Genomic DNA, 57,273 nt, shown 5'->3' on the forward strand with positions numbered 1-57,273 from the left:
CCCCGCCCCTTCCCGAAACTGGGGCTCCGCCCCAGGCCCCGGACGGGCTGGATGTTGACCGTCCGGCGCGGAGCCCCCGCAGGGCCACCCACCCGTGCCCCACCCCCCTCCCCCCCCAGAGTCTCAACCCGCTCTGCGCGACCTCGCCTTGAACGCCGCCTTCCGCGCTTCCTTCGCCGCCTTCTTGTCCGGGTGCAGCCGCCCCATCGCCTCCAGGACGTCCGCCGTGGCCGGGTGGTCCACCCGCCACGCCGCGTCGAAGAAACCGCTGTGACGGCCGGTCAGTCCCGCCACCAGCCCCTGGAGCTCGTCCGGTTCGCCGTCCGCGTCCAGTTGGGCGGCGATGGTGTCGATCGCCAGCCAGAAGATCATCGACTCGGGCGGCGGCGGCACGTCCGACGCCCCGTGCTCGGCGAGCCAGACCCGCGCCAGGCCGCCCAGTTCCGCGTCGTCGAGCACCTCGCGCACCGCTTCCTCCGCCCCCGGTCCGACCAGCGACAGCGCCTGCTGGCTGCGCAGCCTGCGCAGCGGCGCGCCGCTGTCCCTGCCCCGCGCCGCGGCAAGCAACTCACGCGCCGCGGCGGCCGGTTCGCGCCGGGCGAGCCACAGCTGCGTCTCGGCCCCGGCGGACGCCTCGGGGAAGTACGCGATGCCGTCGAGGAGCGCCTCGGCTCCCTTGTCCGCGAGGTCGCCGACCGCCGGCGCGTCCACGCCCGCTTCGAGCATGCGGGCCCTGACTCCGTACAGACCGAGCGGGGTCAGCCCCACCATTCCGTACCGCGTCACGTCCTCGTCGTCGAGGGGCGGCTGGGGCTCCGCGCCCTCCTCCGCCATCAGCGCCTCGTCGACGGGCTGGTAGGTGACGAGCCCGATCGGCTCCAGCACCCGGAACTGGTCGTCGAGCCGCATCATCGCGTCCGACACCTGCTCCAGTACGTCGTCGGTGGGCTCGCCCATGTCGTCCGGCACGATCATCGAGGCGGCGAGCGCCGGCAGCGGCACCGGACCTTCCGCCGCGCCCCCGGAGACGGTCAGCAGGTACAGATTGCCGAGTACGCCCTCCAGGAAGTCGGCCTCCGCCTCCGGGTCCCACTCCAGCGCCTCGAAGTCGATCTGCCCGTCCTCGGCGATGGCGCCCGCGAGGTCGTCCAGGACGGGCGCGGTGGCGTCGGCGAAGACGGCGTCGAAGGCGTCGAGCCAGATGGCGAGTACGTCCTGGGGGCTTCCCGAGGTGAGCAGTGCCAGGTTCTCGCCGGCCGTGACGGTACCGGTGGCCTCGGCGTCGCCCTCCGCGCCGTCCGACCCCTCCTCGGGGTCTGTCACGTCGACAAGTCCCGCGTCGACGGCGAGCCGCCAGGCCTCGCTCGCCTCCGCCGCGCCGTCCTCGTCGGCGGACAGCCCGAGGTGCGCGGCGGCCTCCGGAAGCTGCTCGTCGACGAGTTCACCGCCCGCGCCGACCCGGGTCGCGGGCCCCGCCCACCGGGCGAGCCGCGCGGCGCGCGCGAGCAGCGGCGAGGTGAGCGCCTCCCGCGCCAGTTCGGCGTCGGAGTGGAGCCGCACCGGCGGCAGGGTCGGGCGGTCACCGGACATCTGGGGGTTCTCCTTGGCGCATTCGGGTCGGGCGGCCCCCAGCGTAGACGTATTTGCCCCCATCCCACCGGGTTCATGTACGCGTCAGAAGCCGTACACCCGGCGGCCCTTGACAACCTCCGGGCCCACACAAGAGATTGACGCGCGTAGAACCACGCTCTACCCCTCATCCCTCGCACTCGGAGCCACGTGATGACAGCCCGTTCCTCCTCCCTCCCGAGATCCGCCGCGGTCGCGGCCGTCGTAGCCACCGCACTGGCAGGCGGCCTGCTGGCCGGCTCGTCCGCCGCCTCCGCGACCGCCACCGCTTCCGCGACCGCTTCCGCGGAGACCCGGATCCACGACATCCAGGGCACCACCCGGATATCCCCGCTCGCCGGACAGCAGGTCACCGACGTGTCCGGCATCGTCACGGGTGTGCGGACGTACGGCTCGAAGGGCTTCTGGTTCCAGGACCCCGAGGCCGACAGCAACGCCGCCACCAGCGAGGGCGTCTTCGTCTTCACCAGCTCCGCGCCGACCGTCGCCGTCGGTGACGCCGTCAAGGTGTCGGGCACGGTCGGCGAGTACATCCCCGGCGGTACCCCGTCCGGCAACCAGTCGGTCACCCAGATCTCCAAGCCGGCGGTGACCGTGGTCTCCTCGGGCAACGCACTGCCCGAGCCGGTCACGATCTCGGCTAAGTCCGTTCCCTCCTCGTACGCCCCCGAAGGCGACCCGGCGGCGGGCGGCAGCATCAACGCACTGCCGCTGAAGCCGTCGGCGTACGCCCTGGACTACTACGAGTCGCTGGAGGGCAGCAACGTCCGCATCGGCTCGTCGCGCGTGGTCGGCGCGACCGACCCGTACGCGGAACTGTGGGTCACGGTGAAGCCCGGCGAGAACGACAACCGGCGCGGCGGCACGGTCTACGGCTCGTACACCTCGCAGAACACCGGCCGGCTCCAGATCCAGCAGCTCGCGCCGGTCTCCCAGCGGCCGTTCCCGAAGGCGAACGTCGGGGATGTGCTGTCGGGTACGACCGAAGGCCCCCTGGACTTCAACCGGTTCGGCGGCTACACCCTGACGGCCCGCACGCTCGGCACGGTCACCGACCGCGGCCTGGAGCGCGAGTCGACCCGGCCGCAGCGCCGCGGCGAGCTGGCGGTGGCGACGTACAACGTCGAGAACCTCGACCCGGGCGACCCGCAGACGAAGTTCGACGCGCTGGCGGCGGCGGTCGTGGACAACCTCGCCTCTCCCGACATCCTCACCCTGGAGGAGATCCAGGACAACAACGGCGCCAAGAACGACGGCACGGTCTCCGCCGAGGAGACGCTGAAGAAGTTCACGACCGCGATCGCCGCGGCCGGCGGCCCGTCGTACGCCTGGCGCACGGTCGACCCCGTCAACAACAAGGACGGCGGCCAGCCCGGCGGCAACATCCGTAACGTCTTCCTCTTCAACCCCGAGCGGGTCTCCTTCACCGACCGCGGCGCCGGCGACGCCACCACCGCGACCGGTGTCGTACGGGAGAAGGGCCGCGCGGCCCTGACCCTCTCCCCCGGCCGGATCGACCCGGCGAACGCGGCCTGGGAGAACAGCCGCAAGCCGCTGGCCGGCGAGTTCACCTTCCGTGGCCGTACGGTCTTCGTCATCGCCAACCACTTCGGCTCGAAGGGCGGCGACGAGGGCCTGGCGTCGCACCACCAGCCGCCGGTGCGCAAGTCGGAGGTCAAGCGTCTGGAGCAGGCCCAGTCGGTCAACGCGTTCGTGAAGGACATCCTCAAGGCCCAGCGCAACGCGGACGTACTGGTCCTCGGTGACATCAACGACTTCGAGTTCTCCGCGACGACGAAGGCCCTGACGGCGGACGGCGCGCTCTACCCGGCGGTCAAGTCCCTGCCGCGCTCCGAGCGTTACTCGTACGTCTTCCAGGGCAACAGCCAGGTCCTGGACCAGATCCTGACCAGCCCGTCGATCGGGAAGTTCAGCTACGACAGCGTGCACATCAACGCGGAGTTCGCCGAGCAGAACAGCGACCACGACCCCCAGGTCATCCGCTTCCGCCCGTAGTTCCCGGGCCCGTCACACGCCCGCGCTCAGGCTGAGCGCGGGCGTGTACCGCTTCACGCCGCCACCGGTCACGCCCGGATAGCCGTGGACCTTCTGCCACTGCGGCGTCGCCGCGCCCACGCCGCCGGTCCCGCCCAGCGCCTCGATGTGCGCCTCGGCGCTCTCCCACTCCGCGTAGTTCAGCACGCGCGTGCCGTCCGTACTGACGTGGAAGTGTCCGGCGATCCCGCCGGGGTGCAGGCCCGGGTCCGTCGCGAGCGCCTCGAACACGGTGTCCACCCAGTCCCGCTGCCGGTCCGCGTCGGGCCCGTCGAACTCGACGTCGACGATCACGACGCAGCCGGGGACACGGTCGGCGCCGCCGGGCGCGAGCGGCGTGCTCCGGTACACGTCGTAGGCGTGCAACCCGACCCGCTCGATCCCGGGCACGGCCGCGTCGATCTCGGCGTTGCGCTCGTCCCGGAAGGCCGCGACGAACGCGTGGTAGTCCTCCAGACCGCGCCACTGCGAGTAGTGCAGCAGGGTGTCGCCGTCCTCACCCACGTACACGCTGTACGACAGCAGCCCCACGTCCGGCCACGGGCGGCTCTGCCACACCTTCGAGATGGCCTCCACAGCGGCCCGCTGGCGCTCCGGCGTACCGACCCGCCAGGTACTGGCCAGCACGGCTCCGGCGTCCGAACGCCCCACCAGGGGACGGGTGTCGAGCTGCGCGCCTCGTACGGACATGGCTGACCCTCCTCACTCGACGCGCCGGTGCGGCGCGTTCTCGTGCTCACCATCCTCAAACCCGAAGCGCGGTTGAGGTCAAGCAAGCTCGCGCTCCGGCGGTCAGGAAGGGAGGCGGTCCCAGGGCGAGACCTCCAGCGTGGCGCCGTCGCCCAGTTCCGTCATCACCTCGAACGTCCGGGACTCCTGGCGCGGGGCGGGCGCGATCCTGAGGTACGCGCCGGAGCCCTCGGAGCCGGGAGCCACCGCGACCCGCCACGTCAGCGACGCCGTGGCCCTCTGGCCGGGTTCCAGGCGCGGGAAGTCGTGGGTGGCCGGCCGCAGTCGCACCGTGACGGCGCGCGGCTCGTGGTCCTTGTCCAGTACCTCGACCGCCGGGTGGTCGGTGATCTGGTACGGCTTCTTGCCGCAGTTGGTGAGCTGCACGCTGGTCGCGCGCAGGCCCATGGCGCCGTCCACGAAGGAGTCCATGTGCACCGTGACGCCCGACGCCGGACACGACGGCGTCGCCGCCTCGGTGATGGTCGGGGTGGGGACGGGAGCGGCCTCGGGAACGCCGGTGGCTGAGGCGCGGGGCGGCGCCGAGCGGGTCGCCGCGGGTGTCGGCGTCGGCCCCGGCTCGCCCTCCCCCTCCGGTACGAGGAACTCGCACCCCGACAGCGCCATCGCCCCCGCGACCGCCCAGGCCACTGCTCCACCGCTTCTGCGTATGCCCATATTCCCCATCCCCACCTCGGTTTCACAGCAAATGCCCGCCGCCACTGTTCAGCATCGCTTGCCATTCACACCAAGAAAATCTAAGTGGACCTTCACCATCCGGCGGCCGAGACTTCCCGTATGACCGCATCAGGCCCTTTCGGCCGCGCCCTGTGCGCAATGATCACACCGTTCACGCCTGCGGGGACACTGGACCTGGACGGCGCCCAGTCGCTCGCCGACCGCCTGGTGTCCGAAGGCGGCTGCGAAGGTCTCGTACTGAACGGCACCACTGGCGAGTCCCCGACCACCACCGACGCCGAGAAGAGCGCGCTCGTACGGGCCGTGTCCGACGCGGTCGGTGACCGGGCGTCGGTTCTGGCGGGCGTCGGGAGCGCCGACACGCGGCACACGGTCGAGCTGGCACGGGAGGCCGAACGGGCGGGCGCGGACGGGCTGCTGGTGGTCACGCCGTACTACAGCCGGCCGCCCCAGGACGCCGTCGAGGCGCACTTCCGGCGGGTCGCGGACGCGGTCGGCATTCCGCTGATGCTGTACGACATCCCCGGCCGCACCGGCACCCGCATCGAGGTCGGGACCATGCTGCGTCTCGCCGGCCATCCGCGTATCACCGCGGTCAAGGACTGCGCGTACGACCTGCTGGGCAGCGCCACCGTGATCTCGCAAACGGATCTCGCCTACTACTCGGGCTGCGAGGAGCTGAACCTGCCGCTCTACGCGGTGGGCGGGGCGGGCTATGTCAGTACGGTCGCCAATTGCGCGCCCCGCGCCATGCGGGCGGTCCTCGACGCGTACGACGCCGGGGACACGGCGGAGGCCGCCCGCGCCCACCGGCGCGCCCTGCCCCTCATCACTCTCACGATGGCGTCGGGCCTGCCCGGCACGGTCACCACGAAGGGGCTGCTCGATGCGCTGGGGCTGCCCGCGGGCCCGGTCAGGGAACCACTGCGGCCCGCCGACCGGGCAACGGTCAGCGGGCTGCTGGAGGCGTATGAACTCTTGATTCAGCCGGGTCAGTCCGACATGTAGGTCCGGCCGAGAATCGTGGCGTGCTCCAGGACGTCCTCCATTGGGTCGTCAATCTGACCGGTGCTGATCAGAGCCACGCGGGGCGCGTTGTGGGAATTGTTGTGCGTCTCGTCAGCGTGCGCCGCCCCCGCGGGCAGCCCCACCGCCAGGAGAACCGCGCCGCATCCACTGATCCACCGGGCCAGTGCCCGAGTCCGCTGTGCCGTCATACCGTTACCCCACCTGTTCTTCGTCCGATGTGCCGACCTGGTTATCCACCTGCCTATCCACCCGAACGGCCCAGAGGTCACGCGAGGTCATCCGTGTGAGTGTGGTTCGAAATACTTGCGAACGGCTGGGGACATCAGGAGGACCTCTTCACTCTGGACGCAGCCCTGGGATCACGCTGAGCGGCATCCTCTGAGGAGGACGCGACCTTCGTGGACGCCGACATCGCACTGCCCGCCGCAGCGGCGGCCGCAGCCCGCACCCCCGCGCTGACCGACCGGACGCGGCAGGAGACTCACTCTCGGCCGAACTGGAGGAAAACCCCAGCTCAAGCGGCCTCGCCAAAGCCGACCCCGAACCATAACAGAAAGCAACCGTCCGTAACCGAGAATATGCGCGCCATAGGCAGTCTGAATTAGCCGCCGCAGCTTATGGCGCAGAGGAGTCGAATGGGCAAATGATGGAACTACGACCGCGGCCTCACCGGCGGACGACGTTGGCGCCGAGTGTCGCCCCGGGGATCAGAGTCCAGGAGATTTCCATGCGCGACAAGAACCCCCCTCAATGGAGTGGCCCCCCGACAGGCGCATCGGAGGCCCCCCAGCGTCGCCACGGCTGGGTGAGGCGCCACAAAATATTCACAGCTCTAATCGCGCTCATCGCCCTCATCGTCGTGATCGTCATTGCGAGCGCTGGCGGGGGTGGGGGCGGGGATGACACAGCTCCCCAGCCTCCCACCACAACGGCTCCGCGGGAGGAAGAACGGCAGGACGAGCCCCAGGGGAGTCAGGGAGCTGGCATCGGCGACCCAGTCCGTGATGGAAAGTTCGAATTCACCGTGACCAAGGTCCAGCCAGGAGTCCAGCGAATCGGCGGCGAGTTCGGCAAGGAAGCGCAGGGACAGTTTATTCTCGTGCACATGACCGTCCAGAACATTGGCAACGAGTCGCAACTCTTCGATGGCGATGCGCAGAAGCTGTTCGACCCAAAGGATCGCGAGTTCAGCGCTGACGCCGGGGCGGCCATCTATCTGGAGGAGAGCAAGTCGTTCCTCAACGAGATCAACCCAGGCAACAAGGTAAACGGCATCGTTGTGTTCGACGTTCCCAAGGATGTCAAGCCGGTCAAAATCGAGCTGCATGACTCGGTATTCAGCGGTGGCGTAACCGTTAACCTCAATCGTTAGTAACGCACTCAGTCTGCGCCCCGTCAGCGGCCTGTCAGCCGCCGAGGAGGCGGCTGTCGAACCCGGCGGCGAGGAGGAGCGTCGCATGCGCCACGCACGCCCCGCGGCACATCCCCCGCGTCGGCCAGGAGCGGGCGGGAGAGGGCAATGTTCTGAACGGTGGTTCCCGTCTCCGGTACCAGCAGAATCACGGAGTCGGGGAACCCAAGTTGGAGGGCGTGCTCGCGGAAGTGCACGGCCCTCACCGCGCGGAATGCGCGCTGCGGTGGTGGGGCCGTTGCCACCGGTGAACACGAGCGTGGTCTCTGCACGCCGTAGCCGGGGCCGGCTGCCCCCACATCCGCCCGCGGGTCCCGGACGCCGGGCCCCATCTCAAGGCTTCCAAGCATCGTTGATCGAGAAGGAGACCCGCGTGCCGCCGAAGGGACTTGGGCCGGCGCACCACGAGTCAGCCAGCGCGTCGACCAGGCGCAGTCCTCGTCCGTGCTCGTCATTGGCTGTGGGCTTATGCATCCGCACCCTGGCCGGGAAGCCTGGGTTGTGCACGTCCACCCGCAGCGAGTGGCCAATGCGCCACCATTCCACCCGTACGCGCCAAGGATCCTCCGCTTCCCCGTAGAGAACTGCGTTCGTGACCAGTTCCGAGATCATCAGTACGCAGTCGTCCAGCGAGCACGCCAACTCTTCCCGATCAATGAACTTCCGGAACCAGCACCGCGCTCGGGCCACGGACTCAGGAGCCGGATACAGGGTCATTCGGCCGATGGACACCGGCACAGCCGGAGCACCAACAGGACTGTCCTGGGGATCGTTCATGCGCTTCCCACTCTCTACCGTTGCAGTCACAGTCCAGACAGCGGCGCTTGGGCGATACAGAGCGCGAATGTCTGACCGCGGACACGTCACTTACGATGAAGTGGCCTTAGCCACTTAGTGGATAGTGGCATTGGCCACTTTGGTCCCGCAAGCAGTTCGCCAAGAGAGGCCCGGCTTTCAACCGATCGGGTAGCCCTGCTCGAACGCCCAACGGTTCGGCGGGTAGGTCGCCTCAGCGAACTCCAACGGACGGTCTTGCAAGTCGAAGACGACATGATGAACGATCAGCACTGCCGAGCCTGGATCCAACTCCAGGTCGGACACCTCCTCTTGCGTGGCGAGCCGAGAGCACACCCGATCCTCGGCATAGCTGGCTTGACGCCCCGTCATGGTCTCGACGTACATCAAGGTGCCCTCCTGGATCCGGTCCGGATCGCAGAGCTTCGGCGCGCGTTCACCCACGTCTGGGCCGAACCACGAAGTCGACAACGTGATCGGACCCGACTGATCCTTGGTCACTCGGCGACGCTGAACTGCGCGGGCGCCCGTGGGCAGATTCAGCGCCTCGGCAACGTAGTCGGGCGCTTCCAGTCATCCAGCCGATGTGATGACGGCGTACTCGCCAGGGGCGTAGATCTTCCCGGCCTGTTTGGCCCGGCCGTACAGCTCACGAGCCCGGCGGTTCACCGCAAGAGCACGCACATACGTACCGGAACCCTGCCGCTTCTCGACCAAACCTTGATGACTCAGCGCCTCCAGGGAGCGCGCGGCCGTTGGCCGCGAAACGCCCCAATCCGCAGCGAGTTGCCGCTCGGAAGAAACCTCGTCGCCAGGCCGCAAGTCGCCCCGCAAGATTTGATCGCGGATGTGATACGCAATCTGGAGGTACTTGGGCTTGGCCTCTTCGATCTGCGGCATCCGAACCCCTCCCTAAGTGGCTATAACCAGTAGCCACTATAGGGAGAGTGGCCAGCACGGTAACCCGTACTCTGAGCGGCGTGACGCGCTTGATCGTGGCAGCAGGTGGAGGGGGCGACGCTGTCGCCGCCGCAATGCTCAGCGCCGCCGTGTACGGCGGACAGAGCCAAGCGATGATTTTCACTTACGCGTGGGACCGTCTCTTGATCGACCCTTTGCCCGGTCCACGGGGACCGGGCAACTTCACCAGGCTCCGCCCGATCACCAGAAGCGTCCAAGCCGTGCCGGCCGACGCGAAGCCTGTAGCCCCGGCAGGGTCCACCCTCCCCAGGCTGGCTGCTCAGCTGCCCCATACTTTTGCCCTCATTGACCCGCACCACGGCGCCGAGGGCATCACCCGCCAGCTCGAAGAACTCATCGAGCACCTCGCCCCTGATTCCATCGACCTCCTGGACGTCGGCGGCGACATCCTCGCCCGAGGCGACGAACCAACTCTCCGCAGCCCACTGGGAGACGCCCTCACACTCGCAGCCTGCTGCCGGCTCAACGCCCCCGTACGACTCCTGATCGCAGGCCCCGGTCTGGACGGCGAACTACCCGCCGAAGACCTACGCGACCGCATGGGCCCCGCCGTCCTCACCCTCACAGCGGAGCACGTCGAGCCGGTCAGCCAGGTCCTGGAATGGCACCCCTCCGAGGCAACAGCGATGCTCGCGGCCACAGCCAGAGGCGTCTGCGGCCTGTGCGAAATCAGGGACGCCGGCCTGCCGGTCCCACTCACCGACGAAGGCCCCACGATCCACGAAGCCGACCTGGACGAGGCGATCGACCGCAACCAACTCGCCCGAGCCGTCCTCGCCACCGAAAGCCTGACAGAGGCCGAGCAGCACAGCCGCGAGATCTGCGGATACTCAGAGATCGACTACGAGCGCAACAAGTCCACTCGGCTCGCATCCCAGCCCCAGCGTGATCTCTCCCCGGAGACCACACTCCGCCGACTCGACCGCTTCGAGGCCGAAGCCCGCGACCGAGGCGTCACGCACACGACGTTCCGCAGGATCACCGAAGCTCTGGGCCTCAACGGCACCCAACGCCAAGACCTCAGGGCCCTTCTGATCGCCAGCCGCCCGAAGCAATACCAAGCCCCGCTGTGGCACATCCCGAACAAACCTGAGTAACCACTTCCTCGAAGGAGCCCCTGCCCTCCGCCCAAGGGAAACAGAGAGGCTCTGTCTCCCCATGGCAGGCGTGGGCCCTCCCAGGCCGACTGGGGGCCGTGGGAGGGCGCACGGTGGGAGCTTGATCAGTTGTGGCTGTGGAGGATTTCGTTCAGGCCGCCCCAGACCGCGTTGTTCGGGCGGGCCTCGACGGTGCCCGTTACCGAGTTGCGGCGGAACAGGATGTTGCTGGCACCGGAGAGTTCGCGGGCCTTGACGATCTGGCCGTCGGGCATCGTGACGCGGGTGCCCGCCGTGACGTACAGGCCCGCCTCGACCACGCACTCGTCGCCGAGCGCGATGCCGACGCCCGCCTCGGCGCCGACCAGGCAGCGCTCGCCGATGGTGATGCGGACGTTGCCGCCGCCGGAGAGGGTGCCCATGGTGGACGCGCCGCCGCCGATGTCGGAGCCGTCGCCGATGACGACGCCCGCGGAGATGCGGCCCTCGACCATGGAGGTGCCGAGAGTGCCGGCGTTGAAGTTGACGAAGCCCTCGTGCATGACGGTGGTCCCCGAGGCGAGGTGCGCGCCGAGGCGGACGCGGTCCGCGTCGGCGATACGGACGCCTGCCGGAGCGACGTAGTCCGTCATGCGCGGGAACTTGTCGACCGACGTGACCTGGAGGTGCAGGCCCTCGGCGCGGGCGTTCAGCCGTGCCGTTTCGAGCTGGTCCACCGCGACCGGGCCCAGCGAGGTCCACGCGACGTTGGCGAGGAGGCCGAAGAGGCCGTCCAGGTTCTGGCCGTGCGGCTGGACCAGGCGGTGCGAGAGGAGGTGCAGGCGCAGGTACGCGTCGTGGGCGTCCAGCGGCTTGTCGTCCAGCGAGGCGATGACCGTACGGACGGCGACGACCTCGACGCCGCGGCGGGCGTCGGGGCCCAGGGCCTTCGGCGCGGAGGCGCCGAGCAGCTCGGCGGCGCGCTCGGCGGTGAGGCGCTCAGTGCCGGCGGGGCCCGGCTCGGCGACGAGCTCGGGGGCGGGGAACCAGGTGTCGAGGACGGTGCCGTCCGCGGCGAGGGTGGCGAGGCCGGCGGCGACAGCGCCGGTGGTGCGAGTAGCAGTCGTATCGGTCATGCCTGAACGCTAACCGGCACCGGCGTGTCGAGGCGAACCAGTCCCGGATGCCGGGCGCCGGTGCCCGGCGGAGACCCCCTTGGGGCCGCCCCGGCACCCGGCCGAACCCTGTCGCCGGACGGGCTCATTTTCCCCGCTCCGCCACGGGCGGCTCCGCCGTGTCCGCAAGCGCCGGACGGGCTTGATTCTGCCGCGCCACCTGGCCTTTCGTACTCGGGCGGACATTCCACTCACGGCGGGCTCGCAACCCGTCCGGCGCTTGAGGACCGGGGCGCGGGGCAGCGACCCGCACACGGCGGAGCCGCGGAAGAGACGGCCCTCCGGCCGCACGGCCGAGCCGTCCCGCCGCGATCACCGCCCCGCCCGCCGCCAGCGCCAGCGCCGCGCTCAGCGGCCAGAGCAGGCCCGGCGCCGTTTCGTACAGGGCGCCTCCCAGCGGTGGGGCGAGGATGACGCCGCTGACCGAGACACCGGCGTACAGGCTCTGGAAGCGGCCCTGCGCGTGGTCCGGCGCCTGATCGGCGACGTAGGCGGTGGCCGGGGTCTTGTAGAGGATCTCCCCCGCCGTCAGGAGCAGCATCATCACCACGGCCACCGGAAGGGAAGCGCCCAGCGTCAGGGCGCCGTAACCCAGGCCGACCAGGACCAGGCCCAGGCCGACGATCGTCAGGGGCGCGCGCCTGCGCAGGACGACGGCCGCCGGGAGTTCCAGGCAGAGGATGACCGCTCCGTTGATGGCGATCAGCCAGCCGTACGCGCGGGTGTCCATGCCGTGGTCGCCGAGGAAGACCGGGACGGTGGAGAACATCTGCCGGTAGACGATGTCGGCGAAGAAGATCGATACGAGGAGGACGAGGACCGTGGGGCGGGCCCGCAGTTCCCGCCACACCCCCGGCGCGGGGCGGCTCGGGGGGCGCCGGACGGGCGGGCGGGCCCCCGGAAGGACCAGCGCGGCGTACAGCGCGAAGAGAAGGGTGCCGATGCCGTCCGCGACGAAGATCAGCGTGTACGAGAACTCCGCCGAGACCAGCGCCCCGAGCGGCGCGCCCACGGTGAAGCCCGCGTTCCCGGCCACCCGCATCACGGCGAAGCCCTGGCGGCGCGATCCGTCGGGTACGGAGACCGCGATGAGCGCGGAGTTCGAGGCGCGCACGACGCCCTGCGCGTACTGGGCCAGCGGCAGTGCGGCGTACAGCAGTGTGTCCGGCAGGGCGGGCAGCGCGACCAGCCCGGCGCCCGCGAGCACGGAGGCGGCCAGCAGTGTGTGCCGGTGGCCGAAGCGGTCACCGAACCAGCCTCCGGTGAAGTTCCCGGCGACCAGGCCGACGCCTCCGATGCCGCTGATGACGCCTGCCTGGGCGACGGCCAGCCCTCGCTCGTCCGTCAGGTAGGCGAAGAGGTAGATGAAGGTGAAGGCGACGGCGCTGTTGAAGAAGATGCCGAACGCCAGTTGCCACACGGTCTTCGGTACGTCCCGAAGTGACCCCAAACTGCCCGCCCCCTGAGTAAGTTCCTAGTGATTCCGCGTGAGTTCCCTTTGGGAACGGACTGGACTATGCCAGCATGAGAGCCATGGCACAACGCACCCGCCTCGACGACGCCGACTGCGCCATCGCCCAGGCCCTCGACGTCGTCGGCGACTGGTGGACCCTGCTGATCGTGCGCGACGCGTCCCGTGGTGTGCACCGCTTCGACGCGCTCCAGGCCGAGACCGGCATGTCCCGCAAGGTGCTCGCCGAGCGGCTGCGCATGCTGGTCGACGCGGACGTACTGACGCGCGAGCCGTACCAGGACCGGCCCGTCCGGTACGAATACCGCCTCACCCGGCGGGGCCGCGCACTCCTGCCCGTACTGATCGCGCTTCAGGACTGGGGCGACACCTGGCTGCTCGGGGACGGGGAGACGATGGCGACGGCGGAGCAGGCGTCGCGGGAGGCCGAGCGCGTGCACCGGCTCGCCGGCACACGCCTGCCCGAGCTGCGACTCCTCGGCATGGACGGCGACTCGCGCGATCCGGTCGCGGACACGCCGTACACCGTCCTGTACTGCTTCCCGGGCGCGTACGCCCGCACCGAGGCCTATCCGCCCGGCTGGGCCGATATCCCGGGCGCGCCGGGCTGCACCCTCGAATCCTGCACGTACCGCGACCAGTTGGCCGAGTTCACCGCCGCGGGCGCGACCGTGCACGGGGTGTCCGTTCAGCGCCCGGACGAGCAGCGGGCGTTCGCAGACAAGGAGCGGCTGGGCTTCCCGCTCCTGTCGGACGCGGACCTCACGCTGGCGGCCGCGCTGCGCCTGCCGACGTTCCGCGCGGCGGGCATGAGCCGGCTGAAGCGGCTGACGCTGGTGGTGGATCGCGACCGTACGGTCCGCCAAGTCCTCTATCCGGTCACGGACATCGTGGCGAGCGTGGAGGCGGCACTGGCCACCGTCAGGTCCTGACTGGAGGGGTGACTGGAGGGTCTGCGCGAGCAGGCTCACCGGATACGGTGTAGCGCCCGGTCAGGGCCTGGAACGCAACGGAGTGAAAGTGGCGCACGATTCGGGCTGGAACGGCCCCCACGGCGACGGACCGTACGCGGGACCCCCACACGCAGGAGCCCCGCACGCAGGATCCCCTCAACCGCCGCCGCCCGGCTGGGGCGGCGGCGGTTGGATGCCGCCCCACCCCCCGCCGCCCAAACCGGGCGTGATCCCGCTGGCGCCGCTCTCGCTCGGGGACATCCTCGACGGCTCCATGTCCACGGTGGGCCGTTACTGGAAGCAGTTGTTCGGCATAGCCGTGCTGATGTACGGCGGCGCGCTACTGGTGACGCTGGCGGCCCTGGGCATCGCCTACTCCGCGACGAGCGACAGCCTGGACAAGGTGCTCGACGCCGCGCAGTACGACGACTCCCCGGACTCCGATGTCGTGGCGCCGCTGGTCATCGCGTTCGTCCTGGTCTTCGTCGTCGCCGTACTTGCCATGGTGATCGCCAACGCGGCCATCATGGCCGCCTGCCCGGCCGTCCTCCAGGAAGCGGTACTCGGCCGCCGTACGACCCTCGGCGCGGTGTGGCGCCGCGCCTGGGCGAGGGTGCCCGCCGTGATCGGCGCGATGCTGCTGCCCTGGCTCGTCGCGATGCTCATCATGGCCATCTTCATGGTCAGTTACGTCGTGATGATCGTGTCGTTGGTCTCGGACGACGCGTCCGGGGCATGGGCCGTGCTGGGCTTTCTCCTGCTGCTGGCGTGCATTCCCGTGGCGGTCTGGGTGTGGGTGCTGTTCAGCCTGGCACCGGCCGCCGTGGTCTTCGAGTCCCAGCGGCCCGTCGCCGCGCTGCGCCGCTCGGCCCGGCTGGTGAAGGGCTCCTGGTGGCGGATCTTCGGCATCAGCATGCTGGCGTGGGTCATCGCCATGATCGCGGGGTACATCGTGCAGCTGCCGCTCACGATCATCGGCATGATGTCGAGCATGCCCGGCATGGCCGACATGGGGCCCGAACCCGGCGTGGGCGAGGCCCTCACCGCGATGGCCGGCTACCTGGGCTTCATCATGCTGGGCAGCATGATCAGCCAGATCATCGCCGCCACCTTCCCCCCGCTGGTGACCAGCCTGCTGTACGTCGACCAGCGCATCCGCAGGGAGAACCTGGCCCCGGCCCTCGCCGAGGCGGCGGCGGCCCCGCACTGACGCGGCCATCGGCATGCGAGAGGCCCCCGGCGCATTGATCGCCAGGGGCCTCTCGCACGCCGTACGCGTATCAGCGGTACTCGTATCGGCCGTACTGCTCTCAGACGTTGAAGCCGAGCGCGCGAAGCTGCTCGCGGCCGTCGTCCGTGATCTTGTCCGGGCCCCACGGCGGCATCCAGACCCAGTTGATCTTGAGCTCGTTGACGATGCCCTCGGTCGCCGACTTCGCCTGGTCCTCGATGACGTCGGTCAGCGGGCAGGCCGCGGACGTCAGCGTCATGTCGAGCGTGGCGATGTTCGAGTCGTCGATGTGGATGCCGTAGATGAGGCCGAGGTTGACGACGTCGATGCCCAGCTCGGGGTCGACCACGTCGTACAGCGCCTCGCGGACCTCCTCCTCGGAGGCCGGCTTGGTGGTCACGGTCTCGGTCTCGGTGGGTGTCACAGCGTTCTCGCTCATGCGGTCTTCCTCTCGGCGCCGTCGCCCAGTGCCTGGGCCGTCGCGTCCTTCCATGCCATCCAGCTCAGCAGAGCACACTTCACCCGCGCCGGATACTTCGAGACACCGGCGAACGCGACCGCGTCCTCCAGCACCTCCTCCATCGCGTCGTCCGGCTCGATCTGACCCTTGGACTGCATCAGTTCCAGGAAGGTCGCCTGGATCTTCTGCGCCTCGGTCAGCTCCTTGCCGACCAGCAGATCGTTCAGCACCGAGGCGCTGGCCTGGCTGATGGAGCAGCCCTGGCCCTCGTACGAGACGTCGGCGATGGTCGCGCCGTCGTACTTCACGCGAAGCGTGATCTCGTCGCCGCACGTCGGGTTGACGTGGTGCACCTCGGCGTCGCCGTCCCGGAGCCCGCGCCCGTGGGGGTGCTTGTAGTGGTCCAGGATGACTTCCTGGTACATCGAATCCAGCTTCACGATCCCAGCCCTCAGCCGAAGAAGTTCCGGACGTGCTCCAGCCCCTCGACCAAGGCGTCGACCTCGGCCGGCGTGGAGTACAGATAGAACGACGCTCGCGTGGTCGCAGGAATTCCGTACCGCAGGCAGACAGGCCGCGCGCAGTGGTGTCCGACCCGGACCGCGATGCCCAGCTCGTCGAGAACCTGGCCCACGTCGTGCGGGTGGATGTCGCCGAGCACGAAGGAGATCGTCGCGCCGCGGTCCTCGGCCGTCGTCGGGCCGATGATCCGCAGGCCCTCGACCTCCGAGAGGCGCTTGACCGCGTACTCGGTGATCGCGTGCTCGTGAGCGGCGATCTTGTCCATGCCGATCGCGGTGAGGTAGTCCACGGCCGCGCCGAGGCCGACGGCCTGGGCGATCGGGGGCGTACCCGCCTCGAACTTGTGCGGAGCGGGAGCGTACGTCGACGAGCTCATCGACACGGTCTCGATCATTTCGCCGCCGCCGAGGAACGGCGGAAGGTCCTCCAGCAGCTCCTGGCGGCCCCAGAGCACCCCGATGCCGGTCGGTCCGGCCATCTTGTGGCCGGTGAAGGCCACGAAGTCGGCCTGGAGTGCCTGTACGTCGAGCGCCATGTGCGGCGCCGCCTGCGAGGCGTCGATGCACACCAGCGCGCCGACCTCCTGGGCGCGGCGGATGATCGTGTCGACCGGGTTGATCGTGCCCATGATGTTCGAGACCAGCGTGAAGGAGACGATCTTCGTCTTCTCGGTGATGATCTCGTCAATGTTGGACAGGTCGAGGCGGCCGTCGTCGGTGATGCCGAACCACTTCAGCTTCGCGCCCGTGCGCTGCGAGAGCAGTTGCCACGGGACGATGTTGGAGTGGTGCTCCATCTCCGTGATGACGATCTCGGTCTCGGCGTCCACGCGGTAGGGCTCGTCGGCCCAGCCCAGCATGTTCGCCACGAGGTTGAGCGACTCGGAGGCGTTCTTCGTGAAGATGACCTCGTCGCGGCTCGGCGCGTTGATGAAGGCGGCGACCTTGTCGCGGGCGCCCTCGTACAGCGCCGTGGCCTCCTCGGCGAGCACGTGAACGCCGCGGTGGACGTTGGCGTTGCTCTGCTCGTAGTACGCGTTCAGCGCGTCGAGGACCTGGCGCGGCTTTTGCGAAGTCGCCGCGTTGTCCAGGTAAACGATCTTCTTCCCGTCGTGGACCACACGATCCAGCAGGGGGAAGTCCTTGCGGATCGCCTCGGTGTCGAGAAGGCCCGGCAGCTGTGTCACGCGGTTACGCCACCCTTCGTGTACTTCTCGTAGCCCTCGGCCTCGAGCTCGTCGGCGAGCTCCGGGCCGCCGGACGCCACGATCTTGCCCTTGGCGAAGACGTGTACGAAGTCCGGCTTGATGTAGCGCAGGATGCGCGTGTAGTGGGTGATCAGCAGGGTGCCGACCTCGCCGCTCGCGTGGACGCGGTTGACGCCCTCGGAGACCTGGCGAAGCGCGTCGACGTCGAGGCCGGAGTCGGTCTCGTCGAGGATCGCGATCTTCGGCTTGAGGAGCTCCAGCTGGAGGATCTCGTGGCGCTTCTTCTCACCGCCGGAGAAGCCCTCGTTGACGTTGCGCTCGGCGAAGGCCGGGTCCATCTGGAGGGTCTCCATGGCCGTCTTGACCTCCTTCACCCACGTGCGCAGCTTGGGGGCCTCGCCGCGGATCGCCGTCGCCGACGTACGCAGGAAGTTGGAGACCGAGACGCCGGGGACCTCGACCGGGTACTGCATGGCGAGGAACATGCCGGCGCGGGCACGCTCGTCGACGGACATCTCCAGGACGTCCTCGCCGTCGAGGGTGACGGTGCCGCTGGTGATCGTGTACTTGGGGTGACCGGCGATCGAGTACGCGAGGGTGGACTTGCCGGAGCCGTTGGGGCCCATGATGGCGTGGGTCTCGCCCTGCTTCACGGTCAGGTCGACGCCCTTGAGGATCTCCTTGGTGGAGTTGTCGGCCTCGACGGAAACGTGCAGGTCGCGGATTTCAAGCGTTGCCATGGGTGTCTCAGGACTCCTGTGTGACGGAGACGAGCACATCGTCCCCTTCGATCTTGACGGGGTATACGGGGACGGGGCGCGTCGCGGGAAGGCCGGAGGGCTTGCCGGTGCGGAGGTCGAAGCTCGAGCCGTGCAGCCAGCACTCGATCATGCAGTCCTCCACCTCGCCCTCCGAGAGGGAGACGTTCGCGTGCGAGCAGATGTCGTTGATCGCGTACACCTCGCCCTCGGTGCGGACGACGGACACCGGTGTGCCGTCGAGTTCCACCCGTTTCGGGGTGTCGTCCTCCAGCTCACTCAGCGCACAGGCTTTGACGAAGGCCATCAGACGGACGCCTCCAGCTCCGCGTCGATCTTGGCGAGGAGGCGTTCCTCGACGTCGGGCAGACCGATCTGCTGGACGAGCTCCGCGAAGAAGCCGCGGACGACCAGACGGCGGGCCTCTTCGGCCCGGATGCCGCGCGACATGAGGTAGAAGAGCTGCTCGTCGTCGAAGCGGCCGGTCGCCGAGGCGTGGCCGGCGCCGACGATCTCGCCGGTCTCGATCTCCAGGTTGGGGACAGAGTCGACGCGCGCGCCGTCCGTGAGGACGAGGTTGCGGTTCAGCTCGTACGTGTCCGTACCCTCGGCGGCGGCCTGGATCAGCACGTCGCCGATCCACACGGCGTGCGCGCCGTCGCCCTGGAGCGCGCCCTTGTAGGCGACGTTCGACTTGCAGTGCGGGGTGTTGTGGTCGACCAGGAGGCGGTGCTCCTGGTGCTGGCCCGCGTCGGTGAAGTACAGGCCGAAGAGCTCGGCCTCGCCGCCGGTGCCGGCGTACTGGACCAGCGGGCTGAGGCGTACCAGGTCACCGCCGAAGGTCACCACGACCGACTTGAACGAGGCGTCACGGCCGACCAGCGCGTTGTGCTGCGAGACGTGCACGGCCGTGTCGTCCCAGTCCTGCACGGACACCACGGTCAGCTTCGCGCCGTCGCCGAGGACGAAGTCGACGTTGGCGGCGAGCACGGCGTCACCGGTGTGATCGATGACGACGACAGCCTCGGCGAAGGCGCCCAGCTCGACGACCTGGTGGCCGTAGGCGGTACCGCCCTCGCCGTGCACGGCGATCCGGATGGGCTCGGTCAGTACGGCTTCCTTGGGCACCGAGACGACCGAGGCTTTCTCGAAGGAGCTGTACGCCTGGGCGGCCACCCGGTCCACCGGGGTGCCGGCCCTGCCGATCCGCGCGTCGGAGCGGTCCACCGTCTCGACGGTGACGCCCTCGGGGGCGGTCACCTCGACGGTGAGTACGCCGCCGGCCTCGGCGGTGCCGTCGTGCAGCCCGCGCAGGCGCTCCAGCGGCGTGAACCGCCACTCCTCCTCGCGGCCGTGCGGCACGGGGAAGTCCGCCACGTCGAAGGACGGCGGGGCGCTCATGCGCGTGGCGACGGTGGACTCGGCGGCCACCGCGATCGTGCCGGCGGTGGTGGAGCCCACCGGGATGTTCTGAGCCTCAGCCATGGCTGTCGTAGTGCTCTCTCTCTGGGTCGAAAGTCAGTCGCTGCGGGGCACGGGGGCGTTAGCCGACCGAACCCTCCATCTGCAGCTCGATCAGCCGGTTGAGCTCCAGCGCGTACTCCATGGGCAGCTCCTTGGCGATCGGCTCGACGAAGCCGCGGACGATCATCGCCATGGCCTCGAACTCCGTCATGCCGCGGCTCATCAGGTAGAAGAGCTGGTCCTCGGAGACCTTGGAGACGGTCGCCTCGTGGCCCATGGACACGTCGTCCTCGCGCACGTCGACGTACGGGTACGTGTCCGAGCGGGAGATCGTGTCGACGAGCAGCGCGTCGCACAGCACGTTGGACTTCGAGCCCGGCGCGCCCTCGCCGATCTCGACGAGACCGCGGTAGGAGGTCCGGCCGCCGCCTCGCGCCACCGACTTGGAGACGATGTTGGAGGAGGTGTTCGGCGCCATGTGGACCATCTTGGAGCCGGCGTCCTGGTGCTGGCCCTCGCCCGCGAAGGCGATCGACAGGGTCTCGCCCTTGGCGTGCTCGCCCATCAGGTAGACGGCCGGGTACTTCATCGTCACCTTGGAGCCAATGTTGCCGTCGACCCACTCCATGGTCGCGCCCTCGTACGCCACGGCGCGCTTGGTGACCAGGTTGTAGACGTTGTTCGACCAGTTCTGGATGGTCGTGTAGCGGCAGCGGCCGCCCTTCTTGACGATGATCTCCACGACGGCGCTGTGCAGCGAGTCGGAGGAGTAGATCGGGGCGGTGCAGCCCTCGACGTAGTGGACGTAGGCGTCCTCGTCGACGATGATCAGCGTCCGCTCGAACTGGCCCATGTTCTCCGTGTTGATACGGAAGTAGGCCTGGAGCGGGATGTCGACGTGCACACCCTTGGGTACGTAGATGAACGAGCCGCCGGACCACACGGCCGAGTTCAGCGACGCGAACTTGTTGTCACCGACCGGGATGACCGTGCCGAAGTACTCCTGGAAGAGCTCCGGGTGCTCCTTCAGCGCGGTGTCCGTGTCGAGGAAGATGACGCCCTGCTCCTCCAGGTCCTCACGGATCTGGTGGTAGACGACCTCGGACTCGTACTGGGCCGCGACACCGGCGACGAGGCGCTGCTTCTCCGCCTCGGGGATGCCGAGCTTGTCGTACGTGTTCTTGATGTCCTCGGGCAGGTCCTCCCAGGACTCCGCCTGCTTCTCCGTGGAGCGCACGAAGTACTTGATGTTGTCGAAGTCGATGCCCGACAGGTCCGCGCCCCAGCTCGGCATGGGCTTCTTGCCGAACAGCTTGAGGCCCTTCAGCCGCAGCTTCAGCATCCACTCCGGCTCGTTCTTCTTCGCCGAGATGTCGCGAACGACCTCTTCGGACAGGCCGCGCCTGGCCGTGGCGCCTGCCGTGTCGGAGTCGGCCCAGCCGAATTCGTACGTACCCAGGCCCTCGAGTTCGGGGTGGGCAGTCTCCGTGGGGAGAGTCATGCGGGGTTCCTCCCGGCCGTACTTGCAGATGCTGAATTGGTGGTCTTGGGGATAAACGTGGTGCACACACCGTCGCCGTGGGCGATGGTCGCCAGACGCTGCACGTGCGTTCCGAGCAGCTCGGAGAAGAACTCGGTCTCCGCCTCACACAGCTGCGGATACTGCTCGGCCACGTGAGCTACCGGGCAGTGGTGCTGGCAGAGCTGCTCTCCGACCGGTGCGTTACGCGTCGTAGCAGCGTACCCGTCGGCCGACAAGGCCCTGGCGAGCGCCTCGGTCCGGTCCTCGGGGGCGGCGGACTCGACCGCCTCGCGGTACGCCCCGGCCTGGGCGGCGAACCGCGCGCGGGCGAACGCGGCCACTGCCGCCTCGCCCTTCTCGCCGCCGCCGGCCGCCTGCGCGATCCAGTGCAGGGCGTCGGCCGCGAGCTTGTCGTAGGACTGGTCGAAGGCGTCCCGGCCGCAGTCGGTGAGTGCGAAGACCTTCGCGGGCCTGCCCCGGCTCCTGGTCCCGTACACGCGCTGCTCGCGGGGCTCGACGACGTTCTCGGCGACGAGCGAATCGAGGTGACGGCGGACGGCGGCCTGGGTGAGACCGAGGCGTTTCGCGAGATCGGCGGCGGTGGACGGGCCGTGGTCCAGGACTGACCGCGCGATCCGGTTGCGCGTCGAGCGCTCACCGGTCGCGAGCTCCTCCTGGGGAGGCTCAGCCGAACTCACACCGTATTTCACAACGCCATTGTTGCGTAATTCCTCAGAGCGTGACAACCCGCGTCCCGATCAAGCCCCGGTGGGCTGCATCACTTAGGCATGCCTAATCTGACCTGCGGAAATGATCAAAGCCGCACACGGAGACACGGCCGGGCCGACTGCGGGCCGGGCGGGAACGGAACGGGCCTTCCGGACACTCCGACCGGCTTGACCAGGGTCTTTCCGCCGTTGACCGGAGCCCCCGGCCACGAGCACCGGCAGCTTCTCTAGACTTCCCGGCATGAGAAGCGAGACCGCCCAGGTCGCCGTCCAGGTCTGCGGACTGGTCAAGCGGTACGGCAGCAAGACCGCCGTCGACGGCCTCGACCTGGAGGTCCGCCCGGGCGCGGTCACCGCCGTCCTCGGTCCCAACGGGGCCGGCAAGACCACCACGATCGAAACCTGCGAGGGCTACCGCAGGCCGGACGCGGGGACGGTCCGCGTCCTCGGCCTCGACCCGGTCGCCGACGCGGCCGAGCTGCGCCCCCGGATCGGGGTGATGCTCCAGTCGGGTGGTGTGTACTCGGGCGCCAGGGCCGACGAGATGCTGCGCCACGTGGCGAAACTCCACGCCCACCCGCTGGACGTCGACGCGCTCATCGAGCGCCTCGGCCTCGGCGGCTGCGGCCGTACGACGTACCGGCGGCTCTCCGGCGGGCAGCAACAGCGGCTCGCACTGGCGATGGCCGTCGTCGGCCGCCCCGAGCTGGTCTTCCTGGACGAGCCGACCGCGGGCCTCGACCCGCAGGCCCGCCGGTCCACCTGGGACCTCGTGCGCGAGCTCCGTACCGACGGCGTCACCGTCGTCCTCACCACCCACTTCATGGACGAGGCCGAGCAGCTCGCCGACGATGTCGCGATCATCGACGGGGGCCGCGTGATCGCCCGGGGCAGCCCCGAGGAGCTGTGCCGCGGCGGCGCCGAGAACACCCTGCGCTTCACCGGACGCCCCGGCCTCGACATCGCGTCCCTGCTCAAGGCGCTGCCCGTGGACACGCTGGCGGCCGAGCTGACGCCGGGGACGTACCGGATCACCGGCAAGGTCGATCCTCAACTGCTGGCCACCGTCACCTCCTGGTGCGCGCAGCACGGCGTGATGCCGGACGGCATCTCTGTCGAGCGGCACTCCCTGGAGGACGTCTTTCTCGAGCTGACCGGTAAGGACCTTCGTTCATGAGCATCGGTACTTACACCCCCCGGCCAGGAGCGGCCCCGCTGCCCCGGATGATCGCGGCGCAGACCGCCTTCGAGACGAAGATGCTGCTGCGCAACGGCGAGCAGCTGCTCCTGACGGTGATCATCCCGGCGCTGCTGCTGGTGCTGTTCTCAGCGGTCGACATCGTGGATACGGGCGAGGGCAAGTCGGTGGACTTCCTGGCCCCCGGCATCCTCGCCCTCGCCGTCATGTCCACGGCGTTCACCGGGCAGGCCATCGCGACCGGCTTCGAGCGCCGCTACGGCGTGCTGAAGCTGCTCGGCACGTCTCCCCTCCCCCGCTGGGCCCTGATGACGGCGAAGACCCTCTCCGTGCTCGTCACCGAGGTGCTTCAGGTCGTCCTTCTCACGGTGATCGCCTTCGGCCTCGGCTGGTCCCCGCACGGCAACCCGTTCGCCGTGTTCCTTCTCCTGGTCCTCGGTACGGCGGCCTTCTCCGGCCTCGGCCTGCTGATGGCCGGCACGCTCAAGGCGGAGGCGACACTGGCCGCCGCCAACCTCGTCTTTCTGCTGCTCCTGGTGGGCGGCGGCGTGATCGTGCCGCTCGACAAGTTCCCGGACGCCGTCCAGTCTGTCCTCGGCCTGCTGCCGATCTCGGCCCTGTCGGACGGCCTGCGCGACGTACTCCAGCACGGCGCGGCGATCCCGTGGGGCAATCTCGGAATCCTGACCGCGTGGGCGGTGCTGGGTCTCGGCGCGGCTGCCCGTTTCTTCCGCTGGGAGTAAGGAACGCCCCGTTTCGGACCCCCCTCGTGAATTCCCGCACAAGCCCCGCCCTACGATGGTTCCCGTGTTGACCCCCCTCGCCCTCATCGCGCGGCGCTGGACGCCCACCCCCCGTACGCTCCGGCGCGCCGCGCTCTCCGCCGTCGTGATGACCGTCCTCATCATCGTCACCGGCGGCGCGGTACGGCTGACCGGCTCCGGCCTCGGCTGCGACACCTGGCCGAAGTGCACCGACGACAGCCTCTTCGCGACGCCCGAACAGGGCATCCACGGCGCGATCGAGTTCGGCAACCGCATGCTGACGTACGTCCTGTCGGCCGCGGTCGGCTGGGCGATCATCGCGGCCCGGTCCACGAAGCCGTGGCGGCGCGGTCTCACCCGCCTCGGCTGGGCCCAGTTCTGGATCGTGATGGGCAACGCCGTCATCGGCGGCATCACCGTCTGGGCGGGCCTCAACCCCTGGACCGTCGCCGGGCACTTCCTCCTCGCCAACGCCCTGCTCACCGTCGCCGTGATCACCTGGCAGCGCACCCGTGAGGGCGACACGGCTCCCCGGCCGCGCGTCCCGCGCCCCGTCCGGAACCTCTCCTGGGCGGTCGTCGTCACCTCGGGGCTTCTGATCGCCCTGGGCACGACCGTGACCGGCTCGGGCAAGCACGCCGGTGACAGCAGCGACGTACCGCGCATGCCGTGGGACTGGGCGGACGCCGCTCACCTGCACGCCGCTGCCGCCTGGGTCGTCTGTGCGCTGGCCATCGCCATGTGGCTGGTCCTGCGCGTGGTGGACGCCCCGGTCGACACCCGGGCGCGCGCCCGCGACCTGCTGATCGTCCTGCTCGCGCAGGGCGGCATCGGTTACGTCCAGTTCTTCACCGGGGTCCCCGAGATCCTCGTGAGCGCCCACATGCTCGGCTCCTCGCTGATGTGGATCGCGGTACTGCGCCTGGCGCTGAGCCTGCGCGAGCGCCCGCTCGAAACCTCGGCCCCGCTGCCCGCCCAGTCCGGCTCAGCGGTGTCCGCCACCGTCTGAGCAGCCCTCAGTCCGGCAGTCCGTAGACGCGGCGGGCATTGCCCGCCGCGATCATCCCGGCCACTCGTTCGGCGTCCACCCGAGACCACGCCCCGTCACCGACCCACCCCCCGAGCACCCTGCTCAGCGCCTCGCGGAACAGCCGTGCGCCCACGACGTGCAGCTCCGGCAGGCCGCGCGCGCCGCTGGAGAAGAGCAGCTTGCCGAAGGGCGCGAGCTCCAGGATCTCCGCGAGTACGGCCGCCGCCCGCGCCCCCGTGTGCGCGAGCGCCGGGCCCAGGTCGGCGTACACATGCGGGAAGACGCTCGCCAGATGCGCGGCGTGACGGTGGTACGGATAGCCGTGCAGCAGTACCAGGTCCGTGCCGAGGCCCGTGGTCGCCGCCGCGAAGTCGGTGAGCAGAATCGGGTCCGTACGGTCGATGCGCAGACCGGGGCCGGCCGTCCCCGCCTGGAGTTGCAGCGGCAGTCCGGAGGCGACGGCGATCCACAGCAGGTGGCGCAGTACCACCGGGTCGGTGAGCGTGCCGCCGGCCCGGCGCCCTCCCAGCCAGCGCCCCACCGCCCCGCGCACCTCGCCGGGGCCCGGCGGATGCGGCGCGAGGGCCAGGCCGTGCCGTACGCCTGCCACGGAGGTGAAGGCGACGGCGGATCCGGCCGCGCTGTGCACGGCCTCGGCGAGATTGGCGAGGAAGCCTTCGACGGTGCCAGAGGTGTCGGCGACCTGCTCGGCGAGGAGTTCCAGGCGCACGATCTCGCGGGCCTGGGCATCGCCGGCCGCGGCGATCTCCACGGGTCCGGTGAGGTCATCCGGCAGCCCGGTGTCGACCAGATAGGTGGAAATCCCGCTGCCCCTGAGCAGCCGTCTGCCGGTTTCCAGGACGCCCAGTTCCCTGCGGCGCGCCAGGTAGCGCGCGGGCGGGCAATGCGGTTCGAGGCCGAGCAGCGGCGGGCACCAGCGGCGTACGGCGAAGCCCGTCTGGGTGTCGAAGAACGTGGTGCCGGGCGCGGGTGGGGCGGGGGTCCGGCCGAGGTAGGTCTCGAAGGTGCCGAGGCCCAGCTCCGTACGGAGCACTCCGTGGCAGTACTGGTCCACCAGGGAAGGCGTTTCGATCATCCGGGGCTCCTGTGGTGGACGTACTTCCACAGGCTCTAACGGGTGACCCCCGCGTCAGGTGTTGCTCACGTGTCGCCAGGTGTGCCGTTAGCCGTTGGACGGGCCGCCGACCTGAATGCCCGCCATCCGGCTCCATTCGTACGGTCCGGTGCGCACCTTGGCGGCGAAGTCGCCGTCGAAGGACTCGTGGAGCGTGATCCCGGCCTTCTCGGCGGCGCTCTGCGCGACGGCGCGGGTGGGGGCGACGAGGTCGCCCCAGCCGCCGTCCTCACCGACGAGCACGATGCGGGTGCCCATCTGGCCGAGGTACGCGAGCTGCCCTTCCGCGCCGCCGTGCTGCTTGGCGAAGGCGGTTATCTGCTGGGCGAGCTTCGCCGCCTTGCGCTCTGCCTGCTTCGTGTCTGCCATGAAACCGATGCTACCCACCAGTAGAACGACGGTCCATAGCAGTCGGTCTAGCGCAGGAAGGGGTCCACCGCGACCGCGACGAACAGCAGCGAGACATAGGTGATCGACCAGTGGAACAGCCGCATCTCCTTGAGCTTGCCGCCCGTGACCCCGGACTTCGCGCGCGCCTGGAGCCCGTGCGCCTCCTTGAGCCACCAGCCGCCGGCCACCAGGGCGACCGTGGTGTAGAACCAGCCGGTGTAACCCAGCGGGGTCAGCAGCAGCGAGACGCCGACCATCACCCAGCTGTACGCGACGATCTGGCGGGCCACGACCTTGTTGGAGGCGACGACGGGGAGCATGGGAACGCCCACCCGCGCGTAGTCCTCCTTCACCTTCATCGACAGCGGCCAGTAGTGCGGCGGCGTCCAGAAGAAGATGACCATGAAGAGGATGACGGCGGCCCAGGACATCGAGTTCGTGACGGCCGACCAGCCGATGAGGACCGGCAGGCAGCCGGCGATGCCGCCCCAGACGATGTTCTGCGCGGTACGCCGCTTGAGGATCATCGTGTAGACGACGACGTAGAAGAGGAGCGCTCCGAGCGACAGTGCGGCGGACAGCCAGTTGACCAGGAGTCCGAACCAGAGCGTCGAGATCACGGCCAGGCTGATGCCGAAGACGAGGCATTCGCGCGGGCTGACCATGCCGGTGACCAGTGGACGCTGCGACGTGCGGTCCATCAGCGCGTCGATGTCGCGGTCGATGTACATGTTCAGCGCGTTGGCGCCGCCGGCCGACAGGTAGCCGCCGAGGCAGGTCGCGAAGACCAGCCACAGATCGGGCACACCCTGTTCGGCCAGGAACATCACCGGGACGGTGGTGATCAGCAGCAGTTCGATGATCCGAGGCTTGGTCAGTGCCACGAACGCTTTGACCCGGGCTCCGAACGGCCGATGGCCCCCCGGGCTCGGAGTCAAGGCGACCCCTGCGGGTCGGGACTCGACGGCCGTCACGCACACCCCTGACAGAGAAATTCCAGCAAGCTCCGGACGTGAAGGCCCGGTAAAGACTTGCGCGTACCACGCCACTCTAGACGTTGCCCAGACGTCGATCTCCGCCGGGGTGGGGTCGTGTTGAGCACCGCCTGGGTGGGGTCCGTACAGAGGAAGGTGAACGCCAGGAGGCGAAGCCCCTCACCCGCCCGCACGCTGGGCCGTGTCCTGGTTTATCCGAGTGCCGTCCAAGCCCTGGACTCGAAAAGATGCGTGTTCTGGCGGGGGTAGGCTCGACTACGCCCGGTGCGCTACCAGTCGCCGGGATTCGACATGTGGAGAGGAGCCCTGACTCAGGGTGAGCACCAAGCCGACCACCACAGATCTCGAGTGGACCGAATTGGACCAGCGGGCTGTCGATACCGTCCGCGTCCTGGCCATGGATTCCGTACAGAAGGTCGGCAACGGCCACCCTGGTACGGCCATGAGCCTCGCCCCGGCCGCGTATGTGCTGTTCCAGAAGCTGATGCGTCACGACCCCAGTGACGCCAACTGGACCGGCCGCGACCGTTTCGTCCTCTCTCCGGGTCACTCCAGCCTGACGCTCTACATCCAGCTCTACATGGCCGGCTACGGCCTGGAGCTGGACGACCTGAAGGCGTTCCGCACCTGGGGCAGCCTGACACCGGGGCACCCCGAGTACGGGCACACGACCGGCGTGGAGACCACGACGGGCCCGCTGGGCCAGGGCATCGCCAACGCCGTGGGCATGGCGATGGCCGCCCGCTACGAGCGCGGTCTGTTCGACCCGGAGGCCGCACAGGGCGCCTCCCCGTTCGACCACACCATCTGGGCGATCGTCTCCGACGGCGACCTGGAGGAGGGCATCTCGGCCGAGGCGTCCTCGCTCGCGGGTCACCAGAAGCTCGGCAGCATCGTCGCCCTGTACGACGACAACCACATCTCGATCGAGGGCGACACCGAGACCGCCTTCTCCGAGGACGTGCTCAAGCGGTACGAGGCGTACGGCTGGCACGTGCAGCGCGTCGAGCAGAACGCGAACGGCGACTTCGACGTCAAGGCGCTGTACGCGGCGCTGAAGGCGGCGCAGGACGAGACCGAGCGCCCGTCGATCATCGCGGCGCGCACGATCATCGCCTGGCCCGCCCCGAACGCCCAGGGCACCGAGGCCTCGCACGGCTCGGCGCTGGGCGAGGAGGAGATCGCGGCCACCAAGCGCGTGCTGGGCTTCGACCCCGAGCAGCACTTCCAGGTCGACGACGACGTCTTCGCGCACGTCCGCAAGGCGGCCGACCGCGGCCGTGAGGCGCACGCCGCCTGGGACAAGCAGTTCCAGGAGTGGCGCGACGCGAACGCCGAGCGCGCCGCCACGTTCGACCGCATCGCCGCGGGCGAGCTGCCCGAGGGCTGGGAGAAGGCGCTTCCCGTCTTCGAGCCGGGCAAGGCCGTCGCGACCCGCGCCGCTTCCGGCAAGGTCCTCCAGGCGCTCGGCGCGGTCATCCCCGAGCTGTGGGGCGGCTCCGCCGACCTGGCCGGCTCGAACAACACGACGATCGACAAGACGTCGTCGTTCCTGCCCGTCGGCAACCCGCTGCCCGAGGCGGACCCGTACGGCCGTACGGTCCACTTCGGCATCCGCGAGCACGCCATGGGCTCGACGATGAACGGCATCGCGCTGCACGGCAACACCCGCATCTACGGCGGCACCTTCCTGGTGTTCTCCGACTACATGCGCCCCGCCGTCCGCCTCGCCGCGCTGATGAAGCTGCCCGTGACGTACGTCTGGACGCACGACTCCATCGGTCTGGGCGAGGACGGCCCGACGCACCAGCCGGTCGAGCACATGGCCGCGCTGCGCGCCATCCCGGGCCTGAACATGGTCCGCCCGGCCGACGCCAACGAGACGGCGATCGCCTGGCGCGAGATCCTGCGGCGCAACGACGCTCCGCACGGTCTGGCGCTGACCCGCCAGGGTGTGCCGACGTACGAGGCCAACGAGGACGCCGCGCGCGGTGGTTACGTGCTCGCCGAGGCCGAGGGCGGTCAGCCGCAGGTCGTGCTGATCGGCACCGGCTCCGAGGTCCAGCTCGCCGTCGAGGCGCGCGAGCAGCTCCAGGCGGCCGGTATTCCGACCCGTGTGGTGTCGATGCCCTCGATCGAGTGGTTCGAGGAGCAGGACCAGGGGTACCGCGACAGCGTGCTGCCGCCGTCCGTCAAGGCCCGTGTCGCGGTCGAGGCGGGCATTGCCCTGACCTGGTACCGGTACGTCGGCGAGGCCGGCCGCATTGTCTCGCTGGAGCACTTCGGCGCTTCCGCGGACGCCAAGGTGCTCTTCCGGGAGTTCGGTTTCACCGCGGACGCGGTGACCGCGGCCGCCCGGGAATCCCTGGCCGCGTCAGCGCGCTGACGCCGGTATATACGACAAGTAGGAGATGCAATCTCATGACAGACGCACTCAAGCGCCTCTCCGACGAAGGCGTCGCGATCTGGCTTGACGACCTTTCGCGCCAGCGGATCACGTCCGGCAACCTCGCCGAGCTGATCGACCAGCAGCACGTCGTGGGCGTCACGACCAACCCGTCGATCTTCCAGAAGGCGATCTCCGAGGGCCACGGTTACGACCAGCAGCTCGGTGACCTCGCCGCCCGTGAGGTCACCGTCGAAGAAGCCATCCGCATGATCACGACGGCTGACGTGAGGGACGCCGCCGACATCCTGCGGCCGGTGTTCGACGCGACCGGCGGCCAGGACGGCCGGGTGTCGATCGAGGTCGACCCCCGCCTGGCGCACAACACCAGGGCGACGACGGCCGAGGCCAGGCAGCTCGCCTGGCTGGTGGACCGTCCGAACACCCTGATCAAGATCCCGGCCACCCGCGCGGGCATCCCGGCGATCACCGAGACCATCGGTCTCGGCATCAGCGTCAACGTGACGCTGATCTTCTCGCTGGAGCGCTACCGCGAGGTCATGGACGCCTACCTGGCCGGTCTGGAGAAGGCGAAGGCCGCCGGCCTGGACCTGTCCAAGATCCACTCGGTGGCGTCGTTCTTCGTGTCCCGCGTGGACACCGAGATCGACAAGCGTCTCGACGGCATCGGCACGGACGAGGCCAAGGCCCTCAAGGGCAAGGCAGCGCTGGCCAACGCCCGGCTCGCGTACCAGGCGTACGAGGAGGTCTTCTCCTCCGACCGCTGGGCCGCTCTGGACAAGGCCAACGCCAACAAGCAGCGTCCGCTGTGGGCGTCGACCGGCGTCAAGGACCCGTCGTACAAGGACACGCTGTACGTCGACGAGCTCGTCGCCCCCGGCACGGTGAACACGATGCCCGAGGCGACACTTGAGGCGACCGCCGACCACGGGCAGATCACGGGCAACACGATCGCCGGTACGTACGAGCAGGCGCGCGCCGATCTCGACGCCGTCGAGAAGCTCGGCATCTCGTACAACGACGTGGTGCAGCTCCTCGAGGACGAGGGCGTCGACAAGTTCGAGGCGTCCTGGAACGACCTGCTCAAGTCGACCGAGGCGGAGCTCAAGCGCCTCGCCCCTTCGGAGGGCTAAACATTGTCCAGCAGCAATCCGCTGCGTGACGCACAGGACCGACGGCTCCCGCGTATCGCGGGGCCGTCGGGCCTGGTCATCTTTGGCGTCACGGGCGATTTGTCACGTAAAAAGTTGATGCCTGCCGTCTATGACCTGGCCAATCGCGGCCTGCTGCCGCCGGGCTTCTCGCTCATCGGCTTCGCCCGCCGCGACTGGGAGAACGAGGACTTCGCCCAGGTCGTCCATGACGCCGTCAAGGAACACGCCCGTACGCCCTTCCGCGAGGAAGTCTGGCAGCAGCTCATCCAGGGCATGCGGTTCGTCCAGGGAAACTTCGACGACGACAGCGCCTTCGAGACGCTGAAGTCGACGATCGCGGAGCTCGACAAGGCGCAGGGTACCGGCGGCAACTTCGCCTTCTACCTGTCCGTACCGCCGAAGTTCTTCCCCGCGGTCGTCCAGCAGCTCAAGAAGCACGGGCTCGCCGACCAGAAGGAAGGCTCCTGGCGACGGGCCGTCATCGAGAAGCCCTTCGGGCACGACCTGGCCTCCGCGCAGGAGCTCAACCGGATCGTCCACGAGGTCTTCCCGGCCAACGAGGTCTTCCGGATCGACCACTATCTGGGCAAGGAGACGGTCCAGAACATCATGGCGCTGCGCTTCGCCAACCAGATGTTCGAGCCGCTCTGGAACCGGTCGTACGTCGACCATGTGCAGATCACCATGGCCGAGGACATCGGCATCGGCGGCCGCGCCGGCTACTACGACGGCATCGGCGCCGCCCGTGACGTCATCCAGAACCACCTGCTCCAGTTGCTCGCGCTGACCGCCATGGAGGAGCCCGCCTCCTTCGAGGCCGACGCGCTGGTCGCCGAGAAGACCAAGGTGCTGGGCGCCGTCAAGCTCCCCAAGGACCTGGGCGCGGAGACCGTGCGCGGTCAGTACGCGGCGGGCTGGCAGGGCGGCGAGAAGGCCGTCGGCTACCTCCAGGAAGACGGCATCGACCCCAAGTCGAAGACCGACACCTATGCCGCGATCAAGCTGGAGATCGACAACCGTCGCTGGGCGGGCGTCCCCTTCTACCTCCGTACGGGCAAGCGCCTCGGCCGCCGCGTCACCGAGATCGCGGTCGTCTTCCAGCGCGCCCCGCACTCCCCCTTCGACCACACGGCCACGGAAGAGCTGGGGCAGAACGCCCTGGTCATCCGCGTCCAGCCGGACGAGGGAGTCACGGTCCGGTTCGGCTCCAAGGTGCCGGGGACCGCGATGGAGGTGCGGGACGTCTCGATGGACTTCGCGTACGGCGAGTCCTTCACCGAGTCCAGCCCCGAGGCGTACGAGCGCCTGATCCTGGACGTCCTGCTCGGCGACGCCAACCTCTTCCCGCGTCTTGAGGAGGTCGAACAGTCCTGGCGCATCCTCGACCCGATCGAGGAGTACTGGGACAAGCACGGCAAGCCCGCGCAGTACCAGGCCGGTACCTGGGGCCCGGTCGAGGCGGACGAAATGCTCGCACGAGACGGACGGAGCTGGCGTCGGCCATGAAAATCGACTTGACGGACACCACGTCCAGCAAGATCAACAAGGCGCTGGTCCAGGGCCGCCGCGCCATCGGCACCCCCGCCGTCGGCATGGTCCTGACGCTGGTCATCGTCACCGACGAGGAGAACGCGTACGACGCGCTCAAGGCGGCCAACGAGGCCTCCCGCGAGCACCCTTCGCGCACTCTCGTCGTCATCAAGCGGGTCTCGCGCTCGCCGCGCGACCGTGCCAAGGCGCGCCTGGACGCCGAGGTGCGGGTGGGTACGGCCGCGGGCACCGGCGAGACGGTGATCCTGCGGCTGTACGGCGAGGTCATCAACCACGCCCAGTCAGTGGTGCTGCCGCTGCTGCTGCCGGATGCGCCCGTCGTGGTGTGGTGGGCGGCGGGCGCGCCGCTCGACCCGGCGAACGACCCGCTCGGGGCACTCGCGCAGCGCCGTGTCACCGACACGTACGCCGCCGAGCACCCGGTCCAGGAGCTGTCGGCGCGCGCCGAGGCCTACACGCCGGGCGACACCGATCTGTCGTGGACGCGCATCACGCCGTGGCGCTCGATGCTCGCGGCCGCGCTGGACCAGGTGGAGTGCGAGGTCACCTCGGTGGAGGTGGAGGGCGAGGAGTTCAACCCGAGCGTGGAGCTGCTCGGCATGTGGCTGGCCGACCGGCTGGGCGTACCGGTGAAGCGTTCCGTGTCCTCCGGTCCCGGTCTGACGGGCGTGAAGATGGAGACGAGCTGCGGGCCGATCAAGCTCGGCCGGTCGGACGGTTCGCTGGCGTCCCTGTCCATCCAGGGGCAGCCGGACCGCGCGGTGGCGCTCAAGCGGCGGGACACCGCCGAGCTGATCGCCGAGGAACTGCGCAGGCTGGACCCGGACGACACGTACGCGTCGGCGCTGAAGTTCGGTGTCGACCGGCTCGGTGAGCACGGCGGCGCGCGGAAGAACGCGCAGAAGGACGCGGAGAAGGAGAAGCCGGAGGCGGAGGCGGACAAGCCCGCCGCCGCGAAGAAGACGGCTACTTCTCCGGCTGCCAAGAAGGCGGCGTCGAAGTGAGAGCACCTCAGCTTGTCGTCCACCACGACAAGGAGCTGATGGCGCAGGCCGCGGCGGCCCGGCTGATCACGAAGGTGGTGGACGCGCAGGCCACGCGCGGCTCGGCGTCGGTCGTACTGACGGGCGGCCGCAACGGCAACGGTCTGCTGGCCGCGCTGGCCTCGTCCCCGGCGCGGGACGCGGTCGACTGGTCGCGGCTGGACCTGTGGTGGGGCGACGAGCGCTTCCTCCCCGACGGGGACCCCGAGCGCAACTACACCCAGGCGTGCGAGGCGCTGCTCGACTCGGTGCCGCTCGACCCCGCCCGGGTGCACGCGATGCCGGCCTCGGACGGGGAGTACGGCGACGACGCGGACGCGGCAGCGGCCGGGTACGCCGCCGAACTGGCCTCGGCCGCGAGGTCCGCCTCGGGCTCCGGATCGGGATCGGAGGACCACGGCCCGGTGCCGACGTTCGACGTGCTGATGCTGGGCGTGGGCCCTGACACCCACGTCGCGTCGCTGTTCCCCGAGCTGCCCGCGGTCCGCGAGACGCAGCGCATGGTGGTGGGCGTCCACGGCGCCCCCAAGCCCCCGCCCACGCGCATCACCCTCACGCTGCCCGCGATCCGCGCGGCGCGCGAGGTGTGGCTGCTGGCGGCGGGCGAGGACAAGGCGAAGGCCGCGGCCATCGCGCTGTCGGGCGCCGGGGAGATCCAGGCCCCGGCGGCGGGCGCGTACGGCCGGCGCCGCACGCTGTGGCTGCTGGACGACGCGGCGGCGTCCCAGCTCCCGCGCGAGCTGTACCGTCCGGCCATCCCCTGACGGGGAGCCGCTGACTCATGATGAGGGCCCGGCCCGCCTCGCGGCGGCGCCGGGCCCTTGTCATGAGGCGCCGTTACTTGACGGAGCCCGCCATGACGCCCTGCACGAAATGGCGCTGGAAGGCGAAGAAGACGGCCACCGGCACGACCAGCGAGAGGAACGCGCCGGGCGCCAGCACATCGATGTTGCTGCCGAACTGCCGGATCTGGGACTGGAGCGCCACCGTGAGCGGCTGCGAGGCGCTGTCCGCGAAGAGCAGCGCCACCAGCATGTCGTTCCAGACCCACAGGAACTGGAAGATCGCGAGGCTGGCGAGGGCCGGCCGGCCGACCGGCAGGACCAGCTGGGCGAAGATCCGCCACTCGCTGCCGCCGTCCATCCGGGCCGCCTCCAGCATTTCGCGCGGGATCTCGGCGAAGTAGTTGCGCAGCAGGAAGATGGCGAACGGCAGCCCGTACGCGACATGGAAGAGGACGACGCCCGGAATGGTGCCGAAGAGCCCGAGCTGCCCGAACAGCTTGGCCACCGGCAGCAGACCGACCTGCACCGGCACTACGAGCAGCGCCACGACCACCAGGAAGAGCGCGTCCCGTCCGGGGAACTCCAGCCAGGCGAAGGCGTACGCGGCCAGCGCGGAGAGTACGACGACCAGCGTGGTGGCGGGCACCGAGATCAGCACGGTGTTCCAGAACGCCTGCGTGATGCCCGTATCGGCAAGCAGCGTGCTGTAGTTGTCGAGCGAGAGCTGTCCGGGCCCGGCCAGTGCGGTCCACCAGCCGCTGCCCGCGTTGTCGCGTTCGGTGCGCAGCGAGGACAGGAAGAGCCCGGCCAGCGGTGTGATCCAGATCAGTCCCACGACGATCAGTACCGCCTGGACAACTCCGCTGCTGAGCCGGCGTGTCAGTCTCGCGGGCCACGCCTGGCGCTCCTGGCGTGGCGTGTCAGTGATGACGGTCATGACTGACTCCTGCGGAAGCGGCGGACGTTGAAGAGCATGGCGGGCACGACCAGCACCAGCAGGAGCACGCCGAGCGCGCTGCCCAGCCCCTGGTCCTGGCCTCCGCCGAAGGACACCAGCCACATCTGGGTGGCCAGTACGGTGGCTTCCTCCTGCACCGGGCCGGGGGCGATGATGTAGACGAGGTCGAAGACCTTCATCACGTTGATCACCAGGGTCACGAAGACCACGGTCAGGACCGGTGCGAGCAGCGGCACCGTGATCCTTCGGAAGATCTGCCACTCGTTCGCGCCGTCCATCCGGGCCGCCTCCAGGGTCTCCCGCGGCAGGGCGGAGAGCCCGGCGCCGATGAGCACCATCGCGAAGCCGGTCCAGATCCACAGGTACGCGCCGATGACGGCCGGTGTGACGAGAGCGGGCCCGAGCCAGGAGATGCCCTCGTACGGCGGTGCGAAGTTCCGTGCGGGCAGCCTCAGTTCGTACGGACCGGCGGCCAGATCCGCGAAGCGGAACGACCCGTCGGCCGCCGTCGTGGCCCGCGCGGCCACCTTGCCGTCGCCGCTGACCGCCTCGACCGCAAGCTGCGGCAGTCCGCGCTCCTTCGCGTCGACCTTGCCCTGTTCGCCGCCCCCGCCGGGGGTGAAGTCGAGGTAGACGACACCGCGCAGCTCGTCCGGGGCGGCCGTTGCGCTCGCCGCGCGCCGGGCGGGTGCGGCCCCGGCCGGCAGCTCGTCCGGCTGTACGCCGACGAGTCCGAGGGCGACGGTACGTCCCGGACGCGTCTCGCCGGTCGTACGGAACGAGCCGTCCGCGCCCTTCGCGAGTCCCTGTCCGTCGCGTGCGCGGGCGGTGGGATAGGAGGAGGCGTCCTGGAAGGTGTCGTGAACGCCGACCGCCACCGCGTTGAGTACGCCGCGGTCGGGGTCTTCCTCGTACGCGAGCCGGAAGATGATGCCCGCGGCGAGGAAGGAGACCGCCATGGGCAGGAAGAGCAGCAGCTTGAAGGCGGTCGCCCAGCGGACCTTCTCGGTGAGTACGGCGAGGATCAGCCCGAGGCCGGTGAGCAGGGTGGGGGCGACGACCACCCAGATGGTGCTGTTGCGGATGGCCTTGAGCGTGGCCGGGTCGCGGAACATCTCGGTGTAGTTGTCGCCGCCGACGAACCGGGTGCCCGTCGCGTCGAAGAAGCTGCGTCCCACCGAGAACAGCATCGGGTAGACGACCAGCACGCCGAGCAGCAGCAGGGCCGGGAGGGCGAACACCACGGCCACGAACCAGCGGCGGCGGGTGGCGCTGCGCCGGGGGCCGGAGGGCGGCGTAACGGCCGGCGAGGACCGGGCGGTGGTACGGGCGGGAGTCGTGAGGGCGGTCATGGCTGTCGCCCTCAGTTCTTGAAGGCCTTGGCCGCCGCGGCTTCGAGCGCGGCCGCGGTGCCCTTGGGGTCGGCGGGGTCACGCAGGAAGTCCTGGAGAATCTTCCACTCCCCCATACCCTTGGTGCCGCCGAAGGTCGCCGGGGCCTGGTCGGACATGTCGAACCGGACCGTGTCACCGGCGTCGACGAGCGACTTGGCGATGCTGCGGGTGGTGTCGTCGCCGTAGGCGGCGGGATCGGCCTTCTGGTTGGGCGAGAGGAAGCCGCCCTCCGCGGCCCACACCTCGGCCGCCTCGGGCGTGGCGAGGTAGTCCATCAGTGCCATGGCGGCCTTGCGGTTGCGGCCGTCCTTCAGCACCACCGCGGCGTCCCCGCCGCTGACCACCGGTGCCTTGCCGCCGTCCACGGCGGGGAAGGGGAAGAAGGCCGCGTCGTCGCCGATCTTCTTCCCGTACTCCTCCTTGGCTATGGAGCCGACGAAGTCGCCCTCGTAGACCATCGCGGCCTCGGGGTCGGCGCCGAAGACCTGTCCCACGGAGCTGGGGAAGTCGGTGCTCAGCGCGCCCTGCCTGCCGCCCGCGACGAGGTCCTTGCCGGAGAACAGCTCGCCCAGGGTGGTGAGCGCCCGTACGACGCTGGGGTCGGTCCACGGCAGCTCGTGGGCGGCGAGCCGGTCGTACTTCTGGGGACCGGCCTGGGAGAGGTAGATGTTCTCGAACCAGTCGGTGAGCGTCCAGCCGTCCTCTCCGGCCACGGCGAAGGCGGGCAGTCCGGAGTCCGCGACCGTGGCGGAGCTCTTCAGCATCTCGGCGTACGTCTTCGGCGGCTTGACGCCCGCCTGGTCGAGGGCGTCCGGGCTGTACCAGACCGTCGACTTGTGGGCGGCCTTGAAGTAGAGGCCGTAGAAGTCACCGTCGACGGTGCCGTAGTTCTTCCAGACCGGGGCGAAGTTGTCGGTGACGGTTTGCTCGGTCTTCTTGCCGAGGGGCAGGAGCCAGCCCTTGTGGGCGAACTGCTTCAGCACACCCGTCTGAGGCACCATCACCACATCGGGGGCGTTGCCGCCCTCGATCTTGCTGCCGATGACGGTGGAGACGTTGTCACCGGTGGAGATGAACTCGGCCTCGGCGCCGGTCTTTTCGGTGAAGGCGTCGAGCACCTTCCGGAAGTTCTTCTGTTCCGTGCCGGACCACACACCGGCGACGACCACCTTGCTGCCGTCGAGCTTCCCGCCGCCGCTGCCCGCGGGGGCGATGTCACCGCCGCCGCACGCGGTCGCGCCCAGCGCGAGGGCGAGCGCCGAGGAGCAGGCTGCCACGGTCCGTCGCTTCAGTCTCATCATGACTGTTCCTTCCGAAGAGGTGGAGAGGGAGGGGTCACAGGGTGGCGCTGTCGCTGATCCACCAGGCGGCGGTGGATCCGGGCAGTACGCCGTTCACGCAGGGGCCGCTGGCCAGCAGCGGGGTGCCGGCGACCGGGGCCGGTACGGGACCGGTGCCGAAGTTGACCGCGCACACCAGCCCGTCGCCCCGTGTGAAGGCGAGCACCTGGGGCGGACTCTCCAGCCAGCGCAGGCCGCCTTCGCCGAACTGCGGCAGTCCGCGCCGCAGTTGCAGCCCGTCGCGGTAGAGGTGCCAGAAGGAACGGGTGTCGGCCAGGGCCCGGTCCGTGGCGTGCTCGGCGAACCACTCGGGCTGCGGCAGCCACGGCCTCGCCCCTTCCGCGCCCGAGGTGAAGCCGAAGGGGGAGGCGTGTCCCGACCACGGGAGCGGGACGCGGCAGCCGTCACGGATGCGCTTGCGGCTGCCCGTACGGCGGAATATCGGGTCGGTCAGGACATCGTCGGGCAGGTCCACGACCTCGGGCAGGCCCAGCTCTTCGCCCTGGTAGATGTACGCCGACCCCGGCAGCGCCATCATCAGCAGCGCGGCGGCCCTGGCGCGCGCCGAGCCGAGGCCGCTGCCCCCGGTGCCGGACTCGCCGTAGCGGGTGACGGTGCGGACCTGGTCGTGGTTGTTGAGGACCCAGGTGACGGTGGAGCCGGTGCCCGCGATGTCCTGCATCGCGCCGGAGATGATCTTCTGGAACGCGTCGGCGTCCCAGGGGGCGCCGAGCAGGTCGAAGAAGAACGCCTGGTGCAGCTCGTCGGGGCGTACGTACAGGGCGTGTTCGCGGGCGGTGGGCACGGAGACCTCGCCCACCAGCAGCCGCTCCCGGCCGTCGCGGGCGGCGTACTCCTCGCAGACGGCGCGCCAGTGGCGCCACACGTCGTGCACCTCGGGCTGGTTCCAGGCGAGCGGGTTGACGGAGTCGCGGGTCCGCTCGTCGGCCTCGGGGTCCGGGGAGTCGGGGAGTTCGGGGTGCTTGAAGAGCCCTGCGGCGACGTCGATGCGGAAGCCGTCGACGCCCCGGTCGAGCCAGAAGCGCAGGACGTGGTCGAAGTGGGCGGCGACCTCGGGGTTGCGCCAGTTCAGGTCGGGCTGCTCGGGGGTGAACATGTGGAGGTACCACTGTCCGGGGGCGCCGTCCCGCTCCGTGACGCGGGACCAGGCGGGGCCGCCGAACATCGCCCGCCAGTTGTTGGGCGGCTCATCGCCGCCCGGCCCCCTGCCGTCGGCGAAGTGGAAGCGGGCGCGGGCGGCGCTGCCGGGCGGGGCGGCCAGCGCCTCGCGGAACCAGACGTGCTCGCTGGAGCAGTGGTTGGGGACGATGTCGAGGAGCACCTTGATGCCGAGCCGCCGGGCGGCGGTGACCAGCAGGTCGAACTCGGCGAGGTCACCGAAGACCGGGTCGACGTCGCAGTAGTCGGCGACGTCGTAGCCGTGGTCGTGCTGCGGCGAGGGGTAGAACGGGCTCAGCCAGATGCCGTCGACGCCGAGCTTCTTGAGGTACGGCAGCCCCGCCCGTACGCCGGCCAGGTCGCCGATGCCGTCGCCGGTGCTGTCCAGGAAGCTGCGGACGTACACCTGGTAGATCACCGCGTCCCGCCACCAGTGGTGCGCGACGCGAAGGGGGAGGCCGTTGTCGGCCGGGGCAGTGAGCATCACCCGTGGGACCTGTTCCTACTTGTGCGTGCGGGAGCACCCAGAGCAGGCCCCCCCCGTTATGCATGCATGTTAAGTAGGCGTGACGAGAGGGTGTCAACGGAGCGACCCAAAGCCGCCCGGAGTTGCGTACTTATGTCCCAACCTCGGAGAGGCGTAGATGCCTAACATGTAACTAGCAAGAGACTAGGGAAGGCCCTCAGCCTCTGCGGGCCACGGCCCGCAGCTCCCGCGCCAGCCGGTCCACGGCCTGCTCCGGTGTCTGGCGCAGCGCCAGCGCGTCGTACGCCACCGCCTGCACCGCCAGGCTCACCTGGTCGTAGCGCGGACTCTTGGGCCGGGGCTCCGCCGCGAGCACACTCCTGCGCAGCGTCGGCAGATACGGGTACGCGCGCACCAGCTCCGGATCGGCGTACAGCGCGGCCCGTACCGGCGGCAGCGAGCCTTCGGTGAGGACCTTGCGCTGTACGGGTTCGCTGGTCAGGTACGCCATCAGGTCGGTGGCCGACTCCTGATGCCGGGAGTGGGCGTTGACCGCGAGATTGGATCCGCCCAGCACACTCGCGCCCGGCCCGTCCGGCCCCGGCAGCGGCGTCACACCGAACTTCCCCGCGACCTCGGACTCCTTGCCGCCGGCCCCGGAATGAACGTACGGCCAATTGCGCAGGAAGAGCAGCCGGCCGTCCTGGAAGGCCTGCCGCGACTCCTCCTCCTTGAAGCGCAGCGCCTCCTGCGGAATCCAGCCGTCCCGCACTCCCCCGGCGAGGAAACCGAGTCCGGCGCGGGCGGCGGCGGAGTCCACGGTGACCCGCTCGCCCTCGTCCCGCAGGAACGATCCGCCTGCCGAATGCACCGCCTCGGTGACGTTGACGGCCAGCCCCTCGTACGGCAGGAACTGTCCGGCGTACCCGTCGATTCCGTACTTCGGTGCGATCGCCGACGCCTGCCGCTCCAGGTCCGCCCAGGTGCGGGGCGGCTGTTCGCCCTCCCGCCGCAGGATGTCCTTGCGGTAGTAGAGCAACCCAGCATTGGTGACATAAGGGACGGCGTACAGCCGACTGCCGAAAGTGGCGGTGTCGACCACCGGAGGCAGGAAGGTGTCGAGCGGGAAGCGACCGCGGTCGACCGGGGCGATCCACCCCGCGGCCGCGAATTCGGAGGTCCAGGCCACATCGATGTTGAGGACGTCGAACCGGCCACTGCCCGCGCGCAGTTCAGTGATCATCTGCGCCCGGGTCTCGTCGGCCGAGTCCGGCAGCTCGACGAGGGTGACCTTCTCGCCGGGATGCGTACGGTTCCAGCCGTCCAGCAGCGGGCCGAGATAACCGGTCAGATCACCGGCCGTGGCCAGCGTCATGGGCCCGCGCCCGTCCCCGCCGCCCGGCGGCCCTTCGGCGCGCGCACCGCCACCCGCGTAACCGGCCATGATCACGGCGACGGCCAGGAGACCCCTACCGGCGGCTCGTATCCACCGCATAGGTTCCCTCCCTGGACACCGGCGCCCTTCATCCTCGACTGACGTCAGGGGCCATGTATACCCGTTAGGCATGGGCGATACTAGAGCCCGACGCACCACACCAGGGCGATGCGGGCCACACTCCGACGGCGGTCGGGTCCGGCCGCTGCGAGCAAGTGCGGAACACGTACGGAACGGGGAGGAGGAGAGCACGCGTGCGCCTGCCCCTTCTCGCCCTCCTCGCCCGCGGACCCGCCCACGGATACGAGCTCAAGCAGGGGCTTGAGCAACTGCTGGGTGCCGCGTACCCTCAGCCGAACGTCGGCCAGATCTATGTCACTCTCGGCCGACTGGAGAAGTCCGGGCTCATCGAGGGCGAGGAAATCGCCCAGTCGAACCGGCCCAACAAGAAGATCTACCGGCTGACCGACGCCGGGCGGGAAGCGCTGCATGTCTGGTTCGAGGACCCTACGGACGAGCCGCGCGTACGGGACGAGTTCTTCATGAAGCTCGCCCTCGCACCGGCGTCCGGCATGGCCGACCAGATCACTCTCATCAACAAACAGCGGCGTCAGTACCTCAACACCCTGCGGGACCTGACGAAACTCGCCGCGTCCGAAGACCGGGACAACCGGATCTCCCAACTGCTGATCGAGGGCGCGATGCTGCATCTGCAGGCCGACCTCGACTGGCTGGAACGCTGTCAGGAGGAGCTGGAATGAGCGACGAGCCAGCACCTCCTCCCCTTCTTCGCACTCAGGGGCTCGTCAAGACCTACAGCGGCGAGGGCGCCCCGGCCCACGCCGTACGCGGCGTCGATCTCACGATCCGCCGGGGTGAGTTCGTAGCGGTCACCGGCCCGTCGGGCGCGGGGAAATCGACCCTGCTGCACCTGCTCGGCGGTCTCCAGCGGCCGGACAGCGGCAGCATCTGGCTGGACGGCGAGCGCGTCGACTCCTACAGCGAGGCCCGCTGGGCGGTGCTGCGCCGGCGTCGTATCGGCGTGGTTTTCCAGTTCTTCAACCTGGTCTCGAACCTGACCGTCGCCGACAACATCGAGCTGCCGACGCTGCTCGCGGGCAGCAACGCGCGCCAGGCCCGGAGCGAGCGCGAGAAGCTCCTCGCCGAGCTGGGCCTGGAAGGCAAGGAGCGCAGCATGCCGGGCGAACTGTCCGGCGGCGAACAGCAGCGCGTCGCCCTGGCGCGCGCCCTGGTCAACCACCCGGACCTGCTGCTCGCCGACGAGCCCACCGGCAGCCTGGACAGCAAGGGCACCCGCGAGGTGATGCGGCTGCTGTCCCGCTTCCACCAGCGCGGCCAGGCCATCCTGCTGGTCACCCACGACCACCGGCTCGCCAGCGCGGCGGACCGGGTCATCAGCTTCTTCGACGGCCGCGTGGCCGACGACGCGACACTGGGCGCGGGGACCGGCGGCCGCGGTGTGTCGAGTGTCCTCGAACTGAAGGACTGACGAACGTGCGGGCCACTCTGCGCTGGGCACACGCCGATCTGCGCACGCACCGCGGCGAGGCGCTCTTCATCGTTCTGGCGACCGCCGGGATCATCGTCTCGCTGCTGCTGGCCGGCGCACTGCTCAGTTACGCCGCCAACCCCTGGCAGCGCGTGTTCAACGAGTCCCGCGGCGCCCATGTGTGGATCCACACCAGCCCCTCCGCCGACGCGGCGGTCCTGGCCCGGCTCGACGGTGTCGAGGCGCTCTCCGGTCCGTACCGCACAGCCCGTACGACCGTACGGTCCCAGGGCGCCGAGGCCGCCGTCGAACTGCGCGGCGCCGCCCCGGACCGCTCGGAGACGGGCCGCCCCCTGATCACATCCGGGCGCTGGCTCGACCCGGGGGCGGCCGGTGGCATCGTCCTGGAGAGCAGCCTGGCCCGCGCCCTGTGGGCCGGCCCCGGGGACACCCTCTCGTTGCCCGACGCAGACGGATCATCCGTACGCCGCCTCACTGTCCTCGGCGTCGCCGACAGCGCCGAGTCCCCGTACCGGCCCGGTGACCGGCCGGGCACCGGCTGGGTGCTGCCCGGCGAACCCGCCCTCACCGGCGCGCCGGACGGCCGCACCGGGCAGGTCGTCGGGGTGCGGCTCGACCACCCCGACGACACGGACTTCGCCGTGCAGCGGGCTGTCACCGCGCTCGGCGCCGGCGAAGTCACCGAGGTCTCCCACTGGCATCAGGCACGCGCGGAGGCACAGAGCGACAGCCGGCTGCTCGGCCTTCTCCTCGGCGTCTTCGGGCTCGGTGCGCTGCTGGCCGCCGCGCTGGCGGTCACGGGCGCGATCAGCACGCGGGTCCGCGGCCATCTGCGGGACATCGCCGTCCTGAAGACGATCGGTTTCACGCCTGGGCAGGTCGTACGGATCTTCCTCATCCAGCACCTGGCCTTCGCCCTGTCCGGTGTCGTCCTGGGAACGGCGCTCGTGGAGACGCTGGGCGCCCGGACGCCGGGCCGGATCGGTGAGGCGGTCGGGGTGTGGCAGGACCTTCCGGGCCACACGGCCGTACTCCTGGCCCTGCCCGCCGCCACCCTCCTGTTCATCGGTGCGGCGACCGGCCTCGCCGCGTGGCGAGCGGGGCGCGTCCCGCCCGTACCGGCGCTGCGGGCCGCCGCACCGGTCGGCGGGCGGATGCCGGCGGTGGCCCGCAGCGCGCTCGGGCTGAAGGTGCCGCCCGCTCTCGTGCTCGGTTGGCACAACGCTTTCGGCCGCCGGACCCGCTCACTGTCCTCGATCGCCAGGCTGGCCCTGCCGATCGTGTTGATCACGGTCGCGCTGAGCGCGTGGTCCACGCTGGACGGCTTCCAGAACCGGGCGGCCGGGAACGGCCCGGCGGGTGAGCTGACGGCTCGCGCGGCGGAAGGCCTGAAGGATCACGAAGTACGGACCGTACTGGAGGCGAACCCGCGGGTCGCGGCGGCCCATCCCGGCGTGGAGGTCGCGGCGCTGGTTCCCGGCCAGACGGGCACGATAGCCCTGCGCGGCCTCGGCACCCGGGCGAACCCGTACCCCTTCGCACCGGCCGAGGGCCGTGCCCCGGACGGGCCCGACGAGGCGGTGGCCGGCCAGGGCCTGCTCGACCTCCTCGACATCGAGGTCGGCGACTGGGTGCGGATGACGGTCGCAGGCCGCCCGCAGATCCTGCACATCGTCGGCCGCGCCATCGAGCCGGAGAACGCGGGCCGGGTGGTCGCCACCGACCTCGACACGCTCCGCGAGCGCGATCCCTCGCTGGAACCCGCCTTCTACCGGCTGCGTTTGCGCGCGGGCGCGGACGCGGGCGCGGTGAGCACCGAGCTGGCGAGCGTTCTGGACGGCCGCTTGGAGATCGGGAAGGCGACGAGCCCGGCCGACGGACTGGCTCCCGCGCGCGGGCTGGTCACCGGCCTGATCGCGGTGCTGGCGCTGATCGGGCTGACGGAGCTGCTGACCACGATCGGTGCGAGCGTGCGCGAGCGCGAACGGGACCTGCTCGCACTGAAGGCGATGGGCCTGACCCCGCGCCAGGTCACCTCGATGATCGTGACATCCGCCGCCCTCACGGCGCTGGCCGCGGCGCTGACCGGTACGACACTGGGCGTACTCCTGGGCGGCAGCCTGATCAACGCGCAGGGCCGGTCGAGCGGAATCGGCGCGGGCATCGCCCAGTCCCCACCCGCGCTCGTCCTCCTGACAGTGGTGGCGGCCGCGGTCCTGGGAGCGGCAGCGGCCTCCGCCCTACCCGCGTCACAAGCAACCCGCCACCGCCCGACCGACACCCTGACCACAACAGCCTGAGCCACAGGCGAGCACCGCGTCCGACTTTCCCCACCCCGCCCCTTCCCGGCCGTGACATTTGCGGCTCCGCCGCCTGGGGGCAAGCCCCAGACCCCGGACGGGCTGAATGGCTGCCGCAACGAAACCCAGCCCCTCCGGCGTTTGAGGAGCGGGGCCTCGGGCGGAGCCCCAAGCACCCCCCTCCAGCCCCTCCGGCGTTTGAGGAGCGGGGTCTGGGGCGGAGCCCCAGTTCGGGAAGGGGCGGGTCGGGGAAAGCCCCGCGCAGCGGCACCCCGCCCCCGCACGCCGCACCCGCGAGCGCCTACCCCACCCGCTCCAGGAACGGCGCCAGCACCCCCCGCACCGCCTCGTCGGCAAAGCCCAACCCCTCGCTCTCAGCGGCGTCGTACACCGAGTACGCCCCGCCCCCGGCCGCAGTCGTGGCGGTGAGCGTGACCAGCCCCGCCCGGCGCTGGAAGACGGACTGCTTGACCGTCCACCCGATCACCCCGCCCCGCTGCAAGGCGACCGTCGTACGCCGCACCGTCCCCGACCGCACCACCAGGTAGTCGCCGCTGATCCCGTGCCCCAGGCTGCGGTACGCGTCCAGCGCCAGGAGCACCGCCACCGGCAGCAGCACCACCGCGCACACCCCGGCGACGTACAGCAGGACGTCGGTCACCAGCACACCGAGGACCGTGAGGACGACGACCGGCAGCAGCGCCGCGCCGAGCGCCCAGCGCAGCCGGCGCGTGCGGGCGGCCCGCGGATGCGGAGTGAGGGGGGCCGTGCCCGTCGGTGAGGCGGCCTCCCGCAGGACGGACGCCGCCACGCGCTGCGCCGTGGCCCTCGGCGCGGCCGGCAGCAGCGTCTTGTGGTCCGCGTGCCCGCTGTCCTCTCCGGCCGCCAGCCCGGTGGCGACCGCGTCCACCCGCGCCGCGCCCAACGTCCGTACGCCGAGCGGCTCGACAAGCTCCACACCGCGCAGCCTGCGCTCCTCGATGGAGAGGGACCGCGTGGTGAACAGGCCACGACGGACCCGCAACGTGCCCCCCGGCTCCCGCTCCAGCCGGTAGTTCCACCACATCTCGATCCACAGGCCGAGCGCACCCACGACTCCCGCCGCACACGCCCCCGCGACGAGCGCCACGATGATCCAGAGGACCGGCGTGTCCTGGAACCGGTCCCGCACCCAGCCGATCAGCTTCCCCTGCGCACCGAACCATTCGCTGACCTGCATGAGCCCGCCCGCCGCGGCGCCGCCCAGCGCCGGGGCGACGAAGGACACCGGCGCGTACCGGATCCACGCGGGGTCGAGGACGGCCAGTTCCCCCTCGCGGTGCGGGCCGGGGCCGGCGGTGGCCGTCCCCCGGTCGAGGAGCTCCCTGCGCAGTCGTTCGCCCTCTTCCCGTGTGACGGGGTCGAGTTCGAGGGTGGACTCGCCGCCTCCGGTCTGCTCACCCGTACCGATACGGACCTTCACCAGCCCGAGGACCCGCAGCAGCACATTCGCCGTCAGGTCGACGCTGCGGATGCGCTCACGTGCCAGCGAGCGGCGCTTGACCAGCAGCAGGCCCGTGCGGAGTTCGGCACGCTCGGCGCCGATGCGGTACCGCGTCCTGCGCCACCGTACGTAGTCGAGCGCGGCGCCGCCCACGACCAGCAGCACGGCTCCGGTGAACACCCAGGTGAACGCCTGCCACACCGGCCTGCCGCCCACGAGCCCGACGAAGGCGGGCACCCCCGCGCCCACCGCGATGCCCCCCATGACCAGCGCGGCGACGAGAACGGTGCGCGGGTCCAGCCGCCGCCAGCCGCCGCCGCTCTCCGGCCGCGTCCCGCCCCCCGTACCGCTCACGTCGCGTCTCCGGGGGTGGCCCGTGTGATCAGCGTCAGCCGCTCGGCAAGCTCCGCGGCGAGTTCATGGTCCAGCCCCTCGATCTTCACCGCTCCCTTGGAGGACGCGGTGGTGACGATGACCGTGGCCAGCCTGAACGCCTGCTCCAGCGGTCCGCGCACGGTGTCCACGGTCTGGATCCGCGACATCGGCGCGATCCGCCACTCCTGCCAGAAGAAGCCGGTACGTACGTACACCGCGTCCTGCGTGACCTCCCAGCGGTGTACCCGGAACCACCACAGCGGCAGGAACACCGTGACGGCCGCGCCGAGCACCGCGACCACGCCGGCGGCAAGCAGCAGCCACGGGCGTGCGGGCGCGACGAACGCGCCCAGCACAGCCAGTACGGCCACCGGCACCACGGTCAGCAGCAGCAACTGGGTCCGCCACCAGCCGATGACCCGCCGGTCGAGCGTGTTGTTCGGCGGCCTGAGCCGCACGGTCCCCCCGGTCATCGGCCCGGTCTCCTGTTCCTGGGTCAGCGCCCGCGCAAAGTACGGTATTTGGCGGCGAGGGTCGCCGTCGAGCTGTCCAGCTGCTCGCCGTCCCTGCCCTCGGTGAGCACCGGCTCGATCTTCTTGGCCAGTACCTTGCCGAGCTCGACACCCCACTGGTCGAACGAGTCGATGTTCCAGATGGCGCCCTGGACGAACACCTTGTGCTCGTACAGCGCGATCAACTGGCCCAGCACAGAGGGAGTGAGATCGTCCGCGAGGATCGTCGTCGTCGGGTGGTTGCCGCGGAACGTCTTGTGCGGCACGAGGTCCTCGGCCACTCCTTCCGCCCGCACCTCGTCGGGCGTCTTGCCGAAGGCCAGCGCCTGCGTCTGGGCGAAGAAGTTCGCCATGAGCAGGTCGTGCTGGGCCTCCAGGCCGGGCAGCAGGCCGGCGACCGGCCTGGCGAAGCCGATGAAGTCCGCCGGGATCATCTTCGTGCCCTGGTGCAGCAACTGGTAGTACGCGTGCTGCCCGTTGGTCCCCGGCGTGCCCCACACCACGGGCCCCGTCTGCCAGTCGACGGGGTTGCCCTCGCGGTCCACCGACTTGCCGTTGGACTCCATGTCAAGCTGCTGGAGGTACGCCGTGAACTTGCTCAGGTAGTGCGAGTACGGGAGCACCGCGTGCGCCTGGGCGTCGAAGAACGCCCCGTACCAGACGCCCAGCAGACCGAGCAGCAGCGGCGCGTTCTCCTCCGCGGGCGCGGTGCGGAAGTGTTCGTCGACGAGGCGGAAGCCGTCGAGCATCTCGCGGAAGCGGGCCGGGCCGATGGCGATCATCAGCGACAGGCCGATGGCCGAGTCGTACGAGTAGCGCCCGCCGACCCAGTCCCAGAACTCGAACATGTTGGCTGTGTCGATGCCGAAGTCCGCGACCTTCCCGGCATTCGTGGACAGCGCCACGAAGTGCTTGGCGACGGCGTCGCTTTCCGCCCGCAGACTGGTCAGCAGCCAGTCGCGCGCCGACGTGGCGTTGGTGATGGTCTCGATCGTGGTGAAGGTCTTGGACGCGATGATGAACAGCGTCTCGGCCGCGTCCAAGTCCCGCACGGCCTCGTGCAGATCCGCCCCGTCGACGTTGGACACGAAGCGGACCGTGAGGTCCCGGTCGGTGAAGGAGCGCAGCGCCTCGTACGCCATGGCGGGTCCGAGGTCGGAGCCGCCGATGCCGATGTTGACGACGTTCTTGATGCGCTTTCCGGTGTGACCGGTCCACTCCCCCGACCTGATCCGGTCGGCGAAGGCGGCCATCTTGTCGAGCACCTCGTGCACGGCGGGGACGACGTTCTCCCCGTCGACCTCGATCACCGCGTCGCGCGGGGCGCGCAGGGCGGTGTGGAGCACCGCGCGGTCCTCGGTGGTGTTGATCTTCTCCCCGCGGAACATCGCGTCCCGCAGCTCCGCGACCCCGGCCGCCCCGGCCAGTTCGCGCAGCAGCCCCAGCGTCTCGTCCGTCACCAGGTGCTTGGAATAGTCGAGATAGAGGTCGCCGACCTTGAGTGTGTACCCGCTGCCCCGCTCCGGATCGGCGGCGAACAGGTCGCGCAGATGCGTCTGGCCCAACTGCTCACGGTGCTTGGCGAGAGCGGCCCACTCGGGCATCTGGTTGAGCCGGGTACGGCTTTCTGTGTTCATCTCGGACATCAGCCCACTTCTTCTCGTACCTGCGTGCATGCCCCGCTGCCCCTCCAACCTAATTGATCAGAGCGGCCAGCGATGCTATGGCGGCCGCGAAGAGCGCCGCCGCCAGCAAGGCGGGCGCGTTCAGTCCCCAGGCGGCCGCTGCCGCGCCGCCGAGCAGCGCGCCGAGCGGTGCGCCGGCGACCGCGAGCGTACGGAACGCCGAACCGATACGCCCCAGCATCGCCTCGGGGCTGCGCTCCTGCATCAGCGTCACCTGATTCGTGTTCCACACCAGCCCCATGACTCCGAACAGCACCATCGCCCCGATCGTCACCCACAACTCGCGGACCAGGCCCATCGCGGCCAGGCAGCCGATCTGCACGGCTCCGGCGGTGAACACGCTCCGCACCCGCCCTATTCGCGTGGAGAGCCGCCCGGCGAGCAGCCCACCCGCCACGCTGCCCACGCCGTACGCCGTGAGGGTCGCCGCGTAACCGCCGTGCCCGCCGTCGAGCCAGCCGGTGACGTGGAGGACCAGGGTGGCGATGAGCGCTGCCATCCCGATGTTGCAGAGCGTGGTGGCGACGCAGATCCCGCGCAGCACCCGGTCGCCCCACAGCGCCCGCAGCCCTTGCGCGATGTCCCCGCGCAGCGTGCTGCCCGCCGGTCTTGGCGGCCGCTGCGGCCCCGTCACCGGCAGGGACGCGATCAGCACGGCCCCCAGGACGTACGTCGCGGCGTCCGCGGCGTACGGTACGGCTGCCCCGGCCAGCAGCAGCACCGGAACCAGCGGTGCGGCGAGGAAGCCGCCCGCGATCTGCTGTCCGGTCAGCAGCCGGGCGTTGGCGCTGCCCAGCGCGGCCTTGGGCACCAGAGAGGGCAGCAGGGCACGTGGCCGCGTTGTCGAAGAGCGTCTGGAGGGTGGTGAGCGCGAAGGCGAGCGCGATGAGCAGCGCTACGGAGGCGTGGCCGAGGGCGACCGTCACCGCGAAGGCGGCCATCAGGGCGGCCCGCACCAGATCCACGGCCCACATCGCCCGCCGCTGGTCCACCCGGTCGGCCACCGCACCGCCGAGCAGCCCGAACAGCAACCACGGCAGATAGCCGCACGCCGTCACCAGCGCCACCAGCACCGGGTCGGACGTCAGTGCGGCGGCCAGCAGCGGCATCGCGGCCGTGCGTAGCGAGTCGCCGAACTTCGAGACGACAGCAGCCGTCCACAGCCGGCCGAATCCCCCGCGCCAGGCCGGAGCCCGGACATCCGTCGCGGCCGGTTCTGCCGCCGCGGCCTCGCTCGTCGTCACAACTCCCCCTTCCGGTCCCCTGTTTCAAGAACCGTAGAGGGCGCCACTGACAATCGGCCCGCGAAGCGGTCCGGCCGGACACCCGCAGGCGTCCGGCCGGACCACAATTCCTAGATCTCGCCCCGCAGTTTCGCGAGGGCCTCGGCGAGAATCGCCTCGCCGTCCGCGTCGCTGCGCCGTTCCCGTACGTACGCGAGATGCGTTTTGTACGGCTCGGTGCGCGGCGGAGCCGGCGGATTGTCCCGGTCCTGTCCGGCCGGGAACCCGCAGCGCGGGCAGTCCCAGGTGTCCGGGACCTGAGCGTCACTGGCGAAGCTCGGCTGCGTCTCGTGCCCGTTCGAGCACCAGAAGGAGATGCGCAGACGGGGCGCGGACTCGCCGCGCTCAGCCTCGCCCATCGGCCCCGCTCCGACCCGGCTTCCCCGGATCGCGTTGCCACTTGCCACGGTCGTAACTCCCTGCGTGATGGTGCTGCACTGCATCAGTCAGCGGCTATCGCCGCGGAGTCGTCGAACAGCTCAGCTGCCTGCGCCCCAGTCTACGTAGGGCCCAACGCGCATCCACTGACCGGAGTTACATCCCCCGCCCCTGTGAACGCGAGCCGTGGACCCATGATAGGCCGCGCTCCCGTCTCCATACCGGACGACGGGTCAACTGTCCAGGGTCAGCTGTCCAGCTTCATGAGCAGACCAAGCACGATAATGCAGGCGAACCACATCAGACCGACCACCACGGTGATGCGGTCGAGGTTGCGCTCGGCGACCGAGGACCCACCGACGGACGACTGCATGCCGCCGCCGAACATGTCGGAGAGACCGCCGCCCTTCCCCTTGTGCATCAGAACCAGCAGCATCAGCAGCAGGCTGAAGACGATCAGGGCGATCGAGAACCCCATAACCACGGCTGGACCAACTTCCTCGGACTTCGGACTTCGGACTTCGAAGACGGGCGACGGGGGCCGGGCGGCTGCTGCACAGCCACCCCGGCCCCCGCCAGGGTACGACGGATCGGCCCTAGGGCCTACTCACTGGTCGCGGAACCGGACGATCTTGACGAACTCGTCCGCGTCCAGCGCCGCGCCGCCCACCAGGGCCCCGTCGACGTCCGGCTGCGCCATGATCGCGGCGACGTTCCCGGACTTGACCGAGCCGCCGTACTGAATGCGGACCTTGTCGGCCAGCTCCTGCGAGTACAGCTCCGCGAGACGGCCGCGGATCGCTCCGCAGACCTCCTGCGCGTCCTCGGGAGTGGCGACCTCGCCGGTGCCGATGGCCCACACCGGCTCGTACGCGATCACGATGGACTCGGCCTGCTCGGCCGGGATGTCCTTGAGGCCGCCGTCGAGCTGGGCGAGCGTGTACGCGACCTGGTTGCCCGCCTTGCGGATGTCCAGGCCCTCGCCGACGCACAGGATCGGGGTCAGACCGTGCTTGTACGCGGCCTTCACCTTGGCGTTGCAGAGCTCGTCGGTCTCGTTGTGGTACTGCCGGCGCTCGGAGTGCCCGACGGCGACGAAGGCGCACTTGAGCTTGGCGAGCATCGCGCCCGAGATCTCACCGGTGTACGCACCGGAGTCGTGCGCCGAGAGGTCCTGGGCACCGTACTTGATCTTGAGCTTGTCGCCGTCCACCAGCGTCTGTACGGACCGCAGGTCGGTGAAGGGGGGGAGGACCGCGACCTCTACGGCGTCGTAGTCCTTGTCGGCGAGCGCGAAGGAGAGCTTCTGGACGTGCGCGATGGCCTCAAGATGGTTGAGGTTCATCTTCCAGTTGCCCGCCATCAGCGGGAGTCGGTTGCTCATTAAGGGTCAGTCCTCCAGTGCGGCGAGGCCGGGAAGCGTCTTGCCTTCGAGGTATTCGAGGCTCGCGCCGCCACCGGTCGAGATGTGGCCGAATGCGTTCTCGTCGAAGCCCAGGATGCGGACGGCGGCGGCGGAGTCGCCACCACCGACCACCGTGAAGGCGGGGCTGTCGACGAGGGCCTGGGCGACCGCCTTGGTGCCCTCGGCGTAATCGGGGTGCTCGAAGACGCCCATCGGACCGTTCCAGAAGACGGTGGCCGCGTCGGCGAGCTTCGATGCGTACAGCCTGCGGGTCTCCGGACCGATGTCCAGACCCTCCTGGTCGGCCGGAATGGCGTCCGCGGCGACCGTCGCCGGGTTCGCCGGAGCCTTCGTCTTCAGGTCCGGGAATTCCGCGGAGACCAGGACGTCGACGGGGAGCACGAACTCCACGCCCTTGGCCTTGGCGCGCTCCAGGTACTCCAGGACCGTCGGGATCTGGTCCTTCTGGAGCAGCGAGATGCCGACCTCGTGGCCCTGCGCCTTGAGGAAGGTGTACGCCATGCCGCCGCCGACCAGGATGCGGTCGGCCTTCTCAAGGAGGTGGTCGATCACGCCGAGCTTGTCGGAGACCTTGGCGCCGCCGAGGACCACGACGTACGGCCGCTTGACGTCCTCGGTGAGCTTCTTCAGGACGCCGACCTCGGTGGCGATGAGGCCGCCCGCGACGTGCGGCAGGCGGGCCGGCAGGTCGAAGACCGAGGCGTGCTTGCGGTGCACGGCGCCGAAGCCGTCACCGACGTACACATCGGCGAGCTGGGCCAGCTGGTCCGCGAAGGCGCCGCGCTCGGCGTCGTCCTTCGACGTCTCGCCGGCGTTGAAGCGGAGGTTCTCGACGACCGCGACCTGGCCGTCGGCCAGGCCCGCGACGACGGCCTTGGCGGACTCGCCGACCGTGTCGGTCGCGAAGGCGACGTCCGTCTTGAGAAGTTCACCGAGGCGCGCCGCGGCCGGGGCGAGCGAGAAGGCCGGGTCCGGGGCGCCCTTGGGGCGGCCCAGGTGCGAGGCGACGACGACCCGGGCGCCCGCGGCGGCGAGCTTCTCGATCGTCGGCTGGACGGCGCGGATGCGGCCGTCGTCGGTGATGGTGGTGCCTTCGAGGGGCACGTTGAGGTCGGCGCGGACGAATACCCGCTTGCCCGCGACCCCTTCGGCGAGAAGTTCGTCGATCGTCTTCATCTGTTTACTGGACTCCTTGGGAGACAAAACACGTGACAGGGCCCGGGCGGCGCCGCGTTGCGCTGCCCGAGCCCTGTGCTCACATCGAGGTGCCTGCCGGACGGATCAGAGCTGGCTGCCGACGAAGACCGTGAGGTCGACGAGGCGGTTGGAGTAGCCCCACTCGTTGTCGTACCAGCCGATGACCTTGACCTGCGTGCCCTCGGCCATGGTCAGCGACGAGTCGAAGGTGCAGGACGCCGGCTCGTTGACGATGTCGGAGGACACGATCGGGTCGACCGTGTACTCGACGATGCCCTTGAGCTCACCCTCGGCGGCCTTCTGGAAGGCCGCGTTGATCTCGTCCTTGGTGACTTCGCGCTCCAGCGTGATGACCAGGTCGGTGACCGAACCGGTCGGGACCGGGACGCGCATCGCGATGCCGTCGAGCTTGCCCTTGAGCTGCGGCAGGACCAGCGCGGTGGCCTTGGCGGCGCCCGTGGTGGTCGGAATGATGTTCTCGGCGGCGGCGCGAGCGCGACGCAGGTCGGAGTGCGGGAAGTCCAGGATGCGCTGATCGTTGGTGTACGCGTGCACCGTGGTCATCAGGCCCTTGACGATGCCGAAGTTCTCGTCGAGAACCTTGGCCATCGGCGCCACACAGTTGGTGGTGCAGGAGGCGTTGGAGATGACGTGGTGGTTGGCCGCGTCGTACTTGTCCTGGTTGACGCCCATCACGATGGTGATGTCCTCGTTCTTGGCCGGAGCCGAGATGAGGACCTTCTTCGCACCACCGGCGAGGTGCTTCTCGGCATCCGCCTTCTTGGTGAAGATGCCGGTGGACTCGATCACGATGTCGACGCCCAGCTCGCCCCACGGAATGTCCGCCGGGTTGCGCTCGGAGAGCACCTTGATGGTGTGATCGTCGACGGTGATGGTGTCCGCCGTGTGCGACACCTCGGCCTTGAGGCGGCCGAGGATGGTGTCGTACTTCAGAAGGTGTGCCGTGGTCGCAGTGTCACCCAGGTCGTTGACAGCCACGATCTCGATGTCCGCACCCTGCTCCAGCAGCGCCCGGAAGTAGTTGCGCCCGATGCGGCCGAAGCCGTTGATGCCTACGCGGATCGTCACGAAACCGATCTCCTCGTTGGTACGCCGGGTTTCGACGCCGGCGAGATGTATGGGATGTCCCCGACCGCTTCCGACCCTACCTCTACGTGGCGCTGTGGGTGACATCGAGCGGCCCCGTACGCGGCACGGCGGCCCGTACTCCCCAGTAGGGGCACGGACCGCCGCCCCCGGCGTCAGCGCCGCAGCGAACTCAGCGCCTTACCGAGCAGCGCGGCCCGCTCGGCGGCGCCCGGAACGTGCTCCAGGCCGAATCCGAAGAGGACCGTGTCACGCGTAGTGACCGCCGCGTAGGACTTGAACAGCTCGCCCGAGCGGGCCCAGTCGCCTCCGGCGGCGGGGCTTCCGGCCGGGGCTCCCGGCACGGTCCAGGCACCGAGCGACGTCTCGAAGCCCTCGCTCTCCTGGTCGGCCCCGCCGACGGTCAGGCGCGCGTCGTCCACGAAGACGCCGCGGCCGCCGCTGCCGGGGTCGGTGATGGAGCTGAGCGCCAGCTCGACCTTCTTGCCCGCGTAGGCGCTGAGGTCGAAGGAGACCTGCTTCCAGCCGCCGGACGAGCCGGTGAAGCTGTTCCACGCGCCACTGGTGCCGGTCGCCGTGCAGCCGCCCGCCTCCAGGGTGAGGTAGTGGCGCAGGAAGGGGTGTCCGTTGATGTAGTAGCCCTGGTCGCACTCGGCCGGTACCGCGGTCCTGGTGGCGCCGCCCGCTTCGGACAGCGTGGTCCAGTCCTCGGCGCCCACGGTGTGTGCCTCCAGAACGGCGTGGTCGTAGGCGTTCTCGGTGTTCCAGTTGAGGGCGAGACGCAACTGCGGCTTGTCCGCCGCGCTCACCCCGGTGAGGTCGACCGTACGGGCGAGGCGCTTCCAGGTGCCGTCCTCGTGCGCGGCGGCGGCCATCCACCGGCCCGCGTACGGGGCGTACGGATTGACGACTCCCGTGTAGCGGCCCGCGTGCGCGCTCTGGAACTGCGGGAACCGCTCGGCCGGCAGCGTGTCCGAGGTGACGGTGTACGCGCCCGCGGCGTCCAGCGGGTTTCCGGGCGCTCCCGTGAGCGGGCTGTCCGTTCCCGCGAGTGTTCCCGTGCCGGTGAATCCGGTGGCGCCGGCGGCGTTCGTACGCCCGTAGGCGCCGAGGTAGTACTGGCTGAAGTCGTTGGTGACGGCCGGGCCGACGAGCGCGTTGCCACCCGCCAGTTCACCGGCCTCGATCAGCTTGCCGCCCTCGTTGAGGAACGCCCGTACGGCCAGCTGGGTGGGGCCTGTGGGCGCCTTGGCGCCGGTGTAGTGGACAGCGGTGCGGAAGTGGGAGAGGACGCCGAGCGCGTGCGGTGCGCCGTGGGTGGCGACGTCCCAGACGGCGGCACTGCGGCCGTTCGCCCTGAGCGCGTCGACGTACTTCTGTGCGTGCTGCGCCGGTGCGCCCTCTTCGGCGATCACCAGCGTGTCCGCGCGGGAACGCTTCGCGACCGTGTACGTGAAGTGCTCGCTGGAGGTGCGCTTGCCGGCCTTGGTGCGTCCGGTGAACCACACCTCCACCTTGTCGCCGGGCCCGGCGTCCTCGACCTCCGCGCGGTACTCGTCGAACCAGAGGTTGTCCTCGCCGCCGTAGGTCTCGCCGCCCTTCCAGCGCTCCAGGTCCTCGTCGTGCGTACGGCCGCCGTTGACGCGGTAGTTGAGCTCCTTGTCGCGCAGGGACTTGCGGGCTGTTACGGCGACCTCCTGGTCGCCTCCGCGTGCGTAGGACGTCGTGAAGGTGTCCGGTGTGAAGTCGGGGGCCGCCATACCGACGGCCGAGGACGGCCGGTCGGGGTGGGCGGCGGTCTCCGCGACGGAGAGCGCGAAGGGGATGTTCTTGGCGAACTCCGCCTGGATCAGCTTCTCGTCGTCGGGGAAGTTGAATCCGGACTGGCAGTCCTCGGGCTTCCACTGGTCATCGGGGTCGATGTTCGACGCCGTCTGGCAGGTGGTCATCTCCGGGGTGAACATCATCGTGCCGTTGACGTTGGCCGCGTGCCCGTCGGCCTCGCCGTTGGTCGTGTAGAGCTCGGAGGAGACCTGCGGGTGGTATCCGGGAACGGCGGGCTTCTCGGGCGTTCCCGCGAGCGCCTTGTAGAGCACGTCGTCGGGGGTCGGCGTGGCGACCTGCCAGCCGACTCCGTAGAGGATCAGCTCGGCGGCGGAGTGGTAGTTGATGCCGTACTCGAAACCGATGCGCTTCTGCAGGCGGTCGAGCGCCTGCGTCTCGGGTTCGGACATGGGGGACGCGCCGCGGTAGGTGGAGCTGGCGGGGTTGGGTGACGAACCCTCGTTGTCGTAGCCCCACTTGTAGGCAAAGTTGCGGTTGAGGTCGACGCCGTCGCTCGCGGTGTACTTGCCGTCGGCGTCGATGTCGCGCATGTTCTTGCGCCAGAGGCGGTCGCCCGCCGGGTCGTGGGTCCAGTCGTAGCCGTCCGGGTTGGCGGAGAGCACGAACCACAGCTCGGTGGAGTCCACGATCTTCGTGATGCGGCGGTCCTTGCCGTACCGGTCCAGGTAGTGGTGCATCAGCCGCCGGGTCATCTCCGGGGTGATCCACTCACGGGCGTGCTGGTTGGACAGGTAGAGCACGGAGGGCTTGGCGCCGTCCTTGGTCTTCTTGGCGCCCTTGGTGAGCTTGAGGGCGAGGATGTCCTTGCCCTGGTAGCTCTTGCCGATGGAGACGACCTTGGTGAGGTCCGGGTGCGCCTGGCCGGCCTTGACGATCTCCTCCTGGAGATTTCCCTTGCCGCTGTACGGGCGGTAGACGCCGTCTCCGGCTGCGGCGATGCGGGACTCGGTCTTCGCCGAGACCTTGCGCTCGGTGAGGTTCCTGACGCCCTTGGCGGCCAGGTCCTCGGCCTGGGCGTCGGTGAGGAAGAGC

General features: G+C 69.8%; 49 protein-coding genes and 3 pseudogenes (1 of these 52 only partly in view). 17 read left to right on the forward strand and 35 right to left on the reverse strand.

Annotated features, from left to right (window positions below):
• Positions 1–123 precede the first annotated feature (123 nt).
• Positions 124–1,590, reverse strand: coding sequence for a hypothetical protein (locus G412_RS0121410; RefSeq protein ID WP_028813865.1), 1,467 nt, complete (start codon positions 1,588–1,590; stop codon positions 124–126).
• Positions 1,591–1,782: 192 nt separating this feature from the next.
• On the opposite strand from G412_RS0121410, the gene G412_RS0121415 reads away from it, so the two are divergent.
• Entirely contained in the window at positions 1,783–3,645 is a 1,863-nt protein-coding gene (locus G412_RS0121415; RefSeq protein ID WP_037649495.1) for an endonuclease/exonuclease/phosphatase family protein, read from the forward strand.
• Between the two features lie 12 nt (positions 3,646–3,657).
• Here the strand turns inward: G412_RS0121415 and G412_RS0121420 are convergent, their stop codons facing one another.
• Both G412_RS0121420 and G412_RS37305 read right to left on the reverse strand, forming a co-directional pair.
• On the reverse strand, positions 3,658–4,374 hold the full coding sequence (locus G412_RS0121420; protein ID WP_028813867.1) for an antibiotic biosynthesis monooxygenase: 717 nt from the start codon (positions 4,372–4,374) through the stop codon (positions 3,658–3,660).
• A gap of 102 nt (positions 4,375–4,476) precedes the next feature.
• Positions 4,477–5,091, reverse strand: a complete 615-nt coding sequence (locus G412_RS37305) for a DUF4232 domain-containing protein (protein WP_157839147.1) — start codon at positions 5,089–5,091, stop codon at positions 4,477–4,479.
• A 120-nt stretch (positions 5,092–5,211) separates the two neighbouring features.
• On the opposite strand from G412_RS37305, the gene dapA reads away from it, so the two are divergent.
• A complete protein-coding gene (dapA, locus tag G412_RS0121430) occupies positions 5,212–6,120 on the forward strand; it encodes a 4-hydroxy-tetrahydrodipicolinate synthase (RefSeq protein ID WP_028813868.1) in 909 nt (302 codons plus the stop codon).
• On the opposite strand, the gene G412_RS0121435 is transcribed toward dapA, so the two are convergent.
• Entirely contained in the window at positions 6,105–6,329 is a 225-nt protein-coding gene (locus tag G412_RS0121435) for a hypothetical protein (RefSeq protein WP_037649500.1), read from the reverse strand. The two genes, dapA and G412_RS0121435, sit on opposite strands and share 16 nt — an antisense overlap.
• Before the next feature lie 539 nt (positions 6,330–6,868).
• Here G412_RS0121435 and G412_RS38365 point away from each other — a divergent pair.
• Positions 6,869–7,513 carry a DUF4352 domain-containing protein gene (locus G412_RS38365; RefSeq protein ID WP_028813870.1) on the forward strand — a complete coding sequence of 215 codons (645 nt, stop codon included), beginning with the start codon at positions 6,869–6,871 and terminating at the stop codon, positions 7,511–7,513.
• A 95-nt stretch (positions 7,514–7,608) separates the two neighbouring features.
• Here G412_RS38365 and G412_RS41075 read toward each other — a convergent pair.
• The 3 genes and pseudogenes from G412_RS41075 to G412_RS41650 all read right to left on the reverse strand — a co-directional run.
• A pseudogene (locus tag G412_RS41075) lies at positions 7,609–7,810 on the reverse strand (YdcF family protein); the annotation flags it as partial.
• A 75-nt stretch (positions 7,811–7,885) separates the two neighbouring features.
• Positions 7,886–8,329, reverse strand: coding sequence for an ATP-binding protein (locus G412_RS38375; RefSeq protein ID WP_244283167.1), 444 nt, complete (start codon positions 8,327–8,329; stop codon positions 7,886–7,888).
• Positions 8,330–8,506: 177 nt separating this feature from the next.
• Positions 8,507–9,247 (reverse strand): annotated as a pseudogene (locus tag G412_RS41650) (GntR family transcriptional regulator).
• 134 nt (positions 9,248–9,381) lie between these two features.
• Here G412_RS41650 and G412_RS0121450 point away from each other — a divergent pair.
• Positions 9,382–10,425 (forward strand): DUF1152 domain-containing protein, encoded by a 1,044-nt coding sequence (locus G412_RS0121450; RefSeq protein WP_028813871.1) that lies wholly within the window; start codon positions 9,382–9,384, stop codon positions 10,423–10,425.
• A gap of 125 nt (positions 10,426–10,550) precedes the next feature.
• Here G412_RS0121450 and dapD read toward each other — a convergent pair whose 3' ends face one another.
• On the reverse strand, positions 10,551–11,540 hold the full coding sequence (dapD, locus tag G412_RS0121455) for a 2,3,4,5-tetrahydropyridine-2,6-dicarboxylate N-succinyltransferase (protein ID WP_028813872.1): 990 nt from the start codon (positions 11,538–11,540) through the stop codon (positions 10,551–10,553).
• 124 nt (positions 11,541–11,664) lie between these two features.
• Positions 11,665–13,029, reverse strand: coding sequence for an MFS transporter (locus G412_RS35490; RefSeq protein ID WP_078607240.1), 1,365 nt, complete (start codon positions 13,027–13,029; stop codon positions 11,665–11,667).
• Positions 13,030–13,112: 83 nt separating this feature from the next.
• Here G412_RS35490 and G412_RS0121465 point away from each other — a divergent pair, with 83 nt between their 5' ends.
• Both G412_RS0121465 and G412_RS0121470 read left to right on the forward strand, forming a co-directional pair.
• A complete protein-coding gene (locus G412_RS0121465) occupies positions 13,113–13,982 on the forward strand; it encodes a winged helix-turn-helix transcriptional regulator (protein WP_028813873.1) in 870 nt (289 codons plus the stop codon).
• A 214-nt stretch (positions 13,983–14,196) separates the two neighbouring features.
• The gene (locus G412_RS0121470; protein ID WP_037649502.1) at positions 14,197–15,213 is read left to right on the forward strand and encodes a DUF7847 domain-containing protein; all 1,017 of its coding nucleotides are present in this window, start codon (positions 14,197–14,199) and stop codon (positions 15,211–15,213) included.
• Between the two features lie 100 nt (positions 15,214–15,313).
• On the opposite strand, the gene G412_RS0121475 is transcribed toward G412_RS0121470, so the two are convergent.
• Genes G412_RS0121475 through G412_RS0121510 form a run of 8 tightly spaced genes read right to left on the reverse strand, consistent with a single transcriptional unit; the run spans position 15,314 to position 21,865 of the window.
• On the reverse strand, positions 15,314–15,673 hold the full coding sequence (locus G412_RS0121475) for a metal-sulfur cluster assembly factor (RefSeq protein WP_037649504.1): 360 nt from the start codon (positions 15,671–15,673) through the stop codon (positions 15,314–15,316).
• Positions 15,670–16,134: a Fe-S cluster assembly sulfur transfer protein SufU gene (gene sufU / locus G412_RS0121480; RefSeq protein WP_028813876.1), complete on the reverse strand. Its 465-nt coding sequence runs from the start codon at positions 16,132–16,134 to the stop codon at positions 15,670–15,672. The genes G412_RS0121475 and sufU overlap by 4 nt, the downstream gene beginning before the upstream one ends.
• 11 nt (positions 16,135–16,145) lie before the next feature.
• Positions 16,146–17,402, reverse strand: a complete 1,257-nt coding sequence (locus G412_RS0121485; protein ID WP_028813877.1) for a cysteine desulfurase — start codon at positions 17,400–17,402, stop codon at positions 16,146–16,148.
• Positions 17,399–18,163: a Fe-S cluster assembly ATPase SufC gene (gene sufC / locus G412_RS0121490; RefSeq protein WP_028813878.1), complete on the reverse strand. Its 765-nt coding sequence runs from the start codon at positions 18,161–18,163 to the stop codon at positions 17,399–17,401. Before sufC ends, G412_RS0121485 begins: the two co-directional genes overlap by 4 nt.
• Before the next feature lie 7 nt (positions 18,164–18,170).
• Positions 18,171–18,488 (reverse strand): bifunctional 3-phenylpropionate/cinnamic acid dioxygenase ferredoxin subunit, encoded by a 318-nt coding sequence (locus G412_RS0121495; protein WP_028813879.1) that lies wholly within the window; start codon positions 18,486–18,488, stop codon positions 18,171–18,173.
• Positions 18,488–19,666, reverse strand: coding sequence for a Fe-S cluster assembly protein SufD (gene sufD / locus G412_RS0121500; RefSeq protein WP_028813880.1), 1,179 nt, complete (start codon positions 19,664–19,666; stop codon positions 18,488–18,490). Before sufD ends, G412_RS0121495 begins: the two co-directional genes overlap by 1 nt.
• A 58-nt stretch (positions 19,667–19,724) precedes the next feature.
• Positions 19,725–21,146, reverse strand: a complete 1,422-nt coding sequence (gene sufB / locus G412_RS0121505; protein WP_028813881.1) for a Fe-S cluster assembly protein SufB — start codon at positions 21,144–21,146, stop codon at positions 19,725–19,727.
• Positions 21,143–21,865: a helix-turn-helix transcriptional regulator gene (locus G412_RS0121510; protein WP_028813882.1), complete on the reverse strand. Its 723-nt coding sequence runs from the start codon at positions 21,863–21,865 to the stop codon at positions 21,143–21,145. Before G412_RS0121510 ends, sufB begins: the two co-directional genes overlap by 4 nt.
• Positions 21,866–22,136: 271 nt before the next feature.
• On the opposite strand from G412_RS0121510, the gene G412_RS0121515 reads away from it, so the two are divergent.
• From G412_RS0121515 to G412_RS0121525, 3 genes are read left to right on the forward strand one after another with little or no spacing between them, the layout of a single operon-like run.
• Entirely contained in the window at positions 22,137–23,072 is a 936-nt protein-coding gene (locus G412_RS0121515; RefSeq protein ID WP_028813883.1) for an ABC transporter ATP-binding protein, read from the forward strand.
• Complete coding sequence (locus G412_RS0121520; protein ID WP_028813884.1) at positions 23,069–23,836, forward strand: ABC transporter permease; 768 nt, start codon at positions 23,069–23,071, stop codon at positions 23,834–23,836. The genes G412_RS0121515 and G412_RS0121520 overlap by 4 nt, the downstream gene beginning before the upstream one ends.
• Before the next feature lie 55 nt (positions 23,837–23,891).
• A complete protein-coding gene (locus G412_RS0121525; RefSeq protein ID WP_028813885.1) occupies positions 23,892–24,866 on the forward strand; it encodes a COX15/CtaA family protein in 975 nt (324 codons plus the stop codon).
• A gap of 7 nt (positions 24,867–24,873) precedes the next feature.
• Here G412_RS0121525 and G412_RS0121530 read toward each other — a convergent pair whose 3' ends face one another.
• The 3 genes from G412_RS0121530 to G412_RS0121540 form a co-directional block, all read right to left on the reverse strand.
• Positions 24,874–25,983, reverse strand: a complete 1,110-nt coding sequence (locus tag G412_RS0121530; protein ID WP_028813886.1) for an amidohydrolase family protein — start codon at positions 25,981–25,983, stop codon at positions 24,874–24,876.
• A gap of 87 nt (positions 25,984–26,070) precedes the next feature.
• Positions 26,071–26,391, reverse strand: coding sequence for a hypothetical protein (locus G412_RS0121535; protein ID WP_028813887.1), 321 nt, complete (start codon positions 26,389–26,391; stop codon positions 26,071–26,073).
• Positions 26,392–26,438: 47 nt separating this feature from the next.
• On the reverse strand, positions 26,439–27,386 hold the full coding sequence (locus G412_RS0121540; protein ID WP_028813888.1) for a heme o synthase: 948 nt from the start codon (positions 27,384–27,386) through the stop codon (positions 26,439–26,441).
• A 337-nt stretch (positions 27,387–27,723) separates the two neighbouring features.
• Between G412_RS0121540 and tkt the strand changes: the two genes are divergently transcribed.
• From tkt to pgl, 5 genes are read left to right on the forward strand one after another with little or no spacing between them, the layout of a single operon-like run.
• Positions 27,724–29,793 (forward strand): transketolase, encoded by a 2,070-nt coding sequence (tkt, locus tag G412_RS0121545; RefSeq protein WP_028813889.1) that lies wholly within the window; start codon positions 27,724–27,726, stop codon positions 29,791–29,793.
• A 35-nt stretch (positions 29,794–29,828) separates the two neighbouring features.
• Positions 29,829–30,947, forward strand: coding sequence for a transaldolase (gene tal / locus G412_RS0121550; RefSeq protein WP_028813890.1), 1,119 nt, complete (start codon positions 29,829–29,831; stop codon positions 30,945–30,947).
• A 3-nt stretch (positions 30,948–30,950) separates the two neighbouring features.
• Positions 30,951–32,474 (forward strand): glucose-6-phosphate dehydrogenase, encoded by a 1,524-nt coding sequence (gene zwf / locus G412_RS0121555; protein WP_028813891.1) that lies wholly within the window; start codon positions 30,951–30,953, stop codon positions 32,472–32,474.
• Complete coding sequence (gene opcA / locus G412_RS0121560; RefSeq protein ID WP_028813892.1) at positions 32,471–33,523, forward strand: glucose-6-phosphate dehydrogenase assembly protein OpcA; 1,053 nt, start codon at positions 32,471–32,473, stop codon at positions 33,521–33,523. The genes zwf and opcA overlap by 4 nt, the downstream gene beginning before the upstream one ends.
• Positions 33,520–34,326 carry a 6-phosphogluconolactonase gene (pgl, locus tag G412_RS0121565; RefSeq protein WP_028813893.1) on the forward strand — a complete coding sequence of 269 codons (807 nt, stop codon included), beginning with the start codon at positions 33,520–33,522 and terminating at the stop codon, positions 34,324–34,326. The genes opcA and pgl overlap by 4 nt, the downstream gene beginning before the upstream one ends.
• A 73-nt stretch (positions 34,327–34,399) precedes the next feature.
• On the opposite strand, the gene G412_RS0121570 is transcribed toward pgl, so the two are convergent.
• From G412_RS0121570 to G412_RS0121590, 5 genes are all read right to left on the reverse strand, one after another.
• Positions 34,400–35,284 (reverse strand): carbohydrate ABC transporter permease, encoded by an 885-nt coding sequence (locus G412_RS0121570; RefSeq protein ID WP_051338531.1) that lies wholly within the window; start codon positions 35,282–35,284, stop codon positions 34,400–34,402.
• Positions 35,281–36,657 (reverse strand): ABC transporter permease subunit, encoded by a 1,377-nt coding sequence (locus G412_RS0121575; RefSeq protein WP_028813895.1) that lies wholly within the window; start codon positions 36,655–36,657, stop codon positions 35,281–35,283. The genes G412_RS0121570 and G412_RS0121575 overlap by 4 nt, the downstream gene beginning before the upstream one ends.
• Before the next feature lie 11 nt (positions 36,658–36,668).
• Positions 36,669–38,000, reverse strand: coding sequence for an ABC transporter substrate-binding protein (locus G412_RS0121580; protein ID WP_028813896.1), 1,332 nt, complete (start codon positions 37,998–38,000; stop codon positions 36,669–36,671).
• Between the two features lie 34 nt (positions 38,001–38,034).
• Positions 38,035–39,702 carry a glycoside hydrolase family 13 protein gene (locus G412_RS0121585; protein ID WP_051338540.1) on the reverse strand — a complete coding sequence of 556 codons (1,668 nt, stop codon included), beginning with the start codon at positions 39,700–39,702 and terminating at the stop codon, positions 38,035–38,037.
• Between the two features lie 199 nt (positions 39,703–39,901).
• Positions 39,902–41,179 carry an ABC transporter substrate-binding protein gene (locus tag G412_RS0121590; RefSeq protein WP_028813898.1) on the reverse strand — a complete coding sequence of 426 codons (1,278 nt, stop codon included), beginning with the start codon at positions 41,177–41,179 and terminating at the stop codon, positions 39,902–39,904.
• A gap of 194 nt (positions 41,180–41,373) precedes the next feature.
• Between G412_RS0121590 and G412_RS0121595 the strand changes: the two genes are divergently transcribed.
• From G412_RS0121595 to G412_RS0121605, 3 genes are read left to right on the forward strand one after another with little or no spacing between them, the layout of a single operon-like run.
• Positions 41,374–41,880 (forward strand): PadR family transcriptional regulator, encoded by a 507-nt coding sequence (locus tag G412_RS0121595; RefSeq protein WP_028813899.1) that lies wholly within the window; start codon positions 41,374–41,376, stop codon positions 41,878–41,880.
• Entirely contained in the window at positions 41,877–42,629 is a 753-nt protein-coding gene (locus G412_RS0121600; protein ID WP_028813900.1) for an ABC transporter ATP-binding protein, read from the forward strand. The genes G412_RS0121595 and G412_RS0121600 overlap by 4 nt, the downstream gene beginning before the upstream one ends.
• Before the next feature lie 5 nt (positions 42,630–42,634).
• Positions 42,635–44,950: an ABC transporter permease gene (locus tag G412_RS0121605; protein WP_028813901.1), complete on the forward strand. Its 2,316-nt coding sequence runs from the start codon at positions 42,635–42,637 to the stop codon at positions 44,948–44,950.
• Between the two features lie 301 nt (positions 44,951–45,251).
• On the opposite strand, the gene G412_RS0121610 is transcribed toward G412_RS0121605, so the two are convergent.
• The 10 genes and pseudogenes from G412_RS0121610 to G412_RS0121655 all read right to left on the reverse strand — a co-directional run.
• Positions 45,252–46,787 carry a PH domain-containing protein gene (locus G412_RS0121610; RefSeq protein ID WP_028813902.1) on the reverse strand — a complete coding sequence of 512 codons (1,536 nt, stop codon included), beginning with the start codon at positions 46,785–46,787 and terminating at the stop codon, positions 45,252–45,254.
• A complete protein-coding gene (locus G412_RS0121615; protein ID WP_028813903.1) occupies positions 46,784–47,281 on the reverse strand; it encodes a PH domain-containing protein in 498 nt (165 codons plus the stop codon). The genes G412_RS0121610 and G412_RS0121615 overlap by 4 nt, the downstream gene beginning before the upstream one ends.
• A 23-nt stretch (positions 47,282–47,304) precedes the next feature.
• On the reverse strand, positions 47,305–48,957 hold the full coding sequence (pgi, locus tag G412_RS0121620; RefSeq protein ID WP_028813904.1) for a glucose-6-phosphate isomerase: 1,653 nt from the start codon (positions 48,955–48,957) through the stop codon (positions 47,305–47,307).
• 58 nt (positions 48,958–49,015) lie between these two features.
• A pseudogene (locus tag G412_RS35495) lies at positions 49,016–50,249 on the reverse strand (MFS transporter).
• A gap of 110 nt (positions 50,250–50,359) precedes the next feature.
• A complete protein-coding gene (locus tag G412_RS0121630; RefSeq protein ID WP_010352468.1) occupies positions 50,360–50,695 on the reverse strand; it encodes an RNA polymerase-binding protein RbpA in 336 nt (111 codons plus the stop codon).
• 218 nt (positions 50,696–50,913) lie between these two features.
• Positions 50,914–51,144, reverse strand: coding sequence for a preprotein translocase subunit SecG (gene secG, locus G412_RS0121635; RefSeq protein ID WP_028813905.1), 231 nt, complete (start codon positions 51,142–51,144; stop codon positions 50,914–50,916).
• A gap of 129 nt (positions 51,145–51,273) precedes the next feature.
• Positions 51,274–52,050 (reverse strand): triose-phosphate isomerase, encoded by a 777-nt coding sequence (gene tpiA, locus G412_RS0121640; protein ID WP_028813906.1) that lies wholly within the window; start codon positions 52,048–52,050, stop codon positions 51,274–51,276.
• Between the two features lie 6 nt (positions 52,051–52,056).
• Positions 52,057–53,268 (reverse strand): phosphoglycerate kinase, encoded by a 1,212-nt coding sequence (locus G412_RS0121645; RefSeq protein ID WP_028813907.1) that lies wholly within the window; start codon positions 53,266–53,268, stop codon positions 52,057–52,059.
• A 105-nt stretch (positions 53,269–53,373) separates the two neighbouring features.
• Positions 53,374–54,378, reverse strand: a complete 1,005-nt coding sequence (gene gap, locus G412_RS0121650) for a type I glyceraldehyde-3-phosphate dehydrogenase (RefSeq protein WP_028813908.1) — start codon at positions 54,376–54,378, stop codon at positions 53,374–53,376.
• A 173-nt stretch (positions 54,379–54,551) separates the two neighbouring features.
• A protein-coding gene (locus G412_RS0121655; RefSeq protein WP_028813909.1) for a M14 family metallopeptidase crosses the window boundary here: on the reverse strand, positions 54,552–57,273 show its 3' portion. 248 nt of this gene lie beyond the right edge of the window; only the last 2,722 of its 2,970 coding nucleotides appear in the window; its start codon lies beyond the right edge, outside the window; its stop codon occupies positions 54,552–54,554.

The sequence above is a fragment of the Streptomyces flavidovirens DSM 40150 genome (assembly GCF_000429085.1).
Lineage (GTDB): Bacteria > Actinomycetota > Actinomycetes > Streptomycetales > Streptomycetaceae > Streptomyces > Streptomyces flavidovirens.

Bases quoted from the DNA above. Each gene is read 5' to 3' on its own strand.
- G412_RS0121410 (WP_028813865.1), bottom strand. From the start codon at position 1,590: ATGTCCGGTGACCGCCCGACCCTGCCGCCGGTGCGGCTCCACTCCGAC.
- G412_RS0121415 (WP_037649495.1), top strand. From the start codon at position 1,783: ATGACAGCCCGTTCCTCCTCCCTCCCGAGATCCGCCGCGGTCGCGGCC.
- G412_RS0121420 (WP_028813867.1), bottom strand. From the start codon at position 4,374: ATGTCCGTACGAGGCGCGCAGCTCGACACCCGTCCCCTGGTGGGGCGT.
- G412_RS37305 (WP_157839147.1), bottom strand. From the start codon at position 5,091: ATGGGCATACGCAGAAGCGGTGGAGCAGTGGCCTGGGCGGTCGCGGGG.
- dapA (WP_028813868.1), top strand. From the start codon at position 5,212: ATGACCGCATCAGGCCCTTTCGGCCGCGCCCTGTGCGCAATGATCACA.
- G412_RS0121435 (WP_037649500.1), bottom strand. From the start codon at position 6,329: ATGACGGCACAGCGGACTCGGGCACTGGCCCGGTGGATCAGTGGATGC.
- G412_RS38365 (WP_028813870.1), top strand. From the start codon at position 6,869: ATGCGCGACAAGAACCCCCCTCAATGGAGTGGCCCCCCGACAGGCGCA.
- G412_RS38375 (WP_244283167.1), bottom strand. From the start codon at position 8,329: ATGAACGATCCCCAGGACAGTCCTGTTGGTGCTCCGGCTGTGCCGGTG.
- G412_RS0121450 (WP_028813871.1), top strand. From the start codon at position 9,382: ATGCTCAGCGCCGCCGTGTACGGCGGACAGAGCCAAGCGATGATTTTC.
- dapD (WP_028813872.1), bottom strand. From the start codon at position 11,540: ATGACCGATACGACTGCTACTCGCACCACCGGCGCTGTCGCCGCCGGC.
- G412_RS0121465 (WP_028813873.1), top strand. From the start codon at position 13,113: ATGGCACAACGCACCCGCCTCGACGACGCCGACTGCGCCATCGCCCAG.
- G412_RS0121470 (WP_037649502.1), top strand. From the start codon at position 14,197: ATGCCGCCCCACCCCCCGCCGCCCAAACCGGGCGTGATCCCGCTGGCG.
- G412_RS0121475 (WP_037649504.1), bottom strand. From the start codon at position 15,673: ATGAGCGAGAACGCTGTGACACCCACCGAGACCGAGACCGTGACCACC.
- sufC (WP_028813878.1), bottom strand. From the start codon at position 18,163: ATGGCAACGCTTGAAATCCGCGACCTGCACGTTTCCGTCGAGGCCGAC.
- G412_RS0121495 (WP_028813879.1), bottom strand. From the start codon at position 18,488: ATGGCCTTCGTCAAAGCCTGTGCGCTGAGTGAGCTGGAGGACGACACC.
- sufD (WP_028813880.1), bottom strand. From the start codon at position 19,666: ATGGCTGAGGCTCAGAACATCCCGGTGGGCTCCACCACCGCCGGCACG.
- sufB (WP_028813881.1), bottom strand. From the start codon at position 21,146: ATGACTCTCCCCACGGAGACTGCCCACCCCGAACTCGAGGGCCTGGGT.
- G412_RS0121515 (WP_028813883.1), top strand. From the start codon at position 22,137: ATGAGAAGCGAGACCGCCCAGGTCGCCGTCCAGGTCTGCGGACTGGTC.
- G412_RS0121520 (WP_028813884.1), top strand. From the start codon at position 23,069: ATGAGCATCGGTACTTACACCCCCCGGCCAGGAGCGGCCCCGCTGCCC.
- G412_RS0121525 (WP_028813885.1), top strand. From the start codon at position 23,892: ATGGTTCCCGTGTTGACCCCCCTCGCCCTCATCGCGCGGCGCTGGACG.
- G412_RS0121530 (WP_028813886.1), bottom strand. From the start codon at position 25,983: ATGATCGAAACGCCTTCCCTGGTGGACCAGTACTGCCACGGAGTGCTC.
- G412_RS0121535 (WP_028813887.1), bottom strand. From the start codon at position 26,391: ATGGCAGACACGAAGCAGGCAGAGCGCAAGGCGGCGAAGCTCGCCCAG.
- tal (WP_028813890.1), top strand. From the start codon at position 29,829: ATGACAGACGCACTCAAGCGCCTCTCCGACGAAGGCGTCGCGATCTGG.
- opcA (WP_028813892.1), top strand. From the start codon at position 32,471: ATGAAAATCGACTTGACGGACACCACGTCCAGCAAGATCAACAAGGCG.
- G412_RS0121570 (WP_051338531.1), bottom strand. From the start codon at position 35,284: ATGACCGTCATCACTGACACGCCACGCCAGGAGCGCCAGGCGTGGCCC.
- G412_RS0121575 (WP_028813895.1), bottom strand. From the start codon at position 36,657: ATGACCGCCCTCACGACTCCCGCCCGTACCACCGCCCGGTCCTCGCCG.
- G412_RS0121580 (WP_028813896.1), bottom strand. From the start codon at position 38,000: ATGATGAGACTGAAGCGACGGACCGTGGCAGCCTGCTCCTCGGCGCTC.
- G412_RS0121585 (WP_051338540.1), bottom strand. From the start codon at position 39,702: ATGCTCACTGCCCCGGCCGACAACGGCCTCCCCCTTCGCGTCGCGCAC.
- G412_RS0121590 (WP_028813898.1), bottom strand. From the start codon at position 41,179: ATGCGGTGGATACGAGCCGCCGGTAGGGGTCTCCTGGCCGTCGCCGTG.
- G412_RS0121600 (WP_028813900.1), top strand. From the start codon at position 41,877: ATGAGCGACGAGCCAGCACCTCCTCCCCTTCTTCGCACTCAGGGGCTC.
- G412_RS0121615 (WP_028813903.1), bottom strand. From the start codon at position 47,281: ATGACCGGGGGGACCGTGCGGCTCAGGCCGCCGAACAACACGCTCGAC.
- pgi (WP_028813904.1), bottom strand. From the start codon at position 48,957: ATGAACACAGAAAGCCGTACCCGGCTCAACCAGATGCCCGAGTGGGCC.
- secG (WP_028813905.1), bottom strand. From the start codon at position 51,144: ATGGGGTTCTCGATCGCCCTGATCGTCTTCAGCCTGCTGCTGATGCTG.
- tpiA (WP_028813906.1), bottom strand. From the start codon at position 52,050: ATGAGCAACCGACTCCCGCTGATGGCGGGCAACTGGAAGATGAACCTC.
- G412_RS0121645 (WP_028813907.1), bottom strand. From the start codon at position 53,268: ATGAAGACGATCGACGAACTTCTCGCCGAAGGGGTCGCGGGCAAGCGG.